Source organism: Stenotrophomonas capsici, from assembly GCF_034961085.1.
GTDB lineage: Bacteria > Pseudomonadota > Gammaproteobacteria > Xanthomonadales > Xanthomonadaceae > Stenotrophomonas > Stenotrophomonas capsici.
On record NZ_JAYFUH010000249.1, the window covers coordinates 939578 to 995390 of the forward strand.

Genomic DNA, 55813 nt, shown 5'->3' on the forward strand with positions numbered 1-55813 from the left:
GGCCGCAACCGTATAGAAGATGAATGAATAGTCCATATTGGTTCTGAAAGGGCCCATTGGGGGTTGACTTTAACGGCTTCACCGGGATTGCAATTTGATTTTTCCCGGGTTAAGTTGCAGCCGCTGAGCTTGGCAAGGTCACCGTGAATCGTGGCCTGATGGGTAGATCGCACGATTTGCTGCATCGTTGCACCTCGCTTCCTCCTTGCAATCAGCCGCCTTCCGGGGCGTTCCATCAAACGAGAGAGAGCAACAGGGAGTTAGTCGAGATGTCCGATCGCGAAACCGGTACCGTCAAGTGGTTCAACGATGCCAAGGGCTTTGGCTTCATCAGCCGTGAGAATGGTGAGGATGTGTTCGTGCACTTCCGCGCCATCCAGACCCAGGGCTTCAAGAGCCTGAAGGAAGGCCAGAAGGTCTCCTTCACCGTCGTCCAGGGCCAGAAGGGCCTGCAGGCCGACGCCGTGCAGCCGGTCTGATACAGACAGGCTGGCATGACAAAAGAAAGGCCCGCGCAAGCGGGCCTTTCCTTTTCCGGCGTGGCGGTTGCCTGGATCAGCGCAGTACCACGCGGCCATTGACCACGCGGACGTAGGCATTCTCTGCCACGCCGTTGAGGTTCTTCTGGTTGACCATGATCACGCGGCCGTCGTCCATGCGCACCTGGATGTCATAGGACTCGCCGGTGACGTTCTGCTGGATCTTGTTGCCTGCCAGCGCGCCGGCGGCGGCACCGGCCACGGCGGCGATGTTCTGGTTGCCCTTGCTGCCGCCGGTGTGGTCGGAGATCTCATGGCCGGCCACGGCGCCGACGATGCCGCCCAGGATCGCGCCGGTCGCCGTCGGTGCGGTGCGGCCGGAGGACACGGCGTTGATGCGGGTGACGATGCCGCAATCGGCGCAGCGATTCTGGTTGTAGTTGTTGCCACTCCCGTAGCCGCCACCATAGTTGTTGCCACCACCGTTGTAGCCGCCGCCGTAACCGGGCGACGTGGCGCAACCGGCCAGAGCCAGACTGGCAATGGCGCCTGCGGCGATCAATTGAATCTTCATGGTGCTTCTCCTTCGCCAGTGAACAAAAAGGTAAGTGCTTACCCGACGGCGTAGATCCTGTCGTTTCACATGTGAATGGAGGGCCAACCACATGTGAACGCGATATTCACCGATGGATTACTTGAAGTCCTGGTGGCAGCTCTTGCAGTCGCTGCCGATCTTCTGGGACAGCGCCGCCAGGCTGGCACAGTCCGCCGCCGGCTTGGCCAGGGCGTCGTTGAGGGTGGCCCGGAAGCGGTTGGCGTGCTGCTGGAACCGCTCGTCGTCACGCAGGCCGGGGAAGGCGACTTCCAGGTCGTTGGCCAGGGCGCGCAGGGTCTGCACGCGCGGGGCGGTGTCGTTGATGGTGCAGCGGTTCTGCTTCTGGCTTTCGCCCAGCAGTTGCACCTGCTTGGACATCACAGTCATCAGGCTGTCGGGGAAATGGTCCTGGCGGGCCTGGATGGCACGCATGCCCATCACCGTCGCCACCACGCCGATCAGCAGGCCGGCGATGAGGACATAGAGATAACGGGCAGCCTTGGACGGCTGGCGGACGGGTTCGGACATATGCGTTGGCTCCGGGCTACGTGGCATGGTCGTTGTAGGGGTACTGCCCGGCCATTATGCCGTCCCGGCTAAAATGGGCGGATGAAAGAACAACTGCGTGAGCGATTCGCCGGCATCGACCGGCTGTACGGTGCCGGGACCATCGAGCACTTGGCCGGCTGCCGGGTGGCCGTGGTCGGCATGGGCGGGGTGGGGTCCTGGGTGGTCGAGGCGCTGGCGCGCTCGGCGGTCGGGCACCTGAGCCTGATCGACGCCGACGACATCTGCGTGTCCAACACCAACCGGCAGCTGCCCGCGCTGGCGGGCCAGTACGGTCGCAACAAGGCGCTGGCCATGGCCGAGCGCTGCAAGGCGATCAACCCCGACATCGAGGTCGAGGCGGTGGAGTCGTTCCTGACCGGTTCGAACATGGCCGAACTGCTGGACCGCAACTTCGACCTGGTGATCGATGCCTGCGACAGCTTCCGGGTCAAGGTGGAGGCCATTGCCTGGTGTCGCCGCCGCAAGTTGCCGATGATCACCGTCGGCGCGGCCGGCGGACGCACCGACCCGACCCTGGTGCGGGTGCGCGACGTGTCGCGTACCGAGCACGACGCGATGATGGCGCTGATCCGCAAGAAGCTGCGCGCCGAATTCAATTTCCCGAAGAACCCGCAGCGCTACTTCGGCGTGTCGGCGGTGTACTCGCTGGAGAACGTGAAGTACCCGCAGGCCGACGGCAGCGTGTGCGGCCTGCGCCCGAACCTGGGCCCGGACGAGGCGATGAAGCTGGACTGTGGTGCCGGACTGGGCGCGGCCACCCACATCACCGGGGCATTCGCCTTCGCCGCGGTCGGCAAGGCGCTGGAAGTCCTGCTGAAGAAGAAAGCCACGTAGGAGCCGCTTCGCGAATTTCGCGGCCCGGGTCGCCGCTACGGCAGTCCGAACAGGCGTTGCGCGTTGGCGGTGGTCTGCGCGGCGATTTCTTCCGGCGCCTGCCCGCGCAGCTCGGCGACGGTTTCCAGGATGCTGGCCAGCCGGGCCGGTTCGTTGCGCTGGCCACGGATGCCGGCGTCCGGTTGGTCCGGCGCATCGGTCTCCAGCAGCAGGAACTCCAGCGGCATCTGCGCCACCAGCGTGCGCAGGCGGTTGGCGCGGGGATAGGTGAGGGGGCCACCAAGGCCGATCAGGAACCCCAGTTGCCACAACTGGCGGGCCTGTTCCGGGCTGCCTGAAAAGCTGTGGACCACTCCCTGCAGCCCGCCGGTGCGGCGGATGCGCAGGATGACCTCGTCCACCGCGCGGCGGGCATGCACCACCAGCGGCAGCCGGTGGCGGTGGGCCAGGTCGAGCTGGCCCTGGAAATAGAACCGCTGTGCTTCGGGGTCCAGGTCTTCAACGAAGAAGTCCAGGCCGCATTCGCCGATGGCGCGCGGGGATTCGCGGGTGATCCATTCGTCCAGCTGCTGCAGGTGTTGCGGCCGGTGTTCGGCCAGGAACATCGGGTGCAGCCCGTAGGCCGGGACCAGGCCCGGGGCGAGCGTGCAGCTCTGGCGCAGCTTGGGCCAGCTGGCCGCGGTCACCGCCGGCACCACCTGCGCGATCACCCCGGCCGCCTGCGCGCGCGCGATCACCGCCGCGCGGTCGGCGTCAAACGCATCGGCATCGAGGTGACAGTGGCTGTCGACCAGTTGCACGGGTCAGGACTTGCGTGGCGGCAACACCTGTGGCGCGTCGGACGGGTCCTTGCGTCGCTTCCAGTTGGCCAGCAGCAGCGTACCCAGCCCGAACAGGATCTCGTCCAGGAACGGGATCGGGTCCGGCAGCAGCAACGTGACGAGGAACAGGCCTGCCGTGATCTTGAACAGGGTCGGGTAGCGCAGCTTGCGCGCCCACTCCATAAACGGTGTCAGCATCAGGGACATGGCAAATCCTGTGGTTGGGGAGTACAACAACCGCGATATTGCGGCGTGCCGTGCTTTTTCGATAGGCCGATGCCATTCATGCGGGCCTCTGTTCAGCTTTGGCGTGCTGGAATCCACCCCATATCAAGACGCGGGCCATCCGCAGGGAGCTGAACCATGAAAAGCACGACCACTACTGTTCTGGTTGCCGCCGGCGCCCTGCTGGTGGGTGGCATCGCCACTGCCGCTTTCATGCAGGGGCGCGACAAGGCCACCACGCTGCCGGCCGCGCAGACACCGAACCCGGTGCTGGACAACCAGCCGCTGGCCGATGACGCCGCTGCCAGTTCGCAGGTCGAGGCAGGCGGCAAGCTGGAATACGCCGACGTGCTGAAGGTGGCCCCGGTCACCGAGAAGGAGCGCGTGTACGGCACGGTGACCCGCACCGAGCCGATCAACGAGACCTCGACCACCACCACCCCGCATGAGGTCTGCAACGACGTGGTGGTGCAGGAGCGGCTGCCCGAGCGCGACGGCAACGTCGGCGGCACCGTGGCGGGCGCGGTGATCGGTGGCCTGCTGGGCAACCAGATCGGCGGCGGCAACGGCAAGAAGGCCGCGACCGCTGCAGGCGCGGTGGCCGGCGGTGTGATCGGCAACCAGGTCGACAAGCGCCACGTGGGCGGCCGTGTGGTCCAGCGCACCGAGCGCCAGTGCCACACCGAGCAGCGCACCGCCGAAAGCAGCCGCGTGACCGGCTACAACGTGACCTACCGCAAGCCCGATGGCAGCACCGGCACGATGCGCATGGACAGCCGTCCGGGTGAGCGCGTGTCGCTGGGCAACAGCGACCGCACGGTCGGCTATGACGTGACCTACCGCTACGAGGGCCAGGAAAAGACCGTGCGGATGGACAACCGCCCGAGCAGCGACCGCCTGCCGGTGCTGGATGGCCAGGTGGTGACGCAGACCGCCGCGGTGGATGGGGGCAGCAGCCGCCAGTAAGCAGGCGTGCTGCACCGAGAGCATCTGGAAGGCCGGCATCTTGCCGGCCTTCCTTGTTTGGAGCCGGCCCGCATCGCGCAGGCGACCGATGTCCCGGGCAGGTGTTAGGGTTCGGACCAATCCCGGCAGGAGCCTTGATCCATGAGCATCTTCGATCTGCGTCTGGAAACCGAACGCCTGATCCTGCGCCCACCGGGCCGGCAGGACTTCGAGGCCTTCGCCGCGTTCTGCGCCGACCCGGTGGCCATGCAGCACCTGGGTGGCGTGCAGCCCAAGCCGGTGGCGTGGCGCAGCCTGGCCGGGCTGGTCGGCAGCTGGCAGTTGCTGGGCTACTCGATGTTCTCCGTCATCGAGAAGGACAGCGGGGCCTGGATCGGCCGGGTCGGGCCCTGGCAGCCGTACGGCTGGCCGGGTACCGAGGTGGGCTGGAGCATCGTGTCGTCGCACTGGGGACGCGGCTACGCCCCGGAAGCCGCACGCGCGGCCATCGATTGGGCCTTTGATGCGCTGGGCTGGGAGGAGGTGATCCATACCATCGCGCCGGACAACAGCAACTCCCAGCACGTGGCGCGCAAGCTGGGTGCGCGGGTGCTGCGCAATGCCCGACTGCCGCCGCCGCATGAGGTGGACGTGGAGGTTTGGGGGCAGTCGCGGCAGGCCTGGTTGGCGGCACGCTGACCGCCTGCCGATTGCTGCGGTTGCAGCTACCAACCGGCGTCGATTCCGGTCATATTCAATTGCCGCACGCCATCGCGGTGCGGGGAGAATCGACGCTGTGAGTACTGCCGCTGCACTGACGGTTTACGGCATGTCCAGTTCGGGCAACTGCCACAAGGTTCGTTTGCTGCTGGAACAACTGGGCTCCCGCTACCAGTGGAAAGAGGTCGACAGCGCCGGCGGCGATACCCGCACGGCCGAGTTCCTGGCGCTGAACCCGAACGGCAAGGTGCCGGTGGTGCAGCGCAACGATGGCCGCGTGCTTGCCGAATCCAATGCCATCCTGTTCTGGTTGGCCGAAGGCACGCCGTTCCTGCCGACCGATGGCTGGCAACGTGCCCAGGCGCTGTCCTGGATGTTCTTCGAGCAGTACAGCCACGAGCCCTATATCGCCGTGGCGCGCTTCATCAGTGGCTGGACGCCGGATGACTCGCCGCGCCGTGCCGACCTGCCGCGGCTGCGTGCGCGCGGCCACGAGGCGTTGGCGGTGATGGCCCACCACCTGGCCGACCACCGTTGGTTCACCGGCGGCGATTACGGCATCGCCGACATTGCCCTGTTCGCCTACACCGCCGTGGCCGAGGACGGCGGCATTTCGCTGTCTTCGTACCCGGCGGTCGAACGCTGGCTGGAGGACGTCCGCCGCCAGCCCGGCTTCGTCGCCATGCCGGTGCCGGACGCCGAGGTCCAGGCGCGCTTCGCCGCGTCGCGCTGATCCCCCCATTTCCCCCCGCAACACCGCCTTGTTTCGTGGAGCCTGTCTGCATGTTCGCTCGTGTACCGAATCCCATCCCGGCCCGGATGAAGGGCCTGAACCGCGCCGAGATCTGCGATACCAACTTCATTGAATTCGTGAACGGTCTGGGCCGTGGGCCGGATGCCGGCCCGCAGGACGCCGCGCCGGTGCTGCCGGGCAGCGCGCTGGATGCGGCCGGCTTCCGTGAGCTGTTCGAGTCACAACTGATCAGCCGCCACCTGGACCTGATGGCGCGCGTGCTGCGCGTGCAGAACAAGGTCTTCTACACGATTGGTTCATCCGGCCACGAGGGCAACGCGATGGTGGCGCGGGCGACGCGGCATACCGATCCGGCCTTCCTGCATTACCGTTCCGGTGGCTTCATGGCCGAGCGCTTCCGCAAGCTGCCGGGCATGGACCCGGTGATGGATTCGGCGTTGTCGTTCGCCGCCAGCAAGGACGACCCGGCCAGCGGCGGCCGCCACAAGGTGTGGGGCAGCAAGCCGCTGTGGGTGTTGCCGCAGACCTCGACCATCGCCTCGCACCTGCCCAAGGCGTTGGGCACGGCGATGGCGATCGAGGCCGGCAAGCGGCTGGGCCATGCGCTGCCGATCCCTGATGACAGCATCACCGTGTGCTCGTTCGGCGATGCCTCGGCCAACCATGCCACCGCGCAGACCGCCTTCAACGCCGCGGCGTGGAGCAGCTTCCAGAAGCTGCCGGCCCCGGTGCTGTTCGTCTGCGAGGACAACGGCATCGGCATCTCGGTGAAGACGCCCGAAGGCTGGATCGGCGAGAGCTTCCGCCACCGGCCCGGGCTGGATTACTTCCAGGCCGACGGCCTGGACCTGGCCGGTGGCTACGCCGAGGTGCAGCGTGCGGTGGAGCATTGCCGCCGCACCCGCCGACCGACCTTCCTGCACCTGCGCACCAACCGCCTGATGGGCCACGCCGGCACCGACTTCGAGATCGAATGGCGGGCCCTGGAGGAACTGTGCGCGGTGGAGGCCGGTGACCCGCTGCTGCGTTCGGCGCAGATCGCGGTGGAATCCGGGCTGATGGACAAGGACGAAGTGCTGGCGCTGTACGAGCACACCCGGCGCCGCTGCTTCGAAGCGGCCGAAGCCGCCGACCAGCGGCCGCGGTTGAAGGCACTGGCTGAGGTGGTTGCACCGCTGGCGCCGTACTCGCCGGCGTCGGTGGCTAACGAAGCCACCCGCGCCGACTACGCCGAGCGCCGGTTGCAGGTGTTCGGGAGCGAGGCCGCGTTGCCGGAGAACCAGCCGCCCAAGCACCTGGCCATCCAGATCAACCAGGCCCTGCACGACCTGTTCTGCAAGTACCCGGAAACGCTGCTGTTCGGCGAGGACGTGGCGCAGAAGGGTGGCGTCTACACGGTGACCAAGGGCCTGCAGAAGGCATTCGGCCCGCGCCGGGTGTTCAACACGCTGCTGGACGAGACGATGATCCTGGGCATGGCGCAGGGCTTCGCCAACATGGGCATGCTGCCGCTGCCGGAGATCCAGTACCTGGCCTACCTGCACAACGCCATCGACCAGGTGCGTGGCGAAGCCTGCTCGCTGCAGTTCTTCTCCAACGACCAGTACCGCAACCCGATGCTGATCCGCATCGCCGGGCTGGGCTACCAGAAGGGCTTCGGTGGCCACTTCCACAACGACAACTCGATCACCGCCATCCGCGATATCCCCGGGTTGGTGGTGGGCTGCCCGTCGCGCGGCGATGATGCGGCGGCGATGCTGCGCACGCTGGCGGCGCTGGCCAAGGTGGACGGGCGGGTCTGCATCTTCCTGGAGCCGATCGCGCTGTACATGACCAAGGACCTGTACGAGACCGGCGATGGGCAATGGCTGTTCCCGTATCCGGCGCCGGAGCAGGCCATCGCGCTGGGCGAGGGGCGCGCGTATGGCGAAGGCAATGACGACCTGGTGATCTTCACCTATGGCAACGGCGTGCCGATGAGCCTGCGCGCGGCCAGGGCCATCGAACAGGCGCAGGGCTGGAAGGTGCGGGTGCTCGACCTGCGCTGGCTGGTGCCGTTGAACGAAGGCTGGATCGCCGAACAGGCCAAGGGCGCCAAGCGGATCCTGGTGGTCGACGAGGGCCGGCACAGCGCCGGGGTGGGCGAGGGCGTGATCACCGCGTTGGTCGAGGCCGGCCACGGCCAGGTGCCGCTGCGGCGGGTGACCGGTGCCGATACCTACACGCCGTTGGCCGGTGCCGCCCTGCTGGTGCTTCCGGGCGAGGGCGATATCGTCGCCGCGGCCGCGCAACTGGCGTGAGGCACCTGCCATCGCGGCCCGGCTGGCACGCCCGCGCGTCGCGGCAAGCTCGCCCCTCCCGCTTTCGCGGGAACGGGGCGGGGCGCGCGGCCTTCACCCGGTCCAACGCGGGGGGCGGCTAGCCTGCCTCCATCTTCCGGTTGGAGCCCGCCATGAGCCCGTACAAGATTGCCGTTTTCGTCGGTAGCCTGCGCAAGGATTCGATCAACCGCCGCTTGGCGCATGCGCTGGAGAAGCTCGCCGGGGACCGGGCCAGCTTCGAGTACATCCAGATCGGCGATATCCCGCTGTACAACCAGGACCACGACGGCCAGTTCCCGGCGCAGGGCACGCGGATGAAGAACCAGGTGCGCGCCGCCGACGCGGTCCTGTTCGTCACCCCCGAGTACAACCGCTCCATCCCCGGCGTGCTGAAGAATGCCATCGACACCGCGTCGCGGCCGTACGGTGACAATGCCTTCGACGGCAAGCCGGCGGCGGTGACCGGTGCCTCCATCGGGGCCATCGGCAGTGCATTGGCCCAGCAGCACCTGCGCAACGTGCTGGTCTTCGTGAATCTGGCGGTGCTGGCGCAGCCGGAGGCCTTCCTGCACTTCAAGGAGGGGCTGATCGAGGCCGACGGCACGATCACCAACGAGGCCACGCGGACGTTCCTGCAGGGCTTCGTGGACCGCTTCCTGGCCTGGATCGGGACCCACCACGCCGGCTGAGCGGTCGGCACGGGCGCGGCGGCTTTGCGATAATGGCACCCGGCGCCGCAACGGCGCCGGGTGCTTCTTTCTGTATGGCCGCCCACTCCGGAACGCCCCGCCAGGCCGCGGGGGCTGGAATTGTGGACAGGTTATCCACAGAGTTGTCCGTACCCCGGTGGCAGATGCCCACCTACCATGGCCGTAGTGCCTTAGCGCAGGAATCACGTTTTTCTTATGTCCGCTCGTACTGGTTTCCGTTCCGACCGCAACGACCGCGCTGAGCGCGGCGAACAGCGCATTGATGCCCTGCGCGTACCCCCGCATTCGGTGGAAGCCGAGCAGGCGGTGCTCGGTGGCCTGATGCTGGCGCCGGAGGCATTCGACCGGGTCAACGAGGCGCTGACCGAGAAGGACTTCTACCGCCGCGACCACCAGCTGATCTACCGCGCCATCCGCGAGCTGTCCGAGCGTGACCGCCCGTTCGACGCGGTGACCCTGGGGGAATGGTTCGAGTCGCAGGGCAAGCTGGACCAGGTGGGCGATGGTGCGTACCTGATCGAGCTGGCCAGCACCACGCCGTCGGCGGCCAACATCAGCGCCTACGCCGAGATCGTGCGTGACAAGGCGGTGCTGCGGCAGCTGATCCAGGTGGGCACCGACATCGTCAATGACGGCTTCCAGCCCGAAGGGCGCGACAGCACTGAACTGCTGGCCACCGCCGAGAAGTCGGTGTTCGCCATCGCCGAGCAGGGCGCGCGCGGGCGGACCGACTTCGTGGCCATGCCCGGCGCACTGAAGGACGCCTTCGAGGAGCTGCGCAACCGCTTCGAGAACGGCGGCAACATCACCGGCCTGCCGACCGGCTACAACGACTTCGACGCGATGACCGCCGGCCTGCAGCCGACCGACCTGATCATCCTTGCCGCGCGTCCGGCGATGGGCAAGACCACCTTCGCGCTGAACATCGCCGAATACGCCGCGATCAAGTCGAAGAAGGGCGTGGCGGTGTTCTCGATGGAAATGTCGGCCTCGCAGCTGGCGATGCGCCTGATCTCCTCCAATGGCCGCATCAACGCGCAGCGCCTGCGTACCGGCCAGCTCGAGGACGAGGACTGGAGCCGCGTCACCGGTGCCATCCGCATGCTGAAGGAAACCAAGATCTTCATCGACGACACGCCGGGCGTGTCGCCGGAAGTGCTGCGCTCCAAGTGCCGCCGCCTCAAGCGCGAGCACGACCTGGGCCTGGTGGTGATCGACTACCTGCAGCTGATGAGCGTGCCGGGCAACAGCGAGAACCGCGCCACCGAAATCTCCGAGATCTCGCGTTCGCTCAAGGGCCTGGCCAAGGAGCTTAACGTGCCGGTGATCGCGCTGTCCCAGCTCAACCGCTCGCTGGAAACACGTACCGACAAGCGCCCGGTGATGGCCGACCTCCGCGAATCCGGCGCTATCGAGCAGGACGCGGACATGATCGTGTTCATCTACCGCGACGATTACTACAACAAGGAAAGTTCGCCGGACAAGGGCCTAGCCGAGATCATCATCGGCAAGCACCGTGGTGGCCCGACCGGCTCGTGCAAGCTGAAGTTCTTCGGCGAGTACACCCGTTTCGACAACCTCAGCCACGACTCGGTCGGCGCGTTCGAGTAAGCCCCTCCGCCATGTCCGTCGCCCTCGTCTGGTTCCGGCGCGACCTGCGCCTGCGTGACAACCCAGCCCTTCAGGCCGCGATCGAGGCCGGGCATACGCCGCTGCCGGTCTACATCCATGCGCCGCACGAAGAGGGCGCATGGGCACCGGGCGCGGCCTCCGATGCATGGCTGCACCAGTCGCTGCAGCAGCTTGATGCCGACCTGCGTGCACGTGGCAGTGCGCTGGTGCTGCGGCGTGGCGACAGCCATGCCGAACTGCAGGCGCTGATCGCCGAGAGTGGCGCGCAGGCGGTGTACTGGAACCGCAAGTACGAACCGGCCACCCAGCCACGCGACGCGGCGATCAAGCGCGGCCTGCGCGAACAGGGCGTGCACGCCGAGAGCCACAACGGCTATCTGTTGTTTGAACCGTGGGAACTGGCGACCCAACAGGGCGGCCCGTACAAGGTGTTCACGCCGTTCTGGCGCAACGCGCTGGGCCGGTGGCGGCTGGCGGCCTTGACCGAGGCGCCGTCGCGGCTGCCCGGCCATGGCCTGCAGGGCCTGCCGCTGCAGGCGTTGCAGCTGGCACCGCGGTTGCACTGGGATGCGGGGTTCTGGGCGCACTGGCAACCGGGCGAGGCCGGTGCGCAGGAGGCATTGGACGTCTTCACCGATGGCGCACTCAATGGCTACCGCGAGCAGCGCGACCTGCCGGACCGTACCGGCACCTCGTTGATGTCGCCGCACCTGCATTTCGGCGAGATCGCGCCGTGGCGCATCGTGCACGCGCTGGAGCGGCTGCGCAGTGCCGGTCGCGACGCCGACATCGACGGTTACGTGCGGCAACTGGGCTGGCGCGAGTTCTCCTGGCACCTGCTGCATCACTTTCCGCAGACTTCCGACAGCAACCTCAATCCGCGCTTCGATACGTTCGCCTGGGCGCCGCCGCGCGCCGAGCTGCTGGGCGCCTGGCAGCAGGGCCGCACCGGCATCCCCATCATCGATGCCGGCATGCGCGAACTGTGGGCTACCGGCTACATGCACAACCGCGTGCGCATGCTGGTCGGCAGCTTCCTGTGCAAGCACCTGCGGATGCATTGGAAGGAAGGGGCGCGCTGGTTCTGGGACACGCTGGTGGATGCCGACCTGGCCAACAACAGCATGGGCTGGCAGTGGATCGCCGGCACCGGCGCTGACGCGGCGCCGTACTTCCGGGTGTTCAACCCGGTGACGCAGGCGCAGAAGTTCGACCCGCATGCGCGCTACATCACCCGCTGGGTGCCGGAACTGGCGGGGCTGCCGGTCAAGGCACGGTTCGCGCCGTGGTTGTCACCGTCGCTGCTGGCCGAGCAGGCGCCCACGTATCCGGCGCAGCCGCTGGTCGATCTGGCGCAGGGCAGGGAGGCCGCATTGGCCGCCTACCACCGGTGCCGCTGAGAGTTTGAACGCTTCAGACAGTTAGATGAATGGAAGCCGCTTCCGGCGCGGCTCCATCATCCCCACGTCGCAGCCTGCTGTTTATCCTTGCCCGGCAAATCCACGCCGGCCTTCCTGCCGGCCCATGAAGGAGACTCTGATGAGCACCGTTACCGCTGTCCGCAATATTTCCCTTGGTCTGGTGGCAGCTGCCGTCCTCTCGGCCTGTGCCACCGGTGGCTCTTACGTGCAGCAGGACCCGTACGGCAACCAGACCCAGCAGCAGAACAAGACCGGCAAGGGCGCGCTGATCGGCACCGCCATCGGCGTGGCCGCGGGCCTGCTCAGCGGTGGCGATGCCACCGAGCGTCGCCAGCGTGCGATGGTCGGCGCCGGTATCGGTGCGTTGAGCGGCGCGGCGATCGGCAACTACCAGGACCGCCAGGAGCGGGCCCTGCGCGAGCGCACCGCCAACACCGGCATCGACGTGCAGCGCGAAGGTGACAACATCACCCTGAACCTGCCCGACGGCATCACCTTCGACTTCAACAAGACCACCCTCAAGCCGCAGTTCTACGGTGCGCTCAATGGCGTGGCCAGCACCCTGCGCGAGTACAACCAGACCATGATCGAAGTGGTCGGTCACACCGACAGCATCGGCACCGACGCGGTGAACAACCGCATCTCGAAGGAACGCGCCGATGCCGTGGCCGCCTACCTGACCGCGCAGGGCGTGCAGGGCGCGCGCATCGAGACGCTGGGTGCCGGCAAGGCCTACCCGATTGCCGACAACAGCACCGACGCCGGCCGTGCGCAGAACCGCCGCGTGGAGATCCGCCTGATCCCGCTGAAGTCGTGATCGCAGCTGCAGCGTTGATGGTGTGAAGCAAGGGCCGCGCAAGCGGCCCTTGTCATGTCGGCGCGGGGAGGCGATGCGCCTTGGCCTGCAACCGCGCCGCGGCAGTTCAGCCGGCGATGACCGCGCTGTTGCGTCCCTTGCGCTTGGCTTCGTACAGCGCTGCATCGGCGCGCGCGAACCAGTCCTGCCAGCGCTGTTCGCCGGCATACATCGCCCCGCCCAGGGAGATGGTGATGCGGCCGCCGGGGCCCCGCAGTGCCTCGTACACCGCCTTGCGGATCCGTTCGGTGAAGCGTTCCAAGGCTTCGCGCGTACCGGTCTCGGCCAGGATCACGAATTCCTCGCCACCGAAGCGGAACACCTGGTCCCGGTCGCGCAGTTCAAAGCGCAGGATGGCGGCCAGGTCCGACAGGGCGGCATCGCCGGCGGCGTGACCGTGGCGGTCATTGACGTCCTTGAAGTGGTCGATGTCCAGCACCACCAGCGCGTGCCGGAAGCGGCTCTCGCGCTGGCCGATGATCTGCTGGCTGAGGGTGCGTTCGAGCGCGCGCCGGTTGGGCACGCCGGTGAGGGCGTCGAGCGAGGCCAGTTGCTCCAGGCGGCTGCGGTCGCCCTGCAGGCGCCGCGAGAAGCGATGGCCGAAACCGAAGGTCAGCACGATGACGGCAAGCGCCTGCGGCTGGATCGGCGCGAGCAGCAGCCCGGGCTGCAGCAACAGCCCGACGACCAATGCCAGGTTGACCGGTGCGGCGACCTCGTAGCGGACGATGAAGAAGTTGCTGATCAGGACCAGGAACGTCCATGCCAGCGCCGAATGCTGCAGCACCCACGCCGCCAACAGGCAGCCGCCTGCATTGGCGAGGGCGGCCAGCACCCCGGCGATGTCCAGCCTTCGACGCTGGGCCAGGACCGTGGCTGCCACGGCCACAGCGGTGAGCAGCAGGCTGATGGCCAGTTCCGGCAGGCGCCGGTCGGCAGCCAGCCAGGCACTGAAGAACACCAGCACCAGCGCCGAGGTCGGCGCGATCGTGCGCAGCGGTACGCTGCGCAGCGCCTGCGGCAGGTCGGGAACGTGCTGGACGGGAGGGCCGGGGGTGTGCATGGCGGCGGCAACATAGCAGCGGCCGTGGTGGATTTCCTTCACCCGGATACACATGGTCAGGCGTCGGATTGCTTTGTGCAGGAACGCCCCGGAAGGGCGTCATTTACTGACCAACCACGGCCGCGTTCATGTCCGATATGGACGCACGGCGGCGCTTTTCAAGGCGTGTTCGGCAGCGTCGCGTGAAGCCGGATTTCACCGTCCGGACGCCGCGCCGGCCCATTTGCGCAAACCCGATCAGGCCAGCGGCAGGCGGCTTTCGGCCCGGCTGTAGCGATCGTGCAGTGCCCGCACCTGCGCGGCGCGCGGATGGACGCGCACGGTATCACCGAACGTCCGCAGGTACTGGCAAGCGGCGAAGCCTGGCGATTGCCGCTCGTAATCGGCGATCCAGGCCAACCGGTCCGGACGGTTGGCCTGCTCGGCTGACCACGCCGCGACGCGTGGCTGGATGCGGGCTTTCATCCCCATCCGCCACGGCTTGGGAGTAAGACGCGCGCGGAAGCAGTGCTGCAGGCGGCACATGCGGGCATATAGCGGATCGGCGTGGACCGCCTTGAAGAACTGGTGAACCGCCTTGTCCTGCGGATCGAACACCGCGTGCATCACCAGCACCCGCAAACCGGCCGGCGTGCGGTAGGTGCGCAGCGTCCAGTCCGGTTGTTGCCGTGAGAACTGCTCCAGCCTGGCCAGCGCGCGCCGCTGGGCGCCTCCATTGGCGTTGAAGCGCACGCGCCTGACCACTACCACCAGCCAGTTGAGCAGGATCAGCGCGAGGGTGGCGGCTGCCGCACCCATCCACCAGTTGTTCGCGTTGACGCCGACGATGGCCATCACCCCGAGCCAGCAGGCCGCCGACAGCAACAAGGGCAGGACACAGCCGGAGGGAGGCTCTTCCAGGTCGATGTCGGCGAACAGCACGTCCGGGGTGTTCAGGCACAGCGCGCCGTAGCTGTTGCGGGTGATGACATCTTCGCCCTCGCGTGCAACGACCTGTTCGCGGATGGGCACGCCTTCCACGCCATAGTGGGTGCGGCGCTCGCGGCGCGGCAGTGATTCACCGGCAAGGATGGCGTCCATGGCCTGCTGCACGCGGGCCTCGGCATGCGCCTGGGCGGCCTCCAGGCTGAGCTCGGACCAGCCGAAGCGGCGGACGGTGATGCTGCGGCGGCGATGGCGGGCCTGCCTGCGGGCCTCGGCCCAATACTCCGGAACAATCATCTGCCGTCCTGCGGTCATCCTGACGAAGTGGCCGGAGTCTGGCATAGGCCATGACGCCCGTCACCGGCCTCGCCGGCGCATGGCGGCGTACCGGCGCGTCGTCGGGTAGGCTCAGAGGCAACGTTCAACAGGGGTGTCACGTGCTGAAGGGAAGCAACGCCTGCCTGGCGTCGATGCTGGCCATGGTGGGTACGGCTGCGGCCACCGACGACGTCGAGGCAGTGCAACCGAAGGCCACGTTTGTTTACGTGGACAAGTCCGAGCGGCAGTTGTTCGTCTTCAGTGGCCGCACGCTGTTGCTGCAGTACCCGATCGCGCTGGGGCGGGTGCCGGCCGGGCACAAGCAACAGGAGGGGGACAAACGCACGCCGGAAGGGGTGTACATGCTGGACTGGAAGAACCCGAACAGCCGCTACCACCGTTCGATCCATGTCTCCTACCCGAATGCCGCGGACCGTGCCGATGCGCAGCGGCGCGGCGTGTCCCCGGGAGGGGACATCATGATCCACGGCCAGCCGAATCAGTCGCCCCTGCCGGCCGCGGCCTTGCAGCAGCACGACTGGACCGATGGCTGCATCGCGCTGACCGATGCGCAGATGGATGCGCTGTGGGAGGTGGTGGATGTGCCGGTGCCGATCCGGATCGTGCCGTGAGCGGGAGGATGCGTGCCGCCGCGCACACTGTCCGTCGGAATGAGGATACGGGTGGCGTTTGGATCGATCATTGGTGGCTTTTCATCACGCTGTCCGGTGTTGAAAAGGGGTATACCCGAGGCTGATGACGGTTCTTCGCGATGCAATCCGGCGCAGACGCATACTGCGGCCCCTTTCCTTCTGCGTTGTCTGGAGCAATGAAATGATTGACCGTTTTGTAGAGCGCAACCGCGATGGCGTGATCCTGGTGGCACGCATCCTGTTGATGGCCTTGTTCATCAGCTCGGGCATATCCAAGCTGGCGAACTTTTCCGGCACAGTGGCCTATATGGGAGTGCTGCATGCACCCCTGCCCGAGTTGGCTACGTCGATTTCCATTTTCATGGAAGTGTTTGTCGGGTTGGCAATCCTGCTCGGCGTGTGGGTGCGTCCGCTGGCGCTGCTGTTCGTGCTTTTCACGCTGGGCACCGCGCTGATCGGGCATGCCTTCTGGACGATGGAAAGCCCGGATCGCGATCTCAACCTGATCCACTTCTTCAAGAATCTCGCCATCTGCGGTGGCCTGCTGCTGCTGGCCGTGACCGGGGGCGGGCGCTACGCACTGACGCGCAGCCGCTGAGTGGCAGGAGCAGGCCCGCGCGGGCCTGCTCAGTCCTCCAGCTTGAGGGCGGCGTCGGCGGCCAGCAGGGCCTGCGCCGCCGCGCCCAACGGGGGCGATGCCACGTCCTGCACGCCCAGCACCTGCAGCACTTCCTCGCCGGTGACGAAGCGTCGGCCGCGCCGGTCGTACATGCCGGTGATCAGCAGGGCGCGGGTGGCCATCTTGTCGTCGTCGCCGACCAGCACGCGTTGCTCCATCAGGATGCGGCCGCCGACCCAGCCGACCATGCGCGTTTCCAGGGTGAAGCGCTGGAATGGCTTGAGTTCGCGCCGGAACTGGATGGTGCCGGCGCCGGCGATCGGCGCCCACTTGCGGCGCATCGCCACCTTGCCCAGGCCGGTGCGCAGCACCAGGTCCAGCCGGCCCAGGTCGAAGATCGTCCAGTAGCGGCCGTTGGTCATGTGCAGGTTCAGGTCGATGTCGTTGGGCAGCACCCGGAACTGCAGGCGCGACACGCCGGTGGGGGCCTGCAGGCGCGGGCGGAACCACGAACAGATCAGCAGGTGCAGCAAACGGAACCAGAGATTCATGGCGCGGGCAAACCTTTTATAACGACTGTCATAACGCGCGTACGCTAAGCTATGACACCCGTCATAGCAAGGACCTCGCGATGCGCCGCCGTCCCACCGATGCCCCGCAGCGCGTGATCAGCACCGCCGCCGACATGCTGGCGACCTATGGCCTCAATGCCACCAGCATCCGCGAGGTCACCAAGCGTGCCGAGGCGCCGTTTGGCTCGACCTATCACCATTTCCCCGGTGGCAAGCAGCAGGTGCTGGCCGAAGCGACCGCCCTGGCCGGCAGCCGCATCGACGCCATGCTGGATGAGGTCCTGCGCGAGGGCGTGGTCAGCGGCGTTTCGCGCTTCCTGGCGCTATGGCGCGAACGCCTGCTCAAGTCCGACTTCCACGTGGGCTGCCCGGTACTTGCCGCGGCGGTGGAAGAGCCTATCGACGGCGGCGCCGACGATGCCCGGGAAGCGGCCGGTGTTGCGTTCACGGCGTGGGAGCGACGCCTGGCCGAGGCGTTCATCGGCGAAGGCCATGCGCCGGTCCAGGCGCAGGCGTTGGCGACGATGCTGATCGCCAGCGTCGAAGGCGCGGTGGCGATCAGCCGGGCCACGCGTGACATCGCCGCGTTCGACCGGGTGGTCGAGCGATTGGAAGGCTTGTTGCGCTGAGCCCGCCCGCGCCCTGGCGGAATGTGGCTCAATCGCGGATCGGCAGGGTCACGTGGCTGTCGCCGTGCCACTGGATGACCAGCGGCTGGCCTGCATCGGCCAGGGTTTCGTCGGCTGGTTCCTTGCCGCTGCCGAGGTTGAGTTGCAGGTTGGGCTGCTTGAGCACGCCCACGGTAACCACGATGCGGCTGCCGGCGGGCAGGCGGCTGCCGAGCAGGCGGGTGTCCTGGATCCGCACGTGGCTGCGTTGCCCGGGCTGCAGCAGGTGGCGTTGGCTGCGGTCATCGGCCTGGCTCAGGCGCTGCAGCGCATAGGCCAGGTCGAAGTACTGGCCTGAGGGCCCCTGCGCGTAGATGCCGATGCTGAGGTCGGCGTCGGCCTTGTTGAGGGTGAAGTACAGGTCGGCGCTGAACGGTCCGGCCAATTCCAGGTCGTGCGTGAGCACGTCGCTGCGGAATACCAACCCGGCGTGCGGGTCCAGCGTGGGGTTCAACACGTTCGGTGAAGGCTGCCAGTCGGCGTCGCTGCGGTCGCTGAAGTCCACGCGCTGGATCGCCGGTGGGCCGTTGGACGGTGCCGCATCGAGCCGGTGCGCGGCATTGGCGCCGGCGTGCAGGTAGTAGCGCTGGCTGCGCGTGGCCATGGCTTCCAGCGTGTCGGCATGCCGCCAAGTGTCGGCGCCCATGACCTGCCAGTTGACGCGCCCGGCGAGCGGGGCGGGCGTGGGCGCGCCCTTGAAGACGTGGTCGAACCAGGCCAGCCGCATTGCCTGCAGGTCGATGCGGGCGCCGGGGTCGGGCGTGTAGCCCTGCACCACCGGCGGCAGCCCGGTCTGCATGGTGAAGTGTTCGTAGGGACCGATCAGCAGGGTATGGTCGGCGTTCGGGCGGTGCTGCAGGTGGTTGCGGAAGTAGTGCAGGACGCCGATCTGCGCACCATCGAAGTAGCCGGTGGTGGCCAGGACCGGGATGTCGATGTCGGCGAACGCACTGCCCTGCGGAATCATCGCGTGCCACCACGCGTCGTAGCGCGGGTGCTGCAGCCAGCGGCTGAACACCGGGTTGGCCGTGCCATCGATAGCGGGCCGGTCGCGGTAGCGGCCACCGCCGCGGTAGGCCTGCTGGTCGAGCCGCTGCCAACGGGCGCTGTCGCCGTAGCTGGCATCGTCCAGGCTGCGATTGCTGGCCGTGTAGAACGGCCAGGCGTACATGAAGTTGAGGAAGACGCCGCCTTCCATCGGGACATCGATGCCGGGTGCGGTCGTGGCCGAGGTGGCGATGGCCTTCAGCGCCGCCGGACGCTGCTTGAGCGCGGCCCATTGGGTGAAGCCGCTGTAGCTGCCGCCATACATGCCGACCCTGCCATCGCTCCAGCGTTGCGCGGCGATCCAGTCGATCACCGCCGCCGCGTCGCCGCCATCGTGCTCGAACGGCACGATCGCATCCGGGCTGCGGCCCTTGCCGCGGCTGTACGCCACGACCGACGCATAGCCGTGGGCGGCCATCTTGCGGGCGTCGTCCCAGGCCCAATCGTCGTTGGCGTAGACGGTGAAGGTGAGCAGTGCGGGCAGGGGAGTGGCGGCGTGGCGCGGCAGCACCAGCAGCGCGGACACGCGGGCGCCGTCCGGGGTGGCGATCAACAGGTCGCGCTCGACCTGGTAACGGCGTGCGTCGTCGTCGGCCTGTGCCGTGGCGAACAGGGGCTGGAAGGCGGCGTAGCTGTCATGGATCTGCCAGGCACGCACCAGTTCGATAACCTGGTCCATCGGAAGGCTGCGTTTGCCGCGTGCCTGTTCGATGCGCTGGTCCAGGTCCTGGCGCATGCGCGGCAGGTAACCACCGAAGGCAACGCCGGCCTGCTGCGCGCTGCGGTCGTCGAGCTCGGCGAAGCGGGCGGCGAAGGCCTGTGGCCATGCCTGCGCGAACGCTTGCCGATGCTCGGCCTGCGCCTGCCGCGCACGCGCATGGATCTCGTACTGCAGGAACAACGGCGGCTGGTTGGATGGGTCGTTGCGCAGGCGGCGCAGCGCCTGGATGCTGGTGATGGCGTCGGCATACCTGCCGGCGGCCAACTGCAGGCGGAACACCGTGCCCAGCCGCTGCTGCGCATCGGGCGCGTCGTAGCGCGCCAATGCCTGCCGGGCCAGGGCCGGTACGGTCGTATCGAGGCGCTGCTCCCAGCCGGCCGGCAGCACAATGTCGTCGTTGGCCGCGTAGGCCGAAGCCGCGAACAGCATCAACAGCAACGTGAGCAGGCTGCGCATGGTGTTTACCCGACGAAGGTGCTGCTTGATAGCACATCGACGGACGGCGCGCCCGTGCGGCGTTGCGCCCGAAAACAGATGCCCCCTCCCGTGGACGGGAGGGGGCATGGCTTCCATCGCTACGGAAGTGAAGGTGCGGCGATCAGCCGAGGATGCCCGGCAGGTCCAGGCCCTTCTCGCGGGCGCAGTCCAGCGCGATGTCGTAGCCGGCGTCGGCGTGGCGCATGACGCCGGTACCGGGGTCGTTCCACAGCACGCGGGCGATGCGCTGGTCGGCGGCCTCGCTGCCGTCACAGACGATGACCACGCCAGAGTGCTGCGAGTAGCCCATGCCCACGCCACCGCCGTGGTGCAGGCTCACCCAGGTGGCACCGCCGGCGACGTTGAGCATGGCGTTGAGCAGCGGCCAATCGGAAACCGCATCCGAACCGTCCTTCATCGACTCGGTCTCGCGGTTGGGCGAGGCGACGCTGCCCGAATCCAGGTGATCGCGGCCGATCACTACCGGTGCCTTGAGCTCGCCATTGCGGACCATTTCGTTGAAGGCCAGGCCCAGCTTGTGGCGCAGGCCCAGGCCGACCCAGCAGATGCGCGCCGGCAAGCCCTGGAAGCTGATGCGCTCGCGGGCCATGTCCAGCCAGCGGTGCAGGTGCGGGTCATCGGCGATGATCTCCTTCACCTTGGCATCGGTCTTGTAGATGTCCTCCGGGTCGCCGCTCAGTGCCACCCAGCGGAACGGGCCAACGCCGCGGCAGAACAGCGGGCGTACGTAGGCCGGCACGAAGCCGGGGAAGTCGAACGCGTTCTTCAGGCCTTCGTCGAAGGCCATCTGGCGGATGTTGTTGCCGTAGTCGACGGTCGGGATGCCGGCCGCGTGGAAGGCCAGCATCGCCTCCACGTGCACGCGCATCGCGGCCTTGGCGGCGTCGCGCACCTTCTCCGGGTTGGCCTGCTGCTCGGCCAGCCATTGCTCCACGGTCCAACCGACCGGCAGGTAGCCGTGCACCGGGTCATGCGCGCTGGTCTGGTCGGTGACGCAGTCCGGGCGCACGCCACGGCGCACCAGCTCCGGCAGGATCTCGGCCGCATTGCCGAGCAGGGCGATCGACTTGGCTTCGCCGGCGGCCGTGTACTTGGCGATGCGCGCCAGCGCGTCGTCGATGTCGGTGGCCTGCTCGTCGACGTAACGGGTGCGCAGGCGGAAGTCGATGCTGCTCTGGCGGCATTCGATGGTCAGGCTGCTGGCGCCGGCCAGCGATGCGGCCAGCGGCTGCGCGCCGCCCATGCCGCCGAGGCCGGCGGTGAGGATCCACTTGCCGGCCAGGCTGCCGCCGTAATGCTGGCGGCCCATCTCCACGAAGGTCTCGTAGGTGCCCTGCACGATGCCTTGGCTGCCGATGTAGATCCAGCTGCCGGCGGTCATCTGCCCGTACATCATCAAGCCCTTCCTATCGAGCTCGTTGAAGTGCTCCCAGTTGGCCCAGTGCGGCACCAGGTTGGAGTTGGCGATCAGCACGCGCGGTGCATCCGGGTGCGTGGGGAACACGCCGACCGGCTTGCCCGACTGCACCAGCAGGGTCTGGTTGTCGTCCAGGCGCTGGAGTGTTTCCAGGATCTTGTCGTAGCTCTCCCAGTCGCGCGCGGCGCGGCCGATGCCGCCATACACCACCAGCGAGGTCGGGTCTTCAGCCACTTCGGCGTCGAGGTTGTTCTGCAGCATGCGGAACGGGGCCTCGGTCTGCCAGGACTTGCAGTTGAGCGTGTTGCCGCGCGGCGCGCGCGGGCTGCGGGAAGGATCGTGACGGGTCATGCGTTTCTCCGGGAAGCAAAATCGAGGCAGGCGCGAAGGATCTGTTTCAGGGTGTCGCGTACCGGTGCGGCGTGGTCGGGGTCGTACGGGGTCGGCCAGCTGTGCTCATCGACATCGGCCGGCGCGGGCTCGTGCATGTAGCCACGGCAGCCCAGCTCCATCTGCAGGGTATGCACGCCGCCGGCGGTGTCGCTGTAGTGGCGGGTGATCCAGCCACCCTTGAAGCGGCCGTTGCGAACGTGGCCCAGGCCGCTGATCGCGCACAGGTTCTCGACCACGTCGGTGAGCGCGTTGTCGCAGGACGTGTCCGGCGCACCACTGGGGCCGGCGCTGCCGATGTTGAACTGCGGCAGTTCGCCGTCGAACAGGTGCGGGATCAGCGAGCGGATCGAATGCGCGTCGTAGACGACCACGGTGCCGTGGATGGCGCGCAGTCGGGTGATCTCGGCGCGCAGCGCGGCGTGGTACGGGTCGAACCAGGTCTGGCGGCGGCGCTGGATCTCCGCCTCGTCCGGCGCATGGCCGTCGCGGTACAGCGGCTGGTTGTCGAAGGTGGTGGTCGGGCACAGGCCGGTGGTGTTCTGGCCCGGGTACAGGGAGGCGCCGGAGGGATCGCGGTTGACGTCGATCACCGAGCGCGAGACCGCGGTGCGCACCGTGGTGGCGCCCAGCTCCCTGGCGAAGGCGTACAGCTCGTGCACCCACCAGTCTGCGTCGCGGCGGGCCAGCCATGGCGAGACGAAGTGGCCGACCAGCGCGTCGGGCAGTTCGGTGCCGGTATGCGGGAAGCTGACGATCAGCGGGGCATCGCCGCGGTGAATCTGCAGCCAGTCAGGCGAGTGGATCATGGAGGACTCCAAAGGGCAGGGCAGAACGATGAAGCGTGTGGGAATGCGTTATCCCTTCTCCCGCGTGCGAGGGAAGAGGCCCGAAGGGCAGATGAGGGGAGCTTTTTGCAGTGAAGCTGAAAAGCGCCCTCATCCGGCGCTGCGCGCCACCTTCTCCCGCTTGCGGGAGAAGGGAAGGGTTTGCCGCGAGCGCTGGCCGCACGGCTATGTCATACACCGCGCGGAAAGCCGATGCCGTCTCTTCTCCCGCTTGCGGGGTGAAGACATGCGGTCTACGAGCCATGGGCTCGTGCATGGCTGAACGCCCAGCGCGTTGCGCTGGGCCGGGGCGCGGAGCGAGATGCCCGCAGGGCAGATGAGGGCAGCTTTTCGCAGTGAAGCGAAAGCCAGAAGAACCAGCCCTGTGCGCCCAATGCCACATACGACGCAATCAGTTGCCAGCCACATCCACGCCCGGCAACTGCACGCCCAGGCCCGCCAGCAGCGCGCCGCTGCGCACCAACTCGGTGGCGGCGACCATGTCCGGGTGGAAGTAGCGGTCGTCCTGCAGCGTCGGCACCTGCGCACGCAGCAGCGCACGCACGCCTTCCAGTGCGTCGCTCGAACGCAGCGGCGTATGGAAGTCGCAACCCTGGCCGGCAGCCAGCAGCTCGATGCCGATCACGTTGGCGGCGTTCTCGGCCATCGCGATCAGGCGGCGCGCGCCATGCGCGGCCATCGAGACGTGGTCTTCCTGGTTGGCCGAAGTGGGAATCGAATCCACGCTGGCCGGGTAGGCACGCTGCTTGTTCTCCGACACCAATGCCGCGGCGGTCACCTGCGGGATCATGAAGCCCGAGTTCAGGCCCGGCTTCGGGGTCAGGAACGCCGGCAGGCCACTCAACGCCGGGTCCACCAGCATCGCGGTGCGGCGCTCGCTGATCGAGCCGATCTCGCAGATCGCCATGGCCAGCATGTCGGCGGCGAAGGCCACCGGTTCGGCGTGGAAGTTGCCGCCGCTCAACGCCTCACCGGTATCGGTGAACACCAGCGGGTTGTCGGACACGCCATTGGCTTCGATTTCCAGCGTGGTCGCGGCCTGGCGGATCACGTCCAGTGCCGCGCCCATCACCTGCGGCTGGCAGCGCAGGCAGTACGGGTCCTGCACGCGCACGTCGTTGTCACGGTGCGATTCGCGGATGGCCGAACCCTGCATCAGCTGGCCCAGTACCGCGGCGGTGGCGATCTGCCCGTGCTGGCCGCGGATGCGGTGGATGCGCGGGTCGAACGGAGTATCCGAACCCTTGGCTGCTTCCACCGACAACGCACCGGTGACCAGCGCGCTCTGGAACACGACTTCGATCTCGAACAGGCCGGCCAGCGCATATGCGGTGGAGTACTGGGTGCCGTTGAGCAGGGCCAGCCCTTCCTTCGCGCCCAGCACCAACGGTGCCAGGCCGGCCTGCTGCAGCGCCTGTTCGGCCGGCATGCGCACGCCACCGACGAAGGCTTCGCCCACGCCGATCATCACGCTGGCCAGGTGCGACAGCGGCGCCAGGTCGCCCGAGGCACCGACAGACCCCTGGCTCGGCACCACCGGCACCACGTCCTTCTGCAGCATGGCTTCCAGCAGCGCCAGCGTTTCCGGGCGGATGCCCGAAGCACCCTGCGCCAGGCTGGTCAGCTTGAGCGCCATCATCAGCCGCACCACGTTGACCGGCATCGGCTCACCCACGCCGGCGGCGTGCGAGAGCACGATGTTGCGCTGCAGGGTTTCCAGGTCCTCGCGCTCGATGCGCACGCTGGCCAGCTTGCCGAAGCCGGTGTTGATGCCGTACACCGGCGCGCCCTTGGCGACGATGTCGGCCACGACCTGCGCGCTGCGCTGCACGGCGGCCTGCGCCGAGGCGTCCAGCTGCACGTTGGCGCCGCGGTAGATCTGCCGCCACTGCGCGAGCGGGACGTGGCCGGGAAGAAGGGTCAGGGTGGTGCTCATGAATGCTCCAAGCGGTGCGTTGTAGTGCGTGGTGTCAGGCCGCGTGCCCGCGCCAGATGCGGGCATGCAGGGGATTGAAGCCGATGCGGTAGACCAGGTCGGCGGGCGCCTCGATGTCCCAGATGGCCAGGTCGCAGTCCATCCCGGCGACCAGCCTGCCGAGGCGATCGCTGCGGCCCAGCGCGCGGGCGGCTTCGCGGGTGAAGCCGGCGATGCATTCGTCCACGGTCAGGCGGAACAGGGTCGCGCCCATGTTCATGGTCAGCAGCGGGCTGGTCAGCGGCGAGGTGCCGGGGTTGCTGTCGGTGGCCAGGGCCAGCGGCACGCCGGCGTCGCGCAGTTTCTGGATCGGCGGCAGCACGGTTTCGCGGGTGAAGTAGAACGCGCCCGGCAACAGCACGGCGACGGTACCGGCCGTGCGCATGGCGGCGATGCCGGCATCGTCGAGGTGTTCGATATGGTCGGCGGACAGCGCACCGTGGCGGGCGGCCAGTTCGGCGCCATGCTGGTTGGACAGCTGCTCGGCGTGGATCTTGATCGCCAGCCCGTGCGCGCGTGCGGCCTCGAACACCTGCTGCGCCTGTGCCGGCGAGAAGGCGATGTTCTCGCAGAAGATGTCCACCGCCTCGGCCAGGCCTTCGGCGGCGATGGCCGGGATCATCACTGCACTGACGTCGTTGATGTAGGCCTGTGCCTCGTGGTCGGGCGGTACCGCATGCGCGCCGAGGAAGGTCGGCACCACTTCCACCTTGCGCAGCCTGCCCAGTTCGGCGGCCACACGCAGCTGCTTGCGCTCGTCGGGAAGGCTCAAGCCGTAGCCGGACTTGATCTCGATCGTGGTCACGCCCTCGGCCAGCATCGCGTCCAGGCGGGGCAGGGAGGCGGCGATCAGCCCGGCATCGTCGGCGGCGCGGGTGGCGCGCACGGTGGAGACGATGCCGCCTCCGGCCCGGGCGATGTCGGCGTAGCTCACGCCCTGCAGGCGCTGCTCGAACTCGCCGGCGCGGTTGCCCGCGTAGACCAGGTGGGTGTGGCAGTCGATCAGCCCGGGGCTGATCCAGCGGCCGCCGCAATCGATGCGCTCGGCCGGTATGAATGCCGGGGCGGTGTTGGCCGGGCCGGCGTATACGATGCGACCTTCGGTGGCGGCGATCATGCCGTCACGGACCACGCCCAGGCCGCCGCTGGCATCGTTCAGGGTCATCAGGTTGGCGTTCTGCCAGAGCGTGTCGCAGCGCATGGGCACTCATCCCGGTGAATTTGTATATACAATAACGACCGAAAACGGAGAGTGTCCAGTGATCACCCCATCCCCATCGCAACCGGTTCATTTCCATGCCCAGCAGGCCTTGTTGGCCGATGGCTGGGCGCATGACGTGCGCATCGAAAGCCAGGCCGGGCGCATCACTTCGGTGACGGCCGGGGTGCCGGCGCAGGACGGGGACCGGCGGCTGGGCACGGTCGTGGCCGGGCTCGGCAACCTGCACAGCCATGCGTTCCAGCGCGCGATGGCTGGCCTGACCGAAGTGGGCGGGCGCTCGGGCGACAGCTTCTGGAGCTGGCGCGAGCTGATGTACCGCTTCCTCGACCGGCTCGACCCGGACGACTTCCAGGCCATCGCCGCGCAGGCGTACATGGAGATGCTGGAAAGCGGCTTCACCCGCGTCGGCGAGTTCCACTACCTGCACCACGCCCAGGATGGCAGCGGCTATGCCGATCCGGCGGAAATGTCCGCGCGCGTGGCCGCCGCCGCTGCCGAGACCGGGCTGGGTCTGACCCTGCTGCCGGTGTTCTATGCGCACAGCGATTTCGGCGGGGTGGCGCCGACGCCGGGCCAGCGTCGCTTCCTGCACGACGTGGATGGCTTCGCGCGCCTGCTCGAAGGCTGCCAGCGGGTGCTGGCCACGACGCCCGATGCGGTGCTGGGGCTGGCCCCGCACAGCCTGCGTGCCAGTACGCCACAGGAACTGCAGGCATTGGCGGCGATGGGGCAGGGCCCGATCCACATCCATATCGCCGAGCAGACCCGCGAGGTCGACGCCTGCCTGGCATGGAGCGGCCAGCGTCCGGTGGAGTGGTTGTACGACCACGTCGCGGTCGATCCGCGCTGGTGCCTGGTGCATGCCACCCACGTCACCGCGCGGGAAGTGCAGCAGATCGCCGACAGCGGAGCGGTGGTGGGGCTGTGCCCGATCACCGAGGCCAACCTGGGCGACGGCCTGTTCCCGATGCGCGACTTCGTGCAGGCCGGCGGCCGGTTCGGGGTGGGCTCGGATTCGAACGTGTTGATCGATGCAGCCGAGGAACTGCGCCTGCTCGAGTACGGCCAGCGCCTGGCGTTGCGGGGGCGCAACGTGTTGTCGCCGGGCGTGCTCTCGACCGGGCGCTGGTTGTACCAGCAGGCCGGTGAGGGCGCGGCGCAGGTGCTGGGCGTGGCCAGCGGGTTGCAGGTGGGCGCGCCGGCCGACCTGCTCGAACTGGATCCGGAACACCCGGCACTGCAGGGTCGACAGGGGGATCCCTTGCTTGACAGTTGGCTGTTCGCCGCACGTAATGGCGCCCTCCGCAGCGTCTGGCGCAACGGTCGCGAGCTGGTCCAGGGGGGCCGCCACGTGCATCGCGAAGCGATCACCCTGCGTTACCGCGCCGCCCTTGGCCGGATACTGGCCTGACGACACGGTGTTGCCCATTTCAGGAATCGCGAGTGAAGAGCAAGAAGGCTCCCACCCTCAACCAACGCATCCGCAGTGACATCGAAAGCCGCATCCTCAGCGGCGAGTGGGAGCCGGGCTACCGCATTCCCTTCGAACATGAGTTGATGGAGCAGTACGGGTGTTCCCGGATGACGGTGAATAAGGTGCTGACCACGCTGGCCGAGAGCGGCATGATCGAGCGCCGCCGCCGCGCCGGTTCGTTCGTGGCGCGCCAGCCGCCGCACCTGGAACACGTGGCGCTGGAGATCCCGGACATCGCGGTGTCGGTCATCCAGCGCGGCCATGCCTATGGCTTCCAGTTGCTGGAGCACGCCCATCGCAAGGCCCGCGCAGGACAGGCCGAGGAGTTGGCGCTGGTCGGTGCCGGCAAGCTGCTGGCGATGCGCTGCCTGCACCTGGCCGACGGCAAGCCGCTGGCGCTGGAGCGGCGCCTGATCAATCCCGAGGCCGTCCCCGAAACGCTGGAAGTGGACTTCTCGGTACAGCCGCCGGGCAGCTGGCTGCTGCAGAACGTGTCCTGGACGCGTGGTGAGCACCGCATCAGCGCGGTGGCCGCCACCGCCGAGGAAGCCGCCCTGCTGCAGGTGCCGGCCGGTACCGCCTGCCTGACCATCGATCGCCAGACCTGGCGCGGCGAACAGCCCATCACCTGGGTGCGACAGAAGTTCCTGGGCGATGCCTACGACCTGATCGCCCGCTTCGCGCCCGGCAACCGGTAGGGGCGGCCAGGGCCGCGCCTACGGCTCAGAACGTGCGGCACTGCCGCCAGCGCACCGGCTCATCGACGCCCGGACGCGGGTTGAGCTGCACGCGGGTGGTACGCAGCGCCGGGAAACGTTCCAGCTCGGCGCAGATCAATGGCCAGATTGCCGCATCCTCGCCACTGCGTTCCACCGCAAGGGTGCTGCGCGTCTGCCAGATGCCGCTGACCACGCCCGGGGTGCGCGCCAATGCCTTGGATACCGACTGCTGGTAACGCAGCAGCGTCTGCGGGTCGGGATCGGCGACCAGGTCGCCGGGGTTGGCACTGGCCACCGGTGTGGCTGCGGCAGCGGGCGTTGCGGCAGCCGGCGCCGCGGCTTCGGCACCGTTGCCGGTCGGCTCCGGGCGTCCTTCGCGTGCCGACGCTGCCGGTGCGCCGCGCGGCGTGGCCGCCCCGCTGGCGCCTTCGTCGCGAAGTGTGAGGTAGCCCATGCTGACCAGCAGGCCCAGGGTGACGGCGGCGAGCCCGGCAATGCCGGTGTGGCGCACGGCCTCGCGGCGCGCGAAGCCGGTGACCGTTTCGCGAACTTCGTCCGGCACGTAGGGCTTGAGGAACTGCCACAGGTCGCGCCCGTCGATCACCTCGATGGATTGCCGCCCGGCCTCGGTCACGCCCTCGCGGTCCACCTGGCCTTCGGTCAGCAGCAGGCCGCCGACCGCACCGGTCAGGCGCATCGCCGCGCCCAGTTCGTGCACGGCCGAGGCATCAAACCGATACGCGCGTCCGTGCTTGCACGACACCAGCCAGCGCTCGCCGTCCCGCTGCAGCAGGAAGTCGCTACTGGTGCCGCGTTCGCTGTCATCGCTGGCATTGAGGGCAACCAGGCCACGGCGCTCGGCCATCGCCGAACGGACGATCTGCGAGAACTCGCGCCAGCGCATGCCGGCCAGCGCGGCCAGGCCGTGCTTCATCTCGGTTTCCCGGCGCTTGACCAACCACAGCCAGGCGGCCGCAAGGCTCCAGATCAACAGCGCGAGCACCAGGGCCAGGATCCAGGAAAACATCGATTTACCCGAGGGAACGGAAGACAGGGGGCCTCAGTCTAGCTTCCTTCACGACCGTAAGAAGGGCCAATTGCAGCTTTTGCGAAAGCCGTCAGGGCGCTGCCGGGGACGCTCCCCGCGCGCGTGCTCAACCCGGCCAGTAGTGGCTGTCCGGCACCGTTCTTGCACCGAAGATGGCCTGCCCGACGCGGACTACCGTGGCGCCTTCCTCGATGGCGATCTCGAAGTCACCGGACATGCCCATCGACAGTTCGTCCAGCGTGATATCGGCAGGCGCTTGCTGGCGCAGGCGGTCGCGGAGCTGGCGCAGTTCGATGAAGCAGCGGCGCACCCGCTCGGCCTCGGCTGAGAACAGCGCCAGGGTCATCAGGCCGCGCACGCGCAGGCTGCCGAATTGCGGCAGGGCCTGGAGGAAGGCCGGCACGTCGGCCGGTGCCAGGCCGAACTTGCTGTCCTCGCCGGAGGTGTTGACCTGCACGTAAACATCCAGCGAGCGGCCTTCCAGCTGCAGGCGACGGTCCAGGGTCTCGGCCAGGCGCAGGCTGTCCAAGGCCTGGAACTCGCTGGCGAAGCGCGCCACCAGCTTGGCCTTGTTGGTCTGCAGGTGGCCGATCACCGACCACTGCAGGTCGTGCAGGTCCTGCATCGCCTCCCACTTGTGGTGGGCTTCCTGCACCTTGTTCTCACCCAGCAGGCGGCAGCCGGCCTGATAGGCCAGGCGGATGTGGGCCTCGTCGATGGTCTTGCTGACCGGCAACAGCCGCACGCTGCCGCGGTCGCGGCCGGCGCGCGCGCAGGCGGCATCGATCCGGGCCTGGATGGCCTCCAGGTTGTGGCGGAAGTCCTCCACGGTTTCGGCGCGCGGGTAGCGGCCGTGCTGGTCGTGGCGGGTGGGGGTGTCGGGCAGCGGGGTCTGCATGGCGGCTCTCATGGCGCGATTGGCCGGGCCGACCATTGTCGCCTTTACCGTCCCGCGGGGCATCTTTCCCGGAGCGCAGGCATGAAAAACCCGCCATCCGGAGCCGTGAGGGGAGGGAGACAAACGGCGCGGTACTGCTGGCGGGTCAATGGATTCTTGCGCAACTTTTGCTGCTATGCAACATCAATCTTCATGCGGTGGCGAAGCGGCGTGCGCGGCGCGCGATTCGGCTTTGGTCAGGCGCCGGTTGAGCGCGTCCAGGCGCTCGTTCAGCGCCTCGATGTCCGAGCGGCTGGGGATGTCCATCCGGCGCAGCACCCGGTGCACGCGGTCCTCGAAGTTCTTCTCCACCCGGTCCCAGGTGCCGGCGGCGCGTTCGCGCGCCTGGCCCAGGGTGTTCTCAACGGTGTCGCGCAGGCTTTCGCCGCGCGCGGACTCCTCGCGGCTGCGCTCTTCGGCGGCCTCGCCTTCCTTGACCAGTGAATCGAACAGGCGGCTGCCCTCGTTCTGCGCCCGGGCCAATGCGCCCAGCCCAGCCAGCCAGACCTGCTGGGCCGATTCGGTCATCCTGCGGCCGATACGCTCGGCCTGGTGCTGCAGGCCGGGGCTGCTGCCGCCGTCGTCACCGGGACGACGTTCATATGCGCTCATGACGGTGCTCCTGTGGGGACGAAACCTTGGGCAACACCGTAACGAGTGGGATGCGTGCTTGGCGTGATGGAGGCTCAGCCAAGCTTTTCGGCCAGCACGCGCTGGATTTCCGATTCCACCATGCCCTTCATCGCGGACAACAGGAAGCCCAGTTCAGCCTTGACCCGCACCGCGCCGGGCAGCAGTTCGATGCCGCCTTCCACGCCGGAACGGGCGAAGTGCAGCACCTGGCCTTCCCAGCGCGTGGTGACGTCGAAGCGCTCCTGCAGCTTCTGCGCCACTTCGGCGATGGCGGAGCGGGCGTTGTCTTCGGACAGGCTGTGGGCGTGGCGGATGTCGATGGTGGACATGAAGCGTTCCTGCGATACGGCGTCGGGTTGAAGGGAGGGCATTGTAGGACCTGCGCGGCCTGCTCCGGGCGCCGTGGCACCTTCTGCGCGGCAGGCCGACCTGCTAGTCTGCCGCGGTGCCTATCCTGCAAGTCCATTTCAGCAACCGCCAGCAGCCCGACCAGCCCTTGAGTCCGGGCGTCCAGCGCATCGTGCGCCATGCATCCGGGCAGGTCCGGCTGGGCGATGACAGCGTCGGTCCGATGTTGCTGGCACAGTTCTGCGTCGACCAGCGCGGCGTCTGGTTGCAGGTCGCCATGGCGTCCGCGGCATCCACGTCAACGGCCGCCCGGTGCGCCGGATGGCGCAGCTGCGCGCCGGTGATTCGGTCTACGCCGATGGGGCGGAGATGCTGCTGCGCGGCCAATGCGAGCCGGCCGGGCAGGTGCCCGAGGCCGTCGCCGAGCCGGGTGATGACCAGCGCGTGCTGCTGCGTGGCGTCGGTGGCCGCCACCATGGCCGCAGTTTCACCCTGGATCGGTCCCGTGGCATCGGCAGCGAAGCCACCAATGACATCGTCATCGACGACCCCACCTTCACCGCACGCCATGCCCGCTTCGAGCGCCACGACGACAAGGTGCTGCTGCGTGACCTCGGTTCGGCCGACGGGGCGCTGGTCAATGGCGTGGCGGTACGCAACTGCTGGCTGCAGGCCGGTGATCAGGTCGTGTTCGACGGCGGGCACCGCTTCGTGCTGGAGATGCCGCTGAACCCCGCAAGCCTGGCGGCGGTGCTTGCGGTCGAAGAGGAAGCGCCGGCCGAGCCGGCTGAAGCGGCCGCCACGGCCGCGCCGCGGCGTCCGCGGCGCTGGCCCTGGTTGCTGCTCAGCGCCCTGTTGCTGGGCGCGGCGATCAGCGCCCTGCTGCTGTACGGCGCCCGCTGAGCCCGCGCGCCGGCCGCGCCCTGGCCGGCTCGGCAGCGGTCCAATTGGGTGCAGATGCAACTTTTTCTGCGCCCCCAAAGGCTGTTGCGCTGCGGCATACTAGGGGTTCTGCCCAACAGGTGTGTCATGACGCGCGCATTCAATTTCAGTGCCGGCCCTGCAACGCTGCCGGAGCAAGTCCTCCGCCAGGCGCAGGAGGAAATGTTGGAATGGAATGGCGTAGGCGCATCCATCGTCGAGATCAGCCACCGCAGCGCGGACTTCATGGCCGTGGCGGCGCAGGCCGAAGCCGACCTGCGCATGCTGGTCGGCATCCCCGATGACTATGCCGTGCTGTTCCTGGGCGGTGGCGCCACCACCCAGCAGGCGCTGCTGCCGCTGAACTTCGCCAGCCCGGGCCAGCGTGCCGACTACGTGGTCACCGGCCATTGGGGCAAGACCGCGGTCAAGCAGGCCAAGCCCTATGTCGATGCGCACGTGGCCGCCAGCGGTGAAGCCGGCGGCTTCCACGACATCCCGCCGGTGGCGCAGTGGCAGTTGTCGCCCGACGCGGCCTACGTGCACATCACCGCCAACGAAACCATCCACGGCGTCGAATTCCGCGACGTGCCGGACGTGGGCGAGGTGCCGCTGATCGCCGATTTCAGTTCCTCGATCGCCTCCGAGCCGATCGACGTCTCGCGTTACGGCGTGATCTACGCCGGTGCGCAGAAGAACCTCGGCCCGGTCGGCATCGCGGTGGTGATCATCCGCCGTGACCTGCTCGAACGCGCCGGCCAGCCGCGCGCGGACATCTTCGACTACCGCTCGCACGTGGCGCGCGATTCCATGCTCAACACCCCGCCGACCTGGAACTGGTACCTGGCCGGGCTGATGTTCAAGTGGATGCTTGCCCAGGGCGGCGTGGAGGCCTTCGCCCGCCTCAGCCAGGCCAAGTCGGCCGCGATCTACGACGCCATCGACGGCTCCGGCGGCTTCTACCGCAACGAAGTGGTGCCGGCGGTGCGCTCGCGCATGAACATCCCGTTCTTCCTGCCCAGCGAAGAACTCGATGCGCGCTTCGTCAGCGAATCCAAGGCCGCCGGCCTGCTGGCCCTGAAGGGGCACAAGGCGGTCGGTGGCATCCGCGCCTCGATCTACAACGCCATGCCGCTGGAGGGCGCGCAGGCGCTGGCCGCGTTCATGCGTGATTTCCAGCAGCGCAACGGCTGAGCCCCCAACAACGCCGTGCGCCGTGCGCCGGCCCGCAACAGGTAAATGATTGATGGCAAGCAAGCCGCCCAAGACCCCCGCCAAGGCCAAGCCGGCCATCGCGAAGAAGGCCGCCAAGCCGGCCGAGAAGAAGCCCGCCGCCGGTGCCATCGCCAAGCCGGTACTGGCCGATGTGCGCGCCAAGATCGACCACATCGACCGCAGCATCCAGGCGTTGATCGCCGAGCGCGCCGAGTTCGCCCACCAGGTCGGCAAGGCCAAGGGCAAGCTCGCCGCCGCCGTGGACTACTACCGTCCCGAGCGCGAGGCGCAGGTGCTGCGCATGGTGGTGGACCGCAACGAAGGCCCGCTCAGCGATGAAGTGCTGGTGCACGTGTTCCGCGAGATCATGTCCGCCTGCCTGGCCCAGCAGGAGCCGCTGAAGATCGGCTACCTCGGCCCGGAAGGCACCTTCAGCCAGCAGGCCGTGCTCAAGCATTTCGGCCGCTCGGCGATGGGCCTGCCGATGGCCAGCATCGAGGAAGTGTTCCAGGAAGTGGAAGCCGGCAACGCCGACTTCGGCGTGGTGCCGGTGGAGAATTCCGGGCAGGGCACCATCCAGATCACGCTGGACATGTTCCTGACCTCCAACCTCAAGATCTGCGGTGAGGTGGAACTGCGCGTGCAGCAGTTCCTGATGTCGCGCAGCGGTCGCCTCGAGGACATCGAGCGCATCTACGCGCACCCGCAGTCGTTCATGCAGACCTCGTCCTGGCTGCGTGCCAACCTGCCCAAGGCCGAGAAGATCCCGGTATCGAGCAATGCCGAAGGCGCACGCCGCGCCCGCAATGCCGATGACGCGGCCGCCATTGGCGGCGAGAGCGCCGGCCATGTCTACGGCCTGAAAAAGGTGGTGACCAAGCCGATCCAGAATGATGCGGACAACACCACGCGCTTTTTGGTGATCGGTCGCCAGCTGTTCCCGTCCTCCGGCCATGACCGCACCTCGGTGCTGGTGTTCATCCACGACAAGCCCGGTGCACTGTTCGACGTGCTCAGTCCGTTCGCGCGCCATGGCATCAGCATGAACCGCATCGAGTCGCGGCCGTCGCACCAGGCCAAGTGGGAGTACGGTTTCTTCATCGACCTGGCCGGTCACATCGAGGATGAATCGATGCAGGCCGCGCTGGCCGAACTCAAGGCCCATTCGGCGCAGATCAAGGTACTCGGTTCCTATCCGGTCGCCGTGCCCTGATCGCGTCCCGGACGCAGACCTGTCCCTTCCCCCCAGGCGGGGGAAGGTGCCCGAAGGGCGGGTGGGGCAGTTCCAGCCCGTGACCGTTGATCCGCCTTCAGCCCCCGCTTCCCGCATGGCGCCGGGAAGAAAAGAACGTTTAGAGAGCCCGCATGAGTTCCCAGCCTTACTGGATTGCACGCAAAGGATCGGCCCTGCAGGGCACCTTGACCATTCCCGGCGACAAGTCGGTCTCGCACCGCTCGGTGATGTTCGCCGCGCTGGCCGATGGCGTCTCGCACATCGACGGCTTCCTGGAAGGCGAGGACACCCGCGCCACGGCGGCCATCTTCGCCGAAATGGGCGTGCGCTTTGAAACCCCGTCACCGTCACAGCGCATCGTGCACGGCGTGGGCGTGGATGGCCTGAAAGCCCCGCAACGCGAGCTGGACTGCGGCAATGCTGGCACCGGCATGCGCCTGCTCGCCGGCCTGTTGGCCGCGCAGCCGTTCGACAGCACCCTGGTGGGCGACGAATCGCTGACCAAGCGCCCTATGCGCCGGGTGACCGTGCCGCTGGCGCAGATGGGCGCCCGCATCGACACCCAGGACGACGGCACCCCGCCGTTGCATATCCACGGTGGCCAGACGCTGCAGGGCATCCATTACGAACTGCCGGTGGCCAGTGCCCAGGTCAAGTCGGCGCTGCTGCTGGCTGGCCTGTACGCGCAGGGCGAAACCACCGTGGTCGAACCGCACCCGACCCGCGACTACACCGAGCGCATGTTGCGTGCGTTCGGCGTGGAGATCGATTTCGAACCGGGCAAGGCGCGCCTGCGTGGTGGCCAGCGCCTGCGCGCGACCGATATCGCGGTGCCGGCGGACTTCTCCTCGGCGGCGTTCTTCATCGTGGCAGCCAGCATCATCCCGGGTTCGCATGTGCGGCTGCGTTCGGTCGGGTTGAACCCGCGCCGGGCCGGCCTGCTGACCGCGTTGCGCCTGATGGGCGCGGACATCACCGAGGAAAACCACGCCGAGCACGGTGGCGAAGCCGTGGCGGATCTGGTCGTGCGTCATGCACCGCTGAAGGGCGCGCAGATTCCCGAAGCCGTGGTGCCGGACATGATCGATGAGTTCCCGGCGCTGTTCGTCGCCGCGGCGGCGGCAGAAGGACAGACCGTGGTGACCGGCGCGGCCGAGCTGCGGGTCAAGGAATCCGACCGCCTGGCGGCGATGGCCACCGGCCTGCGCACCTTGGGCCTGCGTGTGGACGAAACCGATGACGGCGCGACCATCCACGGAGGCGTGCTGGGCAGTGGCACCATCGAAAGCCATGGTGACCATCGCATCTCGATGGCATTCGCCATTGCCGGCCAGCTGAGCACCGGCGAGGTGCGCATCAATGACGTGGCCAATGTGGCGACGTCGTTCCCGGGCTTCGACCAGTTGGCCAGCGGCGCTGGCTTCGGGCTCAGCGCCCGGTCCTGAACTCCACCGGGACCTGCACGACGCTGGCGATGGCCTTGCCATCGCGCAGGGCAGGGTGGAAGCGCCATTGCAGCAGGGCTTCGATGGCGGCTTGGTCCAGACGCACGTCCTGCTGGCCCTGGTGCGAGACGATGACGGCGTCGGTCACCCGGCCGCTGCTGTCGATCTGCAGGCGCGCGATCACGTCGCCTTCGATGCCCGCGTCAAGCACGTCGGCCGGATAGCGCGGCATCGGGTTGCCGACGATCGGTTCGGCGTCCATGTCGATCACCGCCGGTGCGGGTTGCGGCTTGGCTGCCAGGGGCGGGCTGGCCGCCGGCATGGCCGGGGGCACGGCTTCGATCAATACGGCCGGATGCGTTGCCTGCCATCCCATCAGCAGCAGCGCCAGCATCCCGGCCGCCAGCAACGCCCACAGCCAACCGGCCACGGCATGGGTGCCGCGGCCGGTGGTGTCTGCACTGGTTTGGTCATGCGGGATGCTGGACATCGACGGGGCGTCTCGGTAGTGACTCGACGCCGCCAGTCTGGTCCGCCGGCGGTGAGCCGGGCCTAAACCCATCGCCCTGGCGCGGGCGATGGTTCAGCTTACTGAGCCGGTTTGAAATCGAACGGGATATCCAGGCTGGCCTGCATCGGTTGGCCATTGCTCAGCGCCGGCTGGAAACGCCAGCCACGCACGGCATCCAGTGCCGCACGGTCGAGGTCACGCGAGCCACTGCGTTGGATGACGCGCGCATCCAGTGCGGTGCCATCCACGCCGACCACGACCTGCACCACCACCGTGCCGCTGTCGCCACGGCGCAGGGCGGCCGGCGGGTACTCGGGCGGACGCTGCCCGGGCAGGGGGCTGGGACGGTCGGTGGGGGTTGCCGCGACCGGCGCCGGCGCGTCACCGGCCGGGCTTTGCGTGGGCGCGGTTTCGGCGATTGGTTGCGGCGGCGGGGCGGGCGGTGCCTCGACCAGCTCGGGTTTCTCCTCGACCGGCGCCGGGCGGGCCTCGGGCATGTCGGCCGCACCCGCACCGGCGGGCAACGGGGCCGGCAGCGGGGCCAGTTCGGCTACGGCGGTCTGCGGCTGGGCCGGGTCGGCGCGGTAGAAGTCGTTGTTGCGACGCGCGTTGAGCCAGACCACGACAAACAGCAGCAGGCCCACGGCAAAGGCGATGCCGGCGATTTTCAGGCTGCTGCGTGGCAGATGGAAGGTGATGTTCTGGTCGGAGCGGGAAGAAGAGGCGGGCATGGGCTTGACCGGATTGAACGAGACGATTCTGGCACAGGATGGACAAAGCGCGGCAGACGGACGCCGTTCGCGCGATAATCCCCTTTCACATCCGTACACAGTGCCTCCCATGCTTGATCCAGCCCTTCTTCGCCAGCAACCCGCCGAACTTGCACAGCGCCTGCGCGATACGCGCGGCTACGCGTTGGACGTGAGTGCGTTCGAGGCCCTCGAGGCGGACCGCAAGCGCATCCAGGTCCGTACCCAGGAGCTGCAGAGCCTGCGCAACAGCCGTTCCAAGGCGATCGGCCAGGCCAAGGCGAAGGGCGAGGACGTGTCGGCGATCATGGCCGAGGTGGCCGGCTTCGCCGACGAGCTGAAGGCCTCCGAAGCCCAGCTCGACGTGCTGCGCGAGAAGATCGAGATGCTGTCGATGGGCATCCCCAACCTCCCGGCGGACGATGTGCCCGCCGGCAAGGACGAGAGCGACAACGTCGAGCAGCTGCGCTGGGGTACGCCGCGCACGTTCGATTTCCCGGTCAAGGACCATGTCGAGCTGGGTGCCCGTGATGGCTGGCTGGACGCTGAAACCGCCGCCAAGCTGTCCGGCGCGCGCTTCACCGTGCTGCGTGGCCAGCTCGCGCGGCTGCACCGTGCGCTGGGCCAGTTCATGCTCAACCTGCACAGCAACGAGCACGGCTACGAGGAAACCAACGTGCCGGTGCTGGTCAACGCCGACTCGTTGCGCGGCACCGGCCAGCTGCCGAAGTTCGAGGAAGACCTGTTCAAGACCGCGCTGGGCGAGTCCACGCGTTACCTGATCCCCACCTCGGAAGTGCCGTTGACCAACATCGTGCGCGACGAGATCATCGAGGCCGAGCGCCTGCCGCTGCGCATGACCGCGCATTCGATGTGCTTCCGTTCCGAGGCTGGCAGCGGTGGCCGCGACGTGCGCGGCATGATCCGCCAGCACCAGTTCGAGAAGGTCGAGCTGGTCAGCGCGTGCCGGGCCGAGGAGAGCGAGGCCGAGCACCAGCGCATGACCCAGTGCGCCGAGACCGTGCTGCAGCAGCTGGGCTTGCCGTACCGCAAGGTGCTGCTGTGCACCGGTGACATGGGCTTCTCGGCGGTGAAGACCTACGACCTGGAAGTCTGGCTGCCGTCGCAGCAGACCTATCGCGAGATCTCCTCCTGCTCGAACTGTGGCGACTTCCAGGCCCGCCGCATGCAGGCGCGCTGGCGCAACCCTGCAACCGGCAAGCCGGAGCTGCTGCACACGCTCAATGGCTCGGGCGTGGCGGTGGGCCGGGCGATGATCGCGGTGATGGAGAACTACCAGAACGCCGATGGTTCCATCAGCATCCCCGCCGTGCTGCAGCCCTACATGGGCGGCGCGGAGCGCATCGGCTGACGGCGTGTTGCGCATCTGGCCGATTCCGGAACAGCCCGCCGCATGGCGGGCTTTTTCGTGGCCTGAACGGAACATATTGAACCGTAAGCATTTCTGGAACGCTGCGCGGCGGGATGGGGTTCCTTAAATAGGACTGTTTGGGGTCTGATTTGTAAAATCAGGACAAAGCTGTTTGAATTTCATGATTCGTTCCAATTCTGGGATCAATTCATGCAGGACCTCAACGACCTCTATTACTTCGCAATGGTCGTGGACCACGGCGGTTTTGCGGCGGCCGAGCGCGCCCTGGGCATCCCCAAGTCACGCCTGAGCCGGCGCATCAGCCAGCTGGAAACCGATCTGGGCGTGCGCTTGCTGCAGCGTTCGACGCGACGTTTCGCGGTCACCGATGTCGGCATGAGCGTGCATCGGCATGCCCAGACGATGCTGACCGAGGCGCAGGCCGCCCGCGAGGTGGTGGACCGGCTCAGTGCCGAACCGCGTGGCCTGGTCCGTGCGAGCGTGCCGGTGTCACTGGCGCAGATGCAGCTGCCCAGGCTGCTGCCGAAGTTCCTGGAGCAGTACCCCAAGGTGCGGCTGCAGCTGAACATCAGCAACCGCCGGGTGGACATCATCAATGAGGGCTACGACGTCGCCCTGCGCGTGCGCTCGCGTCTGGACGACGATGGCAGCCTGGTGATGCGCAGCTTCGGCCAGGTGCAGGAGTTGCTGGTGGCCAGCCCGGCCTACCTGGACAAGGCCGGCCGGCCGACCGCGCCGGAAGACCTGGCCAACCACGTCACCATGAGCATCAGCGAGGACGAGGCGCGCCAGCGCTGGGAGCTGCATGGGCCCGGTGGCGAGGTGCGCCGCGTGGACCTGCAGCCGCGCGTGGCCGGCTTCGACTTCCCGCTGCTGCAGTCGATGGTCAAGGACGGCTACGGGATCACGATGCTGCCGGAGACCGTCTGCGCCGACGCGGTGCGCAACGGCGAGCTGGAAGTGGTGTTGCCGGACTGGTCGCTGCCGCAGGGCATCTGCCACGCCGTGTTCGCCTCCCGCCGCGGCCTGCTGCCGGCGGTGCGCGTGTTCATCGACTTCCTGGCCGAGCACCTGCCGCCGCAGCTGGAAGCCTCGCGGCTGGATTGCGGTGGTGCCTGCGAACGCGCCAAGGAAAAGATCCGTGCCTCCACCGCAGGCGCGCTGGCGATCGAGGCCGGTTGAGCAAAAAACGGACGGGCATGCGAGAATGCGCGCCCCGATCCGCATGCCGGAGCGCGGGACCTGATCAATGGACAGATGGCCGAGCGGTTTAAGGCACCGGTCTTGAAAACCGGCGAAGGGTCAAACCTTCCGTGGGTTCGAATCCCACTCTGTCCGCCAAGCTTCCCGAGAGCCGCTGCCTGCAGCGGCTTTTTGCTGTCAGTCGTACACGCTGCCGTCGAGCGCCATCGCTGGCCTGGGTGGCACCCGTGCGGGGCGGGATTCTTGTCTGGCGATTGTCCTGGCCTGTCCTGCGTCTTGCAGCTGCGCGTCAGCAAATGTCTATTCATGTGACGTGCGTGGCGATGCCGGATGTACTATTGCCGGTGGCGGCCATGTGCCGCCAGCCCTCTTTTCACCGGGAGGGCCTCTGCGCTGCGAGCCCAAACTCCAGTGCGCCGGCCGCCGTGGCCCAAAACATGGCGCGAGACGCCCGCAAGGCTCGTCGTGAACCGGCTCTTGGGTGCCGGCGCCTCCCGCGTGCCGCGGGTATCCCTCCAGGCCCGCCTGGGAAGGCGGCAGGCCGATGACGGGGCTGACATCGCCCACAGGGAAGTGGATCGGTAGAATGCGCCGTTCCGGGCAGGGGGCTGCGCACCCGGGGATTCGAGCGAAAGCCGCGGCAACACCCGTCACACGTTCGCGTTGGATCTCATGGATTTACGAAAGCTCATCCTGGTGCTCACCTTCCTCGGAGCACTGGTGCCGTTCGCCAATACGTTCTATGCAAGCTATACGGTCCAGCGCCAGCAGCTGATGGACGCGACGCTGGACAGCAACTACGCGTATGCGAGCAAGCTGGCCAAGAGCACGGAGGATTTCCTCCAGGCCTCGCAGTTGCAGCTGGCGTACACCGCTCAACTGCTGGCAACGCAGATGGACGACGTGGGTCGCCTGGGTGGCGAGGCCACGCGGCTGCGGATGATGAGCAAGAGCTTCAACTCGATCACGATCTTCGATGCCACCGGCAAGGTGCTGGCCACGTCGCCAGAGGCGCTCGGGCTGCAGGGCAGGGTGTTGAACAGCGAAGCGGTGAAGGCGGCGCTGCGCGAGAAGCGGCCGCTGATCAGCGCACCGTACCAGTCGGCGACCGGCAACTTCATCGTCTTCATCAACCACCCGATCGTGTCCCCGGCCGGGCAGTACCTGGGCGCGGTGGGCGGCGCCATCTACCTGCAGAAGGAAAACATCCTGGACCGGCTGCTGGGCCAGCACTTCTACATCGATGGTTCGTACCTGTTCGTGGTCGACCGGCAGAAACGCATCATCTATCACCCGGATCCGCAGCGGATCGGTGATTTCGTGGAGAACAACGCGGTGGTCGACCGCGTCGCCGCCGGCGAGTCCGGCAAGGGCGCTGCCGTCAACTCGCACGGCGTGAGCATGCTGGCCGGCTATGCGCCGGTGGCGTCGACCGGTTGGGGCATCGTCGCCCAGCGTCCGCAGGCGGCGACCCTGGCGCCGCTCACCGAGCTGATGCAGTCGACGCTGTACAAGGCACTGCCGGCGGTGCTGCTCACCCTGGCATTCCTGCTCTGGAGCGCGCGCCTGATCTCGCGGCCGTTGCGCCTGCTCGCCGATGGTGCCCGCAAGATGGACGACCCGGCCTCGGCCGGGGACATCCGCTCGGTGAAGTCCTGGTACTTCGAATCGCGGGAGCTGAAGAAGGCGATGCTGATGGGCATCGATGCCATCCAGAAGAGCTTCTCCAAGCTGCGCGAGGACACCGCGACCGATCCGTTGACCCAGCTGGGCAACCGTCGGCGCATGGACGATGCGCTGAGGACCTTCGAGAGCCAGGCGAACACCTTCTCGGTGATTTCCCTGGACATCGATCACTTCAAGGCCGTCAACGACACCTACGGCCATGACGCCGGCGACGAGGCCCTGCGCTGCCTGGCGCAATGCATGCGTGAAGCCTGCCGTGCCTACGACGTGCCGCTGCGCGTGGGGGGGGAGGAGTTCCTGATCCTGCTGCCGTCCACCACGCTGGCAACCGCGACCCGGGTGGCCGAGCGCCTGCGCCGGGCGGTGGAGGAAATGAAGATTCCCAAGGTCGGCGGCATCACCGTTTCCCTGGGCGTGGCGAACTGGCCACAGAGCAGCTTCGACATCGAGGCGGTGCTGAAGACCGCCGACGAGATGCTGTACGCCTCCAAGCGCGGCGGCAGGAACCGGGTTTCCGTGCGCCCGTCGGGTAGCGATGCCGCGTCCGTGCGCGGTGCCTGAGCAGGACGGGGCGGGTTCAGGCCCGGGATGGCTGCCCGTCGCGCGGCAGGCGGGGACGCCTTATCCTCTGCCCCCATCCCCGCACTGATGCCTTGTCTTGACCGTTGCCACGATGTCCCCGACCGATTCCTCCCGCGATGACGAACACTGGATGCGCCACGCCTTGGCCCTGGCCGATCGTGCACAACGGGAGTTCGACGAGATCCCGGTGGGGGCGGTGCTGGTCGGTGCGGACGGCGAACTGCTGGGCGAGGGATGGAACCTCAACATCGCCAGCCATGACCCGAGCGCGCATGCCGAGATCGTGGCGATGCGCGCGGCGGGCAAGCGGCTGGGCAACCACCGGTTGATCGGCAGCACCCTGTACGTGACGCTGGAGCCGTGCGCGATGTGTGCGATGGCGCTGGTGCACGCGCGGATCGCGCGGTTGGTGTTCGCCGCCGCCGACCCCAAGACCGGCGCCTGCGGCAGCGTGTTCGACCTGGTGGGCGACCCGCGCCACAACCATCGCGTGCAGGTGCACGGCGGGGTGCTGGCAGCCGATGCCAGCCTGCGCCTGACCAATTACTTCCGTGCCAAGCGCGGCCGGCCATTGCTGGGGCTTGGCGACCTTTGACGCGGCCGGCCGGTGGTGCCGGCGTATCATGTGCGCTTCGTATTCCGGCCAGCGCACCCGTCGCCGGCCCCCAGCAAGAGGCATGACATGGCGGACAACAGTGCAGGCAATGACCGGTTGATCTGGATCGACCTGGAGATGACCGGGCTCGACACGGACAACGATTCGATCATCGAGATCGCCACGGTGGTCACCGACGCACAGCTCAACGTGCTGGCAGAAGGGCCGGAGTTCGCCATCTCGCATCCGCTGGCCACGCTGGAGGCCATGGACGAGTGGAACCGCAACCAGCACCAGCGCTCGGGCCTGTGGCAGCGGGTGCTGGACAGCACCACCTCGCTCGGCCAGGCCGAGGCACAGACCATCGTGTTCCTGCAGGAGTGGATCAAGGCCGGCGCATCGCCGATGTGCGGCAATTCGATCTGCCAGGACCGTCGCTTCCTGCATCGCCAGATGCCGCGCCTGGAGCGCTACTTCCACTACCGCAACCTGGACGTGTCCACCCTCAAGGAGCTGGCCAAGCGTTGGGCGCCGACTGTGGCCGGCGGCGTGACCAAGACCTCCAGCCATACCGCACTGAGCGACGTGCACGACTCCATCGCCGAACTGCGTCACTACCGCCAGTTCATGGGGGCCTTGGCCGGCCTGCCGACCGCGGACTGAGGCCATGAACGAGCTGGCGCTGCGCGTGCAGGACCATCCGCAGGACATGGCCGACCTGCAGCGCGCGGTGGCCTTGCTGGAGGCGCCGACCCTGACCGCGCGGATGGCCAACGTGGTCGGCGCGCCGCTGGAGTTCGCGGTGCGCAAATTGCCCAATGCAGTGTCCTCGCGCATCCAGAGCGTCACCGAGGCGGCCTTGTACAAGGCCGCGCAGGCCGCGCTGCTGACCATGGACCGCACGCAGCCAGGCAAGCGCGCCTCGCCACGGCTGCACAAGCTGGCGGCGGCCGCGTCCGGTGCCGTCGGTGGGGCGGGTGGCCTGATGACGCTGGCCATCGAGCTGCCGTTGTCGACGACCATCATCATGCGCGCGGTCGCCGACATCGCCCGCAGCGAAGGCTTCGACCTGAACGATTTCGCCACGCGCCAGGCATGCCTGGAGGTATTCGCGCTGGGCGGCAACAGTGGCAAGGACGATGCCAGCGAGACCGGCTACTACATGACCCGCGGCTTCACCACGGAGCTGATGCGGCATTTCTCGGCGGAGCTGGCCGGTAGCGCGGTCAAGGGTCACGGCCTGGGGTTGGGGATCGGGCCCAAGGAAGCCGGCAAGTGGCTGGCCAAGATCGTGGAGAAGGTCGCCGCACGGTTTGGCGTGGTGGTTTCGGAGAAGTTCGCCGCACAGGCCGTGCCGGTGATCGGCGCGGTGGCCGGCGCCACCTTGAACACCATGTTCGTGAGTTACTACCAGGACATGGCGCGCGGCCATTTCATCGTCAGGCGCCTGGAGAAGACCTACGGCTTCGAGCCGGTGCGCCTGGCATACCAGTCGCTGGCGGGGCACATGCAGGGGTGAGCGGTGCCGGCAGGGCCGGGAATGTGTCCTGGCCTGCGTGCCCTCTTTCCTGCAGGGCGAAGGGAGGTGGGGAAGGGGCTTCGCTTCTCTTCGCCCGTCCAAAACAAAACCCCGCCTTGGCGGGGTTTTGTTCATGCAGCCAACCGCTGGATCAGCTGTTGGCCTTGAGCTTGGCCAGGCGCAACCAGGTGTCGACCACGGTGTCCGGGTTCAGCGACACCGACTCGATGCCTTCCTGCATCAGCCATTCGGCCAGGTCCGGGTGGTCGGACGGGCCCTGGCCGCAGATGCCGACGTACTTGCCCTTGGCACGGGCCGACTTGATGGCCAGCGACAGCAGCTTCTTGACCGCCGGGTTCCGCTCGTCGAACAGGTGCGCGACGATCGAGGAATCGCGATCCAGGCCCAGGGTCAGCTGGGTCAGGTCGTTGGAGCCGATCGAGAAACCGTCGAAGATCTCCAGGAACTCATCGGCCAGCAGCGCGTTGGACGGCACTTCGCACATCATGATGATCTTCAGGCCGTTCTCGCCCTGCTTCAGGCCATTGGCGGCGAGCACTTCCACCACCTTGCGGCCTTCCTCCAGGGTGCGCACGAACGGGATCATCACCCACAGGTTCTCCAGGCCCATCTCGTTGCGCACGCGCAGCACGGCCTGGCATTCCAGCGCGAACGCCTTGGAGAACGACGGGTCGACGTAACGGCTGGCGCCGCGGAAGCCGATCATCGGGTTCTCTTCGTGCGGCTCGTAGTTGCTGCCGCCGATCAGGTTGGCGTACTCGTTGGACTTGAAGTCCGACAGGCGCACGATCACCGGGTTCGGCGCAACCGACGCGGTCAGGGTGGCGATGCCTTCGGCCAGGCGGTTGACGTAGAAGCTCACCGGGTCGTTGTAGCCGGCGATCTTCTCGTCGATCTTCTTCCGGGTGTCGGCGTCCTGGCGGTCGTACTCCAGCAGCGCGTTCGGGTGAACGCCGATGTGGCTGGCGATGATCATTTCCAGGCGGGCCAGGCCGATGCCGGCGTTCGGCAGCTGGCCGAAGTCGAAGGCACGTTCCGGGTTGGCCACGTTCATCATGATCTTGAGCGGTGCCGGCGGCATGTTCTCAAGGTCAGTGGTGGTGCGCTCGAAGGCCAGCTTGCCGTTGTAGATGAAGCCGGTATCGCCTTCGGCGCAGCTGACGGTCACTTCCTGGCCGTCCTCGATCAACTGGGTGGCATTGCCCGAGCCGACCACGGCCGGCACGCCCAGCTCGCGCGCGATGATCGCGGCGTGGCAGGTGCGGCCACCACGGTTGGTGACGATGGCCGAGGCACGCTTCATCACCGGCTCCCAGTCGGGGTCGGTCATGTCGGCGATCAGCACGTCGCCGGGCTGCACGCGGGCCATGTCGTCCAGCGACTTCACCACGCGGGCGGTGCCGACGCCGATCTTGGCACCGACCGCACGGCCCTCGGCGATCACTTCACCCTTGCCCTGCAGCGCGTAGCGCTCCATCTGGGTGGCCTTGGCGCGCGACTTCACGGTCTCCGGGCGGGCCTGGACGATGAACAGCTTGCCGCTGACGCCGTCCTTGGCCCACTCGATGTCCATCGGGCGGCCGTAGTGCTTCTCGATGACCAGCGCCTGCTTGGACAGTTCCTGCACGTCCTCGTCGCTGATCGAGAAGGTGTTGCGCAGCGCGGCCGGGGTGTCCTCGATCTTGACACGCTCGCCCGGGACGTCCGAATAGACCATGCGGATGGCCTTGGAGCCCAGCGAACGGCGCAGGATCGCCGGCTTGCCGGCCTGCAGGGTGGGCTTGTAGACGTAGAACTCGTCCGGGTTGACCGCGCCCTGCACGACCATCTCGCCCAGGCCGAAGGACGAGGTGACGAACACCACGTCGCGGAAGCCGGACTCGGTGTCCAGGGTGAACAGCACGCCGGACGAACCCACGCCCGAGCGAACCATCAGCTGTACGCCGGCCGACAGGAACACGTCCTCGTGCTTGAAGCCGTGATGGACGCGGTAGGCGATGGCACGGTCGTTGTACAGCGAGGCGAACACTTCCTTGACCTTGTGCACGACATCGTCGGCACCGGTCACGTTGAGGAAGGTTTCCTGCTGGCCGGCGAAGGAGGCATCGGGCAGGTCTTCGGCGGTGGCCGAGGAGCGCACCGCCACGGCCACGTCGCCGCCGCCGTTGTCGGCGCTCAGCTTGGCGTAGGCATCGCGGATGTCGGTGTCCAGGGCCGGCTGCAGCGGGGCGTCGATCACCCAGGTGCGGATTTCCTTGCCGGCAGCGGTCAGCGCCGCGACGTCCTCCACGTCCAGCGTGGCCAGCTTGTCGAAGATGCGCTTGGACAGGTCGTTGTGGGCAATGAAGTCCTTGAAGGCTTCGGCGGTGGTGGCATAACCACCGGGGACGGAGACCCCGAGACCGGCCAGATTGCCGATCATCTCGCCAAGCGAGGAATTCTTACCGCCTACGCGGGCCAGATCAGCCAGGCGCAGCTCATGCAACCACAGGATATTCTCGTTCAAGCGCGATGCTCCGTTAGGCCATCGCCCTAGCCGGGCTTGGATGGCCACGTCCGTAGGAAGAAGCCAATATGATGCAGTGCACACCGTACCCGCACAAGCTTGTGACAATACTTTGTCTTGTGCTTGTCTTTTCCGGGACAGGGGCCTGACCCCCACCCGGGGCAGTGTCGAAACTTACAGACGAAAGGATCGCGCATGTCGGCAATTCGGCCGGTTTTCTACGTTTCCGACGGTACCGGCATCACTGCCGAAACCGTGGGCCACAGCCTCCTCACCCAGTTCACCGGGTTCAGCTTTGTCACGGACCGGATGTCCTTTGTCGACGATGTGGACAAAGCCCATGACGCCGCGGCCCGGATCCGGGCCGCCGGGGAGCGCTACCAGGTGCGCCCGATCGTGGTCAGCTCCTGCGTGGATTCCAGCCTGGGGCTGATCCTGGAGGAGAGCGGGGCGCTGGTGCTGGACGTGTTCAAGCCGTTCATCGGCCCCCTGGAGCAGGAGCTGAACGCGACCCGCCATTCCAAGGTCGGCCAGGCCCACGGCATGGTCGATTTCGACACCTACCACCGCCGCATCAACGCGATGAACTTCGCGCTCAGCCATGACGACGGCATCGCCGTGAACTACGACGAGGCCGACGTGGTGCTGGTGGCGGTCTCGCGTGCCGGCAAGACCCCGACCTGCATCTACCTGGCGATGCACTACGGCATCCGCGCGGCCAACTACCCGCTGACCGAGGAAGACCTGGAGCAGGACCGCCTGCCGGCACGGCTGCGCCCGTACCGCAACAAGCTGTTCGGCCTGACCATCGACCCGGAGCGCCTGCAGCAGATCCGCCAGGAGCGCCGCCCGAACTCGCGTTACGCCAGCGCCGAGGTCTGCAAGCGGGAAGTGTCCGCGGCCGAGGCCATGTTCCGCATGGAGCGCATCCCGACCCTGAGCACCACGCATACCTCGATCGAGGAAATCTCCAGCAAGGTGTTGGCCACGCTGGGCCTGCAGCGCGAGATGTACTGACCGGCAGGCGCAGCCCCGGCCGCGACGCCGGCGAAGGGCAGGGCGCCGCAAAAGCCCCCTCTCCAACCTTCCGCTGGGCTTGGCCAGAGGGAGGGGGCGAAGGCAGAAATGCCCCGGTGCCGGGCATGTCTTTGCACTACCCCAGCATGCGCGCCAGTGCGTGCGATCCACAAGACTGCCTCTGACACATCGCCGCGTGTACGATCAGCCCATGGCACAGGCACTTTCCCGTATTGATCGCATCCCCCGGCTGAGCCGTCTGAGCTGGTTGATGGGCCTGTACGCGGAAAACCATGATCATCTGGTGCGGCTGTTCGCGCCGCAGGACTTGGCCGCGGGCAGCTACGTGTCCTGCATCGGCGACGGGCTGGACCTGCGCCTGGATGTCATCGAATGCCACCGCTACACGGTGGAACTGCGCATGACCTACGACATCTGCGACCCATTGACTGGCGAGCCGGATCCGTCGGCCTATGTCCGCCTGTACCAGGACGCGCGCCAGGCCGAGGCCACCCATTGCTACGTGGGCCGGCGCTGGCAGGACGTGGTCGGCATGTATCCGCCGGCCGATGCACTGATCAGCCATCGCATGCGCATGAACACCTTCCTTGGCAAGTGGCTGGAATACCTGGCCGAGCGCGGCCACGGCGTGGCCACGCTGCGTCGCATCGAAGGTTCGCGGGCACCGCTGCGGGTTGCCGGCACGCTGGAGCACTGAGCCCGACGGCGGGATCGGTCATACTTGGCGCTTTCCCGTTCCGGTTGTTGCTGATGCCGTACACCCCGATCATGGCCACGCTTGGCTACGTGTTGTCCGCCGACGGTAAGCAGGCGTTGATGATCCACCGCAATACCCGCCCCGGCGACATCCATCTGGGCAAGTACAACGGCCTGGGCGGAAAGATGGAGGCCGACGAGGACATCCTGGCCTGCATGCACCGCGAAATCCGCGAGGAGGCCGGCATCGAATGCGGCACCACGCGCCTGCGCGGGACCATCAGCTGGCCGGGCTTCGGCAAGAATGGCGAGGACTGGTTCGCCTTCATCTTCGTCATCGACGACTACACCGGCACGCCGCTGGAATCCAACCCCGAAGGCACGCTGGAATGGGTGCCGGTGGACCAGCTGGAATCGCTGCCGCTGTGGGAGGGCGACCGCCATTTCCTGCCGCTGGTGTTCGACGAGGACACGCGTCCGTTCCATGGCGTGATGCCATACCGCGATGGCCGGATGCAGTCCTGGAGCTTCACCCGCCTGTAAGCGTCAGCCGCGCCGGGCCAGCAGCAGGTGGAACCGCTTGTCGACACGGCTCCCTGCATTGCTGGTACCGGTTTCGGCGTGGGTCTGCTGCCTCCAGGTCGGGAAGCCACTGGCATGCAGGGCGTGCTCGACCTGGGCCCGTTCGTAGAGGTGGAAGCCGTGGGCAGTGAACGGCAGGGCGCGCATGAACGTGGCATCGCCGAAGGCCAGGCATAGCCGGCCCCCGGGGCGCAGTGCAGCGGCCAGTTGTGCCAGCACGCCGGGCAGGTCCGGCCAGAAGTACAGGGTGTTCACGGCCAGTGCGGCGTCGAAGCCGCCGTTACCCACCGCAAGCGCCTGCGCGTCACCGGTCTGCAGGCGCGCGCGGTCGGCCAGCCCCTGGTCGCGCAGGCGCATGTTGCCGGCGTGGACCATCGCGCTGGACAGTTCGACGCCCAGGTAGCGACTGCCGGGCGCGGTGAGCAGCAGTGGAGCGAAGGCCGCGTTGCCGGGGCCGATTTCCAGCACGTGTTCGTTGGCCTGGACCGCCAGCAATGCGATCGCGGTGCGGTTGAGCGCGCCGTTGCTGCGGTTCATCGACTCGGCCACGGCCAGTGCGGCCGCGCCATGGGGGTGCCGCAACTGGGCGGCCAGGGTGGGGGTATCCAGCATCGTCTTCGTCCGTTCAGGCATGGGCGGACGTGGCGGCGGCGGGTCCAGTGCCGATGATGGCGATCGCCGTTGCGTAAACGCAAGGTGGGCGGCCCGAGCCACGGCGCTGTCGCGGCCGTGGGCGCTCGCGGTAACCTGTCCGGGTCCATGTCCCGTGAGTCCCCATGAAACGTCACTTTTCGATGCTCCGCGAGTTCCAGCTGGCGGACTGGTTCACGCTTGGCAATGCCTTCTGCGGTACCGGCGCGGTGTTCGCCGCGATGCGTTTCCTGCAGGACGGCGAGCGTGGCTTCCTGATGTTCGGCATGGCGTTGATCCCGTTGGCGTTCATCTTCGATGCGCTGGATGGCCGGGTGGCGCGCTGGCGCCAGTCCTCGTCCACGCTGGGGCGGGAGCTGGATTCGTTGGCCGACGTGATCTCCTTTGGCGTGGCCCCGGCGGCGCTGGCCTATGCCTGCGGCATGCAGGGGGGCTGGGACTGGCTGGTGCTGAGTTACTTCGTCTGTTGCGGCGTCAGCCGCCTGGCCCGCTACAACGTGACGGCCGAAGAGATTGCCGGTGACGCCGACAAGGTGCCGTACTTCGAAGGCACCCCGATTCCGACCAGCCTAGCGCTGGTGATCGTGCTGGCGCTGGCGGCGCACTTCAATGCCATCGGCCCGGCGCTGTGGGGTGGCAGTTGGCAGTTGGGCCCGTGGCAGCTGCACCCGCTGGTGCTGCTGTTCGGCTTGTCCGGCTCGTTGATGATCAGCAAGACGCTGCGCATTCCCAAGCCCTGACATGGCGTGGTGCGGGCATTGATATCATCGCAGCGCAATCCGGGAACACGAGCATGAGCGCGTCAGGCAACAACGATAAGGGTGATTTCGAGGCTGGCATGCGCCGTTATTGGGAAGCATGGGCGCAGGGCATGAAGGGGGCCGCCGAAGGCGGTGCCGCTGAATTCCCGTGGCGCGAGAGCATCGAGCAATGGACCCGGCTGGTCACCACCGATACCCCGCCCGAGGTGCAGGAACTGGGCGGGCGTTTCCAGCACCAGGCCGGCGACTGGTTCGGCACCATGCAGCAGATCGCGGCACGGTTCGCCGGGCGCGACACCAGTGCGGCCGAGGTCGCCGGCGCTTGGCGTGAGGCCGTGCAAGGGCAGGGAGATGCGCTGCTGCAATGGATGCTGGGCGCGGCCCGTGGTGGCAACGCGCTCAACGACCAGCCCTGGGTGCGTGACTTCGCGCGTGCCGCGCAGGGCGCGTTGGGGGGGGAATGGCTGGAGGCACCGACGTTCGGTCCAGCGCGCGAGCACCAGGCACGCTGGCAGGCATTGCTGAAGAAGCAGCGCGAGTACCAGGCCCATGCCGAAACCTATGTCGATGCGATCCGCGCAGTGCTGGACGACGCCTTCAACCGCTTCGAGCAGAAGCTGGCCGAGCACGAGTCGCCCGGGGCGCAGCTGACCAGTGCGCGTGCCATGTTCGACCTGTGGATCGACGCGGCAGAGGAAGCCTACGGCAAGATGGCATTGTCCGAGGAGTTCCAGCGCATCTACGCCGACCTGGCCAATGCACAGATGCGCCTGCGTGCTGCCTCACAGAGTGAGCTGGAGCGCGCCTGCGAACTGATGGGCGTCCCGACCCGCACCGAGATGGATGCCGCACACCGGCGCATCGCCGAGCTTGAGCGCCAGGTGCGACGCCTGCTCAATGCGGCGGCCAGGCCTGCCCCGGACGCCGCGCCGAAGGCAGCGCCGCGACCTGCACCGAATAAACCGGCGAAGACCACCGCACCGCGGGCCGCAGCGAAGACGGCGGGCAGGAATGCCGCGGCGCCCGCGAGGAAGACGGCGGTCAAGCCTGCTGCGAAGAAAGCCGCCGCCAAGAAGGCGGCCGCCACCGGCAAGACCGCGGGCAAGCCGGCCGCGCGCCGCGGGAGGGCGTCATGAAGGGGCCGCTGGGCTTCGGCAGCGATGACCTGCTGCAGGAAACGCTGCAATGGCAGCGCAAGCTGGTCGATGGCCTGAAGCTGTTGCCGGGCGTGGACGATGTCGATTACGGCGTGACCGCGCGCGAGGAAGTATGGAGCGACGGCAAGGTCAGGCTGTACCGCTTCGTCGGCGACACGCCGGCGCCCGCCGGGCAGCCCCCGCTGCTGATCGTCTACGCGCTGGTCAACCGCCCTTACATGGTGGACCTGCAGGACGGCCGCTCGCTGGTGCAGAAGCTGCTGGCATTGGGCCAGGACGTCTACGTGCTGGACTGGGGCTACCCGGACCGCTCCGAGCGCTACCTGACCCTGGAGGACTATCTGCTGCGCTACATCGACGGCGCGGTGGACCACCTGCGCGCGCAGCAGGGCGGCGCACCGGTCAACCTCCTGGGCATCTGCCAAGGCGGCGTGTTCTCGCTGTGTTACAGCGCGCTGCGCCCGCACAAGGTGCGCAACCTGATCACGATGGTGACGCCGGTCGACTTCCAGACGCCGGACAACATGCTCTCGCACTGGGCGCGCCACGTGGACGTGGACTTGTTCGTCGACACGCTGGGCAACATCCCGGCCGACCTGATGAATGCCAGCTACCTGATGCTCAAGCCGTTCCGCCTCAACGTGCAGAAGTACGTGGGATTGATGGACATCCTGGACGACAAGCAGGCGCTGGAGGATTTCCTGCGCATGGAAAAGTGGATCTTCGATTCGCCCGACCTGGCCGGCGAGGCATTCCGCCAGTTCGTCAAGCAGTTCTACCAGGGTAACGGGCTGATGCACGATGCCATCACCATCGGTGACGAGGCGGTGCATCTGGCCGCATTGCGCATGCCGGTGTTGAACATCTATGCCGAACAGGACCATCTGGTGCCGCCAGCGGCATCCCGGGCCATGCGCGGGAAGGTGGGCAGCGACGACTACACCGAGGTCGGGTTCCGCGGTGGTCATATCGGTATCTACGTGTCCGGCCGCGCGCAGCGCGAGGTGCCGGGCGCCATCCACGATTGGTTGAGCAAACGCTGATGAAACATCGCATCGTTCTTCTGGCCGGCCTGGCCCTGGCCGCGCTTTCGTCCGTGGCCACCGCCGCGCCCAGTGCTGCCGCACAGCGCGAGATCAGCGGCCTGATGCAGGCGCTGGAGCGTTCGGGTTGCCGTTTCCAGCGCAATGGCAGCTGGTACGGTGCGGCAGAGGCGAAGTCCCACCTGCAACGCAAGTACGACTACCTGCTCAAGCGCAACCTGGCAGATACGCCCGAGCAGTTCATCGAGCGTGCGGCCAGCCGCAGCAGCATCAGCGGCCGTGCCTATCGGGTGGCCTGCCCGGGGGCGGCCGAACAGGATGCCTCGGCCTGGTTCCAGCAGCAGTTGCGCGGCCTGCGCGCGGCGGGCAGATAGCCGCACCGATGGCCAGGCAGGTGCCCGGGCAGCTCCGTCCGGCCCCGTCATGGGGCGTGACCGCACTGCAGGTGCTGGGAGCGATCTGGACCTCGCCCAACACGCTGATCGGGCTGCTGGCGGGAATGGCCGGCATGGCCGCCGGCGCGCGCGGGCGTTGGAGCGGTCGCGAACGTGCGCTGGTGTTCCGGCACTGGCCATGGGGGCCGGGTGGCGCGATCACGCTGGGCATGGTGATCCTGCATACCGGCCCCGACCTGGATGGCCTGTGCCTGACCTACGAGCATCGAGCGGGGCGTTGTGAACACCCGCGCGTGCGCCTGGGCGATCATGAACGCGCCCATGTCTACCAGTACATGGTGCTGGGTCCGTTGTTCCTGCCGGTGTACCTGGCCTGTGGCGGGGTGAGCGTGCGCAATCCCTTCGAGCGTGCGGCTGACCGCTATGCGTTGCAGGGCCGCGGATGGTGGCCCTGACTGCGCGCTGTCTTCGTGTCGCAACGCAACAGTCATGCACCGCGAACCTTTTGTGTACATCCTTCTAACGCCCACCCGCGTACCGTGGCGGCGTTGCAGAATTACGAGGAGTACCAACCACCATGGCAGTTGTTCTTTATATCGGTGGCAGCAAGGACGGTGACAAGGGCGTGCTGCCCTATGGTTTCAGCAAGACCCGCGCGGACACGGAGAACGGCCCGGAGGTCTACGTGGAGCGGATGTTGGATGTGACCGGCCGGGGCCGGATGCGGGTCATGGTGCTGGAGGACCTGCGCGATGACATCGCCAGCCAGCGGCTGAACCAGCACCTGGCCTGAGCTTTCCGAACGACGCGCCGGGCTGCATGCCCGGCGCTTGCTGTCAACCGCTTCCGCAGGCGGCGTTGCGTTGCCAGAATGCCGGTTCCCCTTGAACGTGGCTCTCACACAGGCAATGCAGGATTCCAAGCTCGCGCAGCAGATCGCGCAGACCATCGCCACCGAGATCGGTGCGCAGACCGCGCAGGCCAAGGCCGCCATCGCCCTGCTGGACGAAGGTGCCAGCGTCCCGTTCATTGCCCGCTACCGCAAGGAAGTCACCGGTGGGCTGGATGACACCCAGTTGCGCAATCTCGAAGTGCGGCTGACCTACCTGCGTGAGCTGGAAGACCGCCGCGCCGCGGTGCTGGCCAGCATCGGCGAGCAGGGCAAGCTGAGCGAGGAATTGCGCAACGACATCCTCGCCGCCGATACCAAGAGCCGGCTGGAAGACCTGTACCTGCCGTACAAGCCCAAGCGCAGGACCAAGGCGCAGATCGCCCGCGAAGCGGGGCTGGAACCGTTGGCCGACGGCCTGCTCGGCGACCCGTCGCGGGACCCGCAGGCGTTTGCCGCCGGGTTCATCGATGCCGACAAGGGCGTGGCCGATGCGAAGGCGGCGCTGGAAGGTGCCCGCGCGATCCTGATGGAGCGCTGGGGCGAGGACGCCGCGCTGGTCGGCGAGCTGCGCCAGTGGCTGGGCGAGAACGGCGTGATCCGTGCACGGGTGGCCGAAGGCAAGGAGAACGAAGGCGCCAAGTACCGCGACTACTTCGACCATGCCGAATCGCTGGCGAAGATCCCGTCGCATCGCCTGCTGGCGTTGTTCCGCGCCCGCCGCGAGGAAATCCTGTACCTGGAGCTGGATCCCGGCAGCGAGGCCGAGGCTGGCCACCAGTACGCCGAAGGGCGCGTGGCGCGCAAGGCCGGCATCGCCGACAAGGGCCGTCCGGCGGACCGCTGGTTGCTCGATGCCTGCCGCCTGGCCTGGCGCGCCAAACTGCACATGCACCTGTTGCTGGACCTGTTCAACCAGGCCCGCGAGAAGGCCGAGGCCGAGGCGATCGCCGTGTTCGGTGACAACCTCAAGGACTTGCTGCTGGCCGCGCCGGCCGGGCCGAAGACGGTGCTGGGGCTGGACCCGGGCATCCGCACCGGCTGCAAGGTCGCGGTGGTCGACGCCACCGGCAAGCTGGTGGCCACCGACACCATCTACCCGCACGAGCCACGTCGCCAGTGGGAACAGTCGCTGCAGGCGCTCAAGCAGCTGTGCAGCAAGTACAACGTCGAGCTGATCGCCATCGGCAACGGCACCGCCAGCCGCGAAACCGACAAGCTGGCCGGCGAGGTGATCAAGGCCTGCAACAATCCGAAGCTGCAGAAGGTCGTGGTCAGCGAGGCAGGTGCCTCGGTGTACTCGGCTTCGGAGTTCGCGGCCAGGGAGTTCCCGAACCTGGACGTCTCGCTGCGCGGCGCGGTGTCCATCGCGCGTCGCCTGCAGGACCCGCTGGCCGAGCTGGTCAAGATCGAGCCCAAGGCGATCGGCGTGGGCCAGTACCAGCATGACGTGGACCAGTTCCGCCTGGCCAAGGCGCTCGACGCGCGCGTGGAGGACTGCGTGAATGCCGTCGGCGTGTTCGTCAACACTGCCTCGGCGGCACTGCTGTCGCGCGTGTCGGGCCTGTCCACGACGGTGGCGGAGAACATCGTGCGCCACCGCGACGAGAACGGCCCGTTCAAACGCCGCAAGGAGCTGCTGAAGGTGCCGCGGCTGGGCGACAAGACGTTCGAGCAGTGTGCGGGCTTCCTGCGCATCGCCGATGGTGACGAACCGTTGGATGCCTCGGCCGTGCACCCGGAGGCCTATCCGGTGGTCGAGCGCATCGTGGCCGCGGCCGATCGCCCGATCAAGGCGCTACTGGGCGACGGCAGCTACCTGCGTGGGCTCAAGGCCGAGCAGTTCACCGATGAAAAGTTCGGCGTGCCGACCGTGCGCGACATCCTCAAGGAAATGGAAAAGCCCGGCCGCGACCCGCGCCCCGAGTTCAAGGCGGCGCGCTTTGCCGAAGGCGTGGAGGACATCAAGGACCTGCGCGAGGGCATGGTCCTGGAGGGCGTGGTCAGCAACGTGGCCGCCTTCGGAGCGTTCGTCGACATCGGC

55 protein-coding genes, 1 tRNA gene and 1 pseudogene (2 of these 57 cut by a window edge) are annotated in these 55813 nt (G+C 67.5%); 36 read left to right on the forward strand and 21 right to left on the reverse strand.

Annotated features, from left to right (window positions below; genetic code table 11):
* A protein-coding gene (locus VA603_RS17510; RefSeq protein ID WP_192288440.1) for a DUF456 domain-containing protein crosses the window boundary here: on the reverse strand, positions 1-36 show its beginning. It extends 453 nt beyond the left edge of the window; 36 of the gene's 489 nt are visible here — the first part of the coding sequence; it begins with the start codon at positions 34-36; its stop codon lies beyond the left edge, outside the window.
* 233 nt (positions 37-269) lie between these two features.
* Here VA603_RS17510 and VA603_RS17515 point away from each other — a divergent pair, with 233 nt between their 5' ends.
* Positions 270-479, forward strand: coding sequence for a cold-shock protein (locus VA603_RS17515; protein ID WP_055944114.1), 210 nt, complete (start codon positions 270-272; stop codon positions 477-479).
* Positions 480-555: 76 nt separating this feature from the next.
* Here VA603_RS17515 and VA603_RS17520 read toward each other — a convergent pair whose 3' ends face one another.
* Positions 556-1053, reverse strand: a complete 498-nt coding sequence (locus tag VA603_RS17520) for a glycine zipper 2TM domain-containing protein (RefSeq protein ID WP_192288441.1) — start codon at positions 1051-1053, stop codon at positions 556-558.
* Positions 1054-1170: 117 nt separating this feature from the next.
* Positions 1171-1602 (reverse strand): cytochrome c, encoded by a 432-nt coding sequence (locus tag VA603_RS17525; protein WP_132864173.1) that lies wholly within the window; start codon positions 1600-1602, stop codon positions 1171-1173.
* An 81-nt stretch (positions 1603-1683) separates the two neighbouring features.
* On the opposite strand from VA603_RS17525, the gene VA603_RS17530 reads away from it, so the two are divergent.
* Complete coding sequence (locus VA603_RS17530) at positions 1684-2478, forward strand: tRNA threonylcarbamoyladenosine dehydratase (protein WP_132864172.1); 795 nt, start codon at positions 1684-1686, stop codon at positions 2476-2478.
* A 35-nt stretch (positions 2479-2513) separates the two neighbouring features.
* Here the strand turns inward: VA603_RS17530 and VA603_RS17535 are convergent, their stop codons facing one another.
* Both VA603_RS17535 and VA603_RS17540 read right to left on the reverse strand, forming a co-directional pair.
* On the reverse strand, positions 2514-3278 hold the full coding sequence (locus VA603_RS17535; RefSeq protein ID WP_323439584.1) for a TatD family hydrolase: 765 nt from the start codon (positions 3276-3278) through the stop codon (positions 2514-2516).
* Positions 3279-3281: 3 nt separating this feature from the next.
* Positions 3282-3506, reverse strand: a complete 225-nt coding sequence (locus tag VA603_RS17540) for a DUF6116 family protein (protein ID WP_132864170.1) — start codon at positions 3504-3506, stop codon at positions 3282-3284.
* Positions 3507-3662: 156 nt separating this feature from the next.
* Here VA603_RS17540 and VA603_RS17545 point away from each other — a divergent pair, with 156 nt between their 5' ends.
* The 8 genes from VA603_RS17545 (at position 3663) to VA603_RS17580 (ending at position 12844) form a co-directional block, all read left to right on the forward strand.
* Entirely contained in the window at positions 3663-4490 is an 828-nt protein-coding gene (locus tag VA603_RS17545; protein WP_132864169.1) for a glycine zipper 2TM domain-containing protein, read from the forward strand.
* A gap of 141 nt (positions 4491-4631) precedes the next feature.
* Positions 4632-5168 carry a GNAT family N-acetyltransferase gene (locus VA603_RS17550; protein WP_132864168.1) on the forward strand — a complete coding sequence of 179 codons (537 nt, stop codon included), beginning with the start codon at positions 4632-4634 and terminating at the stop codon, positions 5166-5168.
* 97 nt (positions 5169-5265) lie between these two features.
* A complete protein-coding gene (locus tag VA603_RS17555) occupies positions 5266-5922 on the forward strand; it encodes a glutathione S-transferase family protein (RefSeq protein WP_279432512.1) in 657 nt (218 codons plus the stop codon).
* Positions 5923-5972: 50 nt separating this feature from the next.
* Positions 5973-8243, forward strand: coding sequence for a thiamine pyrophosphate-dependent enzyme (locus VA603_RS17560; RefSeq protein WP_323439585.1), 2271 nt, complete (start codon positions 5973-5975; stop codon positions 8241-8243).
* 152 nt (positions 8244-8395) lie between these two features.
* Positions 8396-8953 (forward strand): NADPH-dependent FMN reductase, encoded by a 558-nt coding sequence (locus tag VA603_RS17565; protein WP_313250870.1) that lies wholly within the window; start codon positions 8396-8398, stop codon positions 8951-8953.
* A gap of 216 nt (positions 8954-9169) precedes the next feature.
* Positions 9170-10585, forward strand: a complete 1416-nt coding sequence (locus VA603_RS17570) for a replicative DNA helicase (protein ID WP_132864164.1) — start codon at positions 9170-9172, stop codon at positions 10583-10585.
* Between the two features lie 11 nt (positions 10586-10596).
* Positions 10597-12006: a cryptochrome/photolyase family protein gene (locus VA603_RS17575; RefSeq protein ID WP_192288449.1), complete on the forward strand. Its 1410-nt coding sequence runs from the start codon at positions 10597-10599 to the stop codon at positions 12004-12006.
* Positions 12007-12145: 139 nt separating this feature from the next.
* Complete coding sequence (locus VA603_RS17580; RefSeq protein WP_132864162.1) at positions 12146-12844, forward strand: YiaD family glycine zipper/OmpA-like lipoprotein; 699 nt, start codon at positions 12146-12148, stop codon at positions 12842-12844.
* A gap of 106 nt (positions 12845-12950) precedes the next feature.
* Here VA603_RS17580 and VA603_RS17585 read toward each other — a convergent pair whose 3' ends face one another.
* Together VA603_RS17585 and VA603_RS17590 are read right to left on the reverse strand one after the other, a co-directional pair.
* A complete protein-coding gene (locus VA603_RS17585; protein ID WP_323439586.1) occupies positions 12951-14000 on the reverse strand; it encodes a GGDEF domain-containing protein in 1050 nt (349 codons plus the stop codon).
* Positions 14001-14183: 183 nt separating this feature from the next.
* Positions 14184-15167: a hypothetical protein gene (locus tag VA603_RS17590; RefSeq protein ID WP_323439587.1), complete on the reverse strand. Its 984-nt coding sequence runs from the start codon at positions 15165-15167 to the stop codon at positions 14184-14186.
* Positions 15168-15307: 140 nt separating this feature from the next.
* Between VA603_RS17590 and VA603_RS17595 the strand changes: the two genes are divergently transcribed.
* Both VA603_RS17595 and VA603_RS17600 read left to right on the forward strand, forming a co-directional pair.
* A complete protein-coding gene (locus tag VA603_RS17595; RefSeq protein WP_207911799.1) occupies positions 15308-15820 on the forward strand; it encodes a L,D-transpeptidase family protein in 513 nt (170 codons plus the stop codon).
* A gap of 202 nt (positions 15821-16022) precedes the next feature.
* A complete protein-coding gene (locus VA603_RS17600) occupies positions 16023-16439 on the forward strand; it encodes a DoxX family protein (protein WP_132864160.1) in 417 nt (138 codons plus the stop codon).
* Between the two features lie 29 nt (positions 16440-16468).
* Here VA603_RS17600 and VA603_RS17605 read toward each other — a convergent pair whose 3' ends face one another.
* Positions 16469-17011, reverse strand: coding sequence for a thioesterase family protein (locus tag VA603_RS17605; RefSeq protein ID WP_323439588.1), 543 nt, complete (start codon positions 17009-17011; stop codon positions 16469-16471).
* An 80-nt stretch (positions 17012-17091) separates the two neighbouring features.
* Here VA603_RS17605 and VA603_RS17610 point away from each other — a divergent pair, with 80 nt between their 5' ends.
* A complete protein-coding gene (locus VA603_RS17610; protein WP_132864158.1) occupies positions 17092-17661 on the forward strand; it encodes a TetR/AcrR family transcriptional regulator in 570 nt (189 codons plus the stop codon).
* Positions 17662-17689: 28 nt separating this feature from the next.
* Here the strand turns inward: VA603_RS17610 and VA603_RS17615 are convergent, their stop codons facing one another.
* From VA603_RS17615 to hutI, 5 genes are all read right to left on the reverse strand, one after another.
* Entirely contained in the window at positions 17690-19924 is a 2235-nt protein-coding gene (locus tag VA603_RS17615) for a CocE/NonD family hydrolase (protein ID WP_323439589.1), read from the reverse strand.
* 142 nt (positions 19925-20066) lie between these two features.
* On the reverse strand, positions 20067-21734 hold the full coding sequence (hutU, locus tag VA603_RS17620; RefSeq protein ID WP_132864156.1) for a urocanate hydratase: 1668 nt from the start codon (positions 21732-21734) through the stop codon (positions 20067-20069).
* Positions 21731-22582 carry an N-formylglutamate deformylase gene (gene hutG / locus VA603_RS17625; protein ID WP_323439590.1) on the reverse strand — a complete coding sequence of 284 codons (852 nt, stop codon included), beginning with the start codon at positions 22580-22582 and terminating at the stop codon, positions 21731-21733. Before hutG ends, hutU begins: the two co-directional genes overlap by 4 nt.
* A 430-nt stretch (positions 22583-23012) precedes the next feature.
* Entirely contained in the window at positions 23013-24557 is a 1545-nt protein-coding gene (gene hutH, locus VA603_RS17630) for a histidine ammonia-lyase (protein WP_323439591.1), read from the reverse strand.
* 34 nt (positions 24558-24591) lie between these two features.
* Positions 24592-25797, reverse strand: a complete 1206-nt coding sequence (gene hutI, locus VA603_RS17635) for an imidazolonepropionase (protein WP_323439592.1) — start codon at positions 25795-25797, stop codon at positions 24592-24594.
* Between the two features lie 61 nt (positions 25798-25858).
* Here hutI and VA603_RS17640 point away from each other — a divergent pair, with 61 nt between their 5' ends.
* Both VA603_RS17640 and hutC read left to right on the forward strand, forming a co-directional pair.
* Complete coding sequence (locus tag VA603_RS17640) at positions 25859-27229, forward strand: formimidoylglutamate deiminase (protein WP_323439648.1); 1371 nt, start codon at positions 25859-25861, stop codon at positions 27227-27229.
* A gap of 32 nt (positions 27230-27261) precedes the next feature.
* Complete coding sequence (gene hutC, locus VA603_RS17645; protein WP_132864151.1) at positions 27262-27990, forward strand: histidine utilization transcriptional repressor HutC; 729 nt, start codon at positions 27262-27264, stop codon at positions 27988-27990.
* 25 nt (positions 27991-28015) lie between these two features.
* Here the strand turns inward: hutC and VA603_RS17650 are convergent, their stop codons facing one another.
* From VA603_RS17650 to VA603_RS17665, 4 genes are all read right to left on the reverse strand, one after another.
* Positions 28016-29038: a restriction endonuclease gene (locus VA603_RS17650; protein ID WP_323439593.1), complete on the reverse strand. Its 1023-nt coding sequence runs from the start codon at positions 29036-29038 to the stop codon at positions 28016-28018.
* Positions 29039-29165: 127 nt separating this feature from the next.
* Entirely contained in the window at positions 29166-29957 is a 792-nt protein-coding gene (locus tag VA603_RS17655; RefSeq protein ID WP_323439594.1) for a YggS family pyridoxal phosphate-dependent enzyme, read from the reverse strand.
* 183 nt (positions 29958-30140) lie between these two features.
* Complete coding sequence (locus VA603_RS17660; protein ID WP_323439595.1) at positions 30141-30608, reverse strand: phasin family protein; 468 nt, start codon at positions 30606-30608, stop codon at positions 30141-30143.
* 74 nt (positions 30609-30682) lie between these two features.
* Positions 30683-30958 carry a polyhydroxyalkanoic acid system family protein gene (locus VA603_RS17665; RefSeq protein WP_132864147.1) on the reverse strand — a complete coding sequence of 92 codons (276 nt, stop codon included), beginning with the start codon at positions 30956-30958 and terminating at the stop codon, positions 30683-30685.
* 116 nt (positions 30959-31074) lie between these two features.
* Between VA603_RS17665 and VA603_RS17670 the strand changes: the two are divergent.
* The 4 genes and pseudogenes from VA603_RS17670 (at position 31075) to aroA (ending at position 35792) form a co-directional block, all read left to right on the forward strand.
* Positions 31075-31880 (forward strand): annotated as a pseudogene (locus tag VA603_RS17670) (FHA domain-containing protein).
* Positions 31881-32006: 126 nt separating this feature from the next.
* A complete protein-coding gene (gene serC, locus VA603_RS17675; RefSeq protein ID WP_132864145.1) occupies positions 32007-33092 on the forward strand; it encodes a 3-phosphoserine/phosphohydroxythreonine transaminase in 1086 nt (361 codons plus the stop codon).
* A gap of 52 nt (positions 33093-33144) precedes the next feature.
* The gene (gene pheA / locus VA603_RS17680) at positions 33145-34326 is read left to right on the forward strand and encodes a prephenate dehydratase (protein ID WP_192288461.1); all 1182 of its coding nucleotides are present in this window, start codon (positions 33145-33147) and stop codon (positions 34324-34326) included.
* 152 nt (positions 34327-34478) lie between these two features.
* Positions 34479-35792, forward strand: coding sequence for a 3-phosphoshikimate 1-carboxyvinyltransferase (aroA, locus tag VA603_RS17685; protein WP_323439596.1), 1314 nt, complete (start codon positions 34479-34481; stop codon positions 35790-35792).
* Here the strand turns inward: aroA and VA603_RS17690 are convergent.
* Both VA603_RS17690 and VA603_RS17695 read right to left on the reverse strand, forming a co-directional pair.
* Positions 35776-36282, reverse strand: a complete 507-nt coding sequence (locus VA603_RS17690) for an energy transducer TonB (protein WP_323439597.1) — start codon at positions 36280-36282, stop codon at positions 35776-35778. The genes aroA and VA603_RS17690 overlap by 17 nt on opposite strands.
* 98 nt (positions 36283-36380) lie before the next feature.
* Positions 36381-37034 carry an energy transducer TonB gene (locus VA603_RS17695; RefSeq protein ID WP_192288463.1) on the reverse strand — a complete coding sequence of 218 codons (654 nt, stop codon included), beginning with the start codon at positions 37032-37034 and terminating at the stop codon, positions 36381-36383.
* A gap of 109 nt (positions 37035-37143) precedes the next feature.
* On the opposite strand from VA603_RS17695, the gene serS reads away from it, so the two are divergent.
* The 7 genes from serS to VA603_RS17730 all read left to right on the forward strand — a co-directional run bounded on the left by serS (position 37144) and on the right by VA603_RS17730 (position 44030).
* The gene (serS, locus tag VA603_RS17700) at positions 37144-38424 is read left to right on the forward strand and encodes a serine--tRNA ligase (RefSeq protein WP_132864140.1); all 1281 of its coding nucleotides are present in this window, start codon (positions 37144-37146) and stop codon (positions 38422-38424) included.
* A 210-nt stretch (positions 38425-38634) separates the two neighbouring features.
* On the forward strand, positions 38635-39627 hold the full coding sequence (locus tag VA603_RS17705) for a LysR family transcriptional regulator (RefSeq protein WP_132864139.1): 993 nt from the start codon (positions 38635-38637) through the stop codon (positions 39625-39627).
* 69 nt (positions 39628-39696) lie between these two features.
* Positions 39697-39786: transfer RNA gene (locus VA603_RS17710), tRNA-Ser, on the forward strand.
* Between the two features lie 534 nt (positions 39787-40320).
* Positions 40321-41895: a sensor domain-containing diguanylate cyclase gene (locus VA603_RS17715; RefSeq protein ID WP_323439598.1), complete on the forward strand. Its 1575-nt coding sequence runs from the start codon at positions 40321-40323 to the stop codon at positions 41893-41895.
* 112 nt (positions 41896-42007) lie between these two features.
* Positions 42008-42511, forward strand: coding sequence for a tRNA adenosine(34) deaminase TadA (gene tadA / locus VA603_RS17720; protein ID WP_132864137.1), 504 nt, complete (start codon positions 42008-42010; stop codon positions 42509-42511).
* 87 nt (positions 42512-42598) lie between these two features.
* Positions 42599-43174 carry an oligoribonuclease gene (orn, locus tag VA603_RS17725; protein ID WP_132864136.1) on the forward strand — a complete coding sequence of 192 codons (576 nt, stop codon included), beginning with the start codon at positions 42599-42601 and terminating at the stop codon, positions 43172-43174.
* 4 nt (positions 43175-43178) lie between these two features.
* Positions 43179-44030: an EcsC family protein gene (locus VA603_RS17730; protein ID WP_192288467.1), complete on the forward strand. Its 852-nt coding sequence runs from the start codon at positions 43179-43181 to the stop codon at positions 44028-44030.
* A 151-nt stretch (positions 44031-44181) separates the two neighbouring features.
* Here the strand turns inward: VA603_RS17730 and ppsA are convergent, their stop codons facing one another.
* On the reverse strand, positions 44182-46557 hold the full coding sequence (gene ppsA, locus VA603_RS17735; RefSeq protein ID WP_132864134.1) for a phosphoenolpyruvate synthase: 2376 nt from the start codon (positions 46555-46557) through the stop codon (positions 44182-44184).
* Between the two features lie 195 nt (positions 46558-46752).
* Between ppsA and ppsR the strand changes: the two genes are divergently transcribed.
* From ppsR to VA603_RS17750, 3 genes are all read left to right on the forward strand, one after another.
* Positions 46753-47574 (forward strand): posphoenolpyruvate synthetase regulatory kinase/phosphorylase PpsR, encoded by an 822-nt coding sequence (gene ppsR / locus VA603_RS17740; protein ID WP_323439599.1) that lies wholly within the window; start codon positions 46753-46755, stop codon positions 47572-47574.
* A 211-nt stretch (positions 47575-47785) separates the two neighbouring features.
* Positions 47786-48292, forward strand: coding sequence for a DUF1249 domain-containing protein (locus VA603_RS17745; RefSeq protein ID WP_132864132.1), 507 nt, complete (start codon positions 47786-47788; stop codon positions 48290-48292).
* Between the two features lie 53 nt (positions 48293-48345).
* A complete protein-coding gene (locus VA603_RS17750; protein WP_132864131.1) occupies positions 48346-48834 on the forward strand; it encodes an NUDIX hydrolase in 489 nt (162 codons plus the stop codon).
* Between the two features lie 3 nt (positions 48835-48837).
* On the opposite strand, the gene VA603_RS17755 is transcribed toward VA603_RS17750, so the two are convergent.
* Entirely contained in the window at positions 48838-49485 is a 648-nt protein-coding gene (locus VA603_RS17755; protein WP_323439600.1) for a class I SAM-dependent methyltransferase, read from the reverse strand.
* A 164-nt stretch (positions 49486-49649) separates the two neighbouring features.
* Here VA603_RS17755 and VA603_RS17760 point away from each other — a divergent pair, with 164 nt between their 5' ends.
* The 7 genes from VA603_RS17760 to VA603_RS17790 all read left to right on the forward strand — a co-directional run.
* On the forward strand, positions 49650-50264 hold the full coding sequence (locus VA603_RS17760; protein ID WP_192288472.1) for a CDP-alcohol phosphatidyltransferase family protein: 615 nt from the start codon (positions 49650-49652) through the stop codon (positions 50262-50264).
* 53 nt (positions 50265-50317) lie between these two features.
* The gene (gene phaE / locus VA603_RS17765) at positions 50318-51421 is read left to right on the forward strand and encodes a class III poly(R)-hydroxyalkanoic acid synthase subunit PhaE (protein WP_323439601.1); all 1104 of its coding nucleotides are present in this window, start codon (positions 50318-50320) and stop codon (positions 51419-51421) included.
* Positions 51418-52485: a class III poly(R)-hydroxyalkanoic acid synthase subunit PhaC gene (locus tag VA603_RS17770; protein WP_323439602.1), complete on the forward strand. Its 1068-nt coding sequence runs from the start codon at positions 51418-51420 to the stop codon at positions 52483-52485. The genes phaE and VA603_RS17770 overlap by 4 nt, the downstream gene beginning before the upstream one ends.
* On the forward strand, positions 52485-52859 hold the full coding sequence (locus VA603_RS17775) for a YfeK family protein (protein ID WP_323439603.1): 375 nt from the start codon (positions 52485-52487) through the stop codon (positions 52857-52859). The genes VA603_RS17770 and VA603_RS17775 overlap by 1 nt, the downstream gene beginning before the upstream one ends.
* 8 nt (positions 52860-52867) lie before the next feature.
* Positions 52868-53335 carry a hypothetical protein gene (locus VA603_RS17780; RefSeq protein WP_132864125.1) on the forward strand — a complete coding sequence of 156 codons (468 nt, stop codon included), beginning with the start codon at positions 52868-52870 and terminating at the stop codon, positions 53333-53335.
* 122 nt (positions 53336-53457) lie between these two features.
* Positions 53458-53673 (forward strand): hypothetical protein, encoded by a 216-nt coding sequence (locus VA603_RS17785; protein ID WP_132864124.1) that lies wholly within the window; start codon positions 53458-53460, stop codon positions 53671-53673.
* A gap of 115 nt (positions 53674-53788) precedes the next feature.
* A protein-coding gene (locus VA603_RS17790) for a Tex family protein (protein ID WP_323439604.1) crosses the window boundary here: on the forward strand, positions 53789-55813 show its 5' portion. The gene runs 345 nt beyond the window's last position; the window shows 2025 of its 2370 coding nt (coding positions 1-2025); the start codon lies at positions 53789-53791; its stop codon lies beyond the right edge, outside the window.

Coding starts and splice junctions, on each gene's coding strand:
- VA603_RS17615 (WP_323439589.1), bottom strand. CDS start 19,924: ATGCGCAGCCTGCTCACGTTGCTGTTGATGCTGTTCGCGGCTTCGGCC.
- VA603_RS17780 (WP_132864125.1), top strand. CDS start 52,868: ATGGCCAGGCAGGTGCCCGGGCAGCTCCGTCCGGCCCCGTCATGGGGC.
- VA603_RS17705 (WP_132864139.1), top strand. CDS start 38,635: ATGCAGGACCTCAACGACCTCTATTACTTCGCAATGGTCGTGGACCAC.
- VA603_RS17525 (WP_132864173.1), bottom strand. CDS start 1,602: ATGTCCGAACCCGTCCGCCAGCCGTCCAAGGCTGCCCGTTATCTCTAT.
- orn (WP_132864136.1), top strand. CDS start 42,599: ATGGCGGACAACAGTGCAGGCAATGACCGGTTGATCTGGATCGACCTG.
- serS (WP_132864140.1), top strand. CDS start 37,144: ATGCTTGATCCAGCCCTTCTTCGCCAGCAACCCGCCGAACTTGCACAG.
- VA603_RS17760 (WP_192288472.1), top strand. CDS start 49,650: ATGAAACGTCACTTTTCGATGCTCCGCGAGTTCCAGCTGGCGGACTGG.
- VA603_RS17650 (WP_323439593.1), bottom strand. CDS start 29,038: ATGTTTTCCTGGATCCTGGCCCTGGTGCTCGCGCTGTTGATCTGGAGC.
- VA603_RS17605 (WP_323439588.1), bottom strand. CDS start 17,011: ATGAATCTCTGGTTCCGTTTGCTGCACCTGCTGATCTGTTCGTGGTTC.
- tadA (WP_132864137.1), top strand. CDS start 42,008: ATGTCCCCGACCGATTCCTCCCGCGATGACGAACACTGGATGCGCCAC.
- hutH (WP_323439591.1), bottom strand. CDS start 24,557: ATGAGCACCACCCTGACCCTTCTTCCCGGCCACGTCCCGCTCGCGCAG.
- ppsR (WP_323439599.1), top strand. CDS start 46,753: ATGTCGGCAATTCGGCCGGTTTTCTACGTTTCCGACGGTACCGGCATC.
- VA603_RS17580 (WP_132864162.1), top strand. CDS start 12,146: ATGAGCACCGTTACCGCTGTCCGCAATATTTCCCTTGGTCTGGTGGCA.
- VA603_RS17575 (WP_192288449.1), top strand. CDS start 10,597: ATGTCCGTCGCCCTCGTCTGGTTCCGGCGCGACCTGCGCCTGCGTGAC.
- serC (WP_132864145.1), top strand. CDS start 32,007: ATGACGCGCGCATTCAATTTCAGTGCCGGCCCTGCAACGCTGCCGGAG.
- VA603_RS17530 (WP_132864172.1), top strand. CDS start 1,684: ATGAAAGAACAACTGCGTGAGCGATTCGCCGGCATCGACCGGCTGTAC.
- VA603_RS17785 (WP_132864124.1), top strand. CDS start 53,458: ATGGCAGTTGTTCTTTATATCGGTGGCAGCAAGGACGGTGACAAGGGC.
- hutU (WP_132864156.1), bottom strand. CDS start 21,734: ATGACCCGTCACGATCCTTCCCGCAGCCCGCGCGCGCCGCGCGGCAAC.
- VA603_RS17770 (WP_323439602.1), top strand. CDS start 51,418: ATGAAGGGGCCGCTGGGCTTCGGCAGCGATGACCTGCTGCAGGAAACG.
- VA603_RS17600 (WP_132864160.1), top strand. CDS start 16,023: ATGATTGACCGTTTTGTAGAGCGCAACCGCGATGGCGTGATCCTGGTG.
- VA603_RS17755 (WP_323439600.1), bottom strand. CDS start 49,485: ATGCTGGATACCCCCACCCTGGCCGCCCAGTTGCGGCACCCCCATGGC.
- aroA (WP_323439596.1), top strand. CDS start 34,479: ATGAGTTCCCAGCCTTACTGGATTGCACGCAAAGGATCGGCCCTGCAG.
- VA603_RS17570 (WP_132864164.1), top strand. CDS start 9,170: ATGTCCGCTCGTACTGGTTTCCGTTCCGACCGCAACGACCGCGCTGAG.
- pheA (WP_192288461.1), top strand. CDS start 33,145: ATGGCAAGCAAGCCGCCCAAGACCCCCGCCAAGGCCAAGCCGGCCATC.
- VA603_RS17560 (WP_323439585.1), top strand. CDS start 5,973: ATGTTCGCTCGTGTACCGAATCCCATCCCGGCCCGGATGAAGGGCCTG.
- VA603_RS17745 (WP_132864132.1), top strand. CDS start 47,786: ATGGCACAGGCACTTTCCCGTATTGATCGCATCCCCCGGCTGAGCCGT.
- VA603_RS17565 (WP_313250870.1), top strand. CDS start 8,396: ATGAGCCCGTACAAGATTGCCGTTTTCGTCGGTAGCCTGCGCAAGGAT.
- VA603_RS17515 (WP_055944114.1), top strand. CDS start 270: ATGTCCGATCGCGAAACCGGTACCGTCAAGTGGTTCAACGATGCCAAG.
- phaE (WP_323439601.1), top strand. CDS start 50,318: ATGAGCGCGTCAGGCAACAACGATAAGGGTGATTTCGAGGCTGGCATG.
- VA603_RS17775 (WP_323439603.1), top strand. CDS start 52,485: ATGAAACATCGCATCGTTCTTCTGGCCGGCCTGGCCCTGGCCGCGCTT.
- VA603_RS17695 (WP_192288463.1), bottom strand. CDS start 37,034: ATGCCCGCCTCTTCTTCCCGCTCCGACCAGAACATCACCTTCCATCTG.
- VA603_RS17520 (WP_192288441.1), bottom strand. CDS start 1,053: ATGAAGATTCAATTGATCGCCGCAGGCGCCATTGCCAGTCTGGCTCTG.
- VA603_RS17665 (WP_132864147.1), bottom strand. CDS start 30,958: ATGTCCACCATCGACATCCGCCACGCCCACAGCCTGTCCGAAGACAAC.
- VA603_RS17730 (WP_192288467.1), top strand. CDS start 43,179: ATGAACGAGCTGGCGCTGCGCGTGCAGGACCATCCGCAGGACATGGCC.
- VA603_RS17660 (WP_323439595.1), bottom strand. CDS start 30,608: ATGAGCGCATATGAACGTCGTCCCGGTGACGACGGCGGCAGCAGCCCC.
- VA603_RS17750 (WP_132864131.1), top strand. CDS start 48,346: ATGCCGTACACCCCGATCATGGCCACGCTTGGCTACGTGTTGTCCGCC.
- VA603_RS17545 (WP_132864169.1), top strand. CDS start 3,663: ATGAAAAGCACGACCACTACTGTTCTGGTTGCCGCCGGCGCCCTGCTG.
- VA603_RS17540 (WP_132864170.1), bottom strand. CDS start 3,506: ATGTCCCTGATGCTGACACCGTTTATGGAGTGGGCGCGCAAGCTGCGC.
- hutG (WP_323439590.1), bottom strand. CDS start 22,582: ATGATCCACTCGCCTGACTGGCTGCAGATTCACCGCGGCGATGCCCCG.
- VA603_RS17690 (WP_323439597.1), bottom strand. CDS start 36,282: ATGTCCAGCATCCCGCATGACCAAACCAGTGCAGACACCACCGGCCGC.
- VA603_RS17550 (WP_132864168.1), top strand. CDS start 4,632: ATGAGCATCTTCGATCTGCGTCTGGAAACCGAACGCCTGATCCTGCGC.
- VA603_RS17610 (WP_132864158.1), top strand. CDS start 17,092: ATGCGCCGCCGTCCCACCGATGCCCCGCAGCGCGTGATCAGCACCGCC.
- VA603_RS17715 (WP_323439598.1), top strand. CDS start 40,321: ATGGATTTACGAAAGCTCATCCTGGTGCTCACCTTCCTCGGAGCACTG.
- VA603_RS17585 (WP_323439586.1), bottom strand. CDS start 14,000: ATGTGTATCCGGGTGAAGGAAATCCACCACGGCCGCTGCTATGTTGCC.
- hutI (WP_323439592.1), bottom strand. CDS start 25,797: ATGCGCTGCGACACGCTCTGGCAGAACGCCAACCTGATGACCCTGAAC.
- VA603_RS17590 (WP_323439587.1), bottom strand. CDS start 15,167: ATGATTGTTCCGGAGTATTGGGCCGAGGCCCGCAGGCAGGCCCGCCAT.
- VA603_RS17655 (WP_323439594.1), bottom strand. CDS start 29,957: ATGCAGACCCCGCTGCCCGACACCCCCACCCGCCACGACCAGCACGGC.